Source organism: Streptomyces gilvus (assembly GCF_022513565.1).
In the GTDB taxonomy this organism is placed as follows: domain Bacteria; phylum Actinomycetota; class Actinomycetes; order Streptomycetales; family Streptomycetaceae; genus Streptomyces; species Streptomyces gilvus.
In genome coordinates this window covers 1-49685 of record NZ_JAKWBE010000045.1, presented here as the reverse complement: position 1 = coordinate 49685, position 49685 = coordinate 1, and the positions used below count along the sequence as shown (strand labels likewise).

Genomic DNA, 49685 nt, shown 5'->3' with positions numbered 1-49685 from the left:
GACCTTGACGATCTTCTGCCCGTAGACCTCGCCCAGGGCGCCGCCGAAGACCGTGAAGTCCTGGGAGAACACGGCGACCGGGCGGCCGTCGACCGTGCCGTAACCGGTCACCACGCCGTCGCCGTAGGGCCGGTTGGCCTCCAGACCGAAGTTCGTGGAGCGGTGCCGGGCGAACTCGTCCAGCTCCACGAACGACCCCTCGTCGAGGAGGAGTTCGATCCGCTCACGGGCCGTCAGCTTGCCCTTGGCGTGCTGCTTCTCGACGGCGCGCGCGGAGCCGGCATGCGTCGCCTCGTCAATACGACGCTGGAGATCCGCGAGCTTGCCCGCGGTCGTGCGAATGTCGATCTCGGACGATTCTGTCGGCTTGGCGCTCATCGAACGTATTCCTTCTGGCGACTGCAGCCGAAGACTTGGTACGTGGGACGTTGTGGTCCTGCCAGGGGCTCCCGGGCGAACGAGTCGTCGTGCTCGGTGAGACCAGTGCCAGGAGGGACGGAGACGTCCTTGCGTCCGAGGATCCTGGGATGGGAGGCGTCAGGGGGCATCGGTGGCCGGCGCGGCAGGTCGTGGCAGCAGATCATGGAGTGCTCCAGAAGCGATGGGTGACGGCTCCCCAAGCGGGCCCGTCTGGGGGGTGGGTCAGAAAGTCTCGTGAGGGACGTACACACCCCAGACATCGCGCAGGGCATGGGAGACCTCGCCGACCGTGGCGTGCAGCCCCAGCGCCGCACGCATCGAGGGCAGGACGTTCTCCTCGCTCCGAGCGGCGGTACGCAGTTCGTCGAGCGCGCGCCCGACTGCGGCGTTGTCCCGTTCCCCGCGCAGCGCGGCCAGACGCTCGCACTGGTCGGCCTCGATCTGGGGGTCGACCCGCAGTGGCTCGTACGGTTCTTCCTCGTCGAGGACGTACTTGTTGACTCCGACCACGGTCCGTTCCTGCCGGTCGATCTCGAGGGCGATCCGGTACGCCGACTTCTCGATCTCGGATTTCTGGAAGCCCTGCTCGATTGCCTCGACCGCGCCGCCGCGCTCCTCGACGGCCTGAATCAACTCCAGTGCGGCAGTCTCAAGATCGTCGGTCATCGACTCCATGACGTACGACCCGGCGAACGGGTCCACCGTCCTGGTCACGTCGGTCTCGTAGGCGATGACCTGCTGGGTGCGCAGGGCGAGCCGGGCCGCCTTCTGGGTGGGCAGGGCGATGGCCTCGTCGAAGGAGTTCGTGTGCAGGGACTGCGTGCCGCCCAGGACCGCGCCCAGGCCCTGCAGGGCGACCCGGACGAGGTTGACCTCGGGCTGCTGGGCGGCCAGCTGCACGCCGGCGGTCTGGGTGTGGAAGCGCAGCATCTGGGACTTGGGGTTCTTCGCGCCGAACTCGTCGCGCATGATGCGGGCCCAGATGCGGCGGGCGGCGCGGAACTTGGCGATCTCCTCCAGCAGCGTGGTGCGTGCGACGAAGAAGAAGGACAGGCGTGGCGCGAAGTCGTCGACATCCAGCCCGGCGGCGATGGCGGCGCGTACGTATTCCTTCGCGTTGGCGAGGGTGAAGGCGATCTCCTGCGCGGGGTTCGCCCCGGCCTCGGCCATGTGATAGCCGGAGATGGAGATGGTGTTCCAGCGCGGCAGTTCCTTGTGGCAGTAGGCGAAGATGTCGCTGATCAACCGCAGGGACTGCTTCGGCGGGAAGATGTACGTGCCGCGGGCGATGTACTCCTTGAGCACGTCGTTCTGGATCGTGCCGGTCAGCTGGTGGCCCGCGACACCCTGTTCGGCCGCGACCAGCTGGTACAGCAGGAGAAGCGTCGAGGCGGGCGCGTTGATCGTCATGGAGGTCGACACCTTGTCCAGCGGAAGGCCCTGGAACAGGGTGCGCATGTCCTCGATCGAGTCGATGGCCACGCCGACCTTGCCGACCTCGCCCTGGGCGATGGCCTCGTCGGAGTCGTAGCCCATCTGCGTCGGCAGGTCGAACGCCACGCTCAGGCCACCGGTGCCGGCGCCCACCAGGTCGTGGTAGCGCTCGTTGGACTCCTTCGCCGTGCCGAACCCGGCGTACTGCCGCATCGTCCACGGCCGACCGGTGTACATCGACGGGTACACGCCCCGGGTGAACGGGAACTGCCCCGGCGCTCCCAGCTTGGCGGCCACGTCGAAATCCGTCAGCGACAAGCCGTCGTAGAGCGGCTGGATCGGCAGGCCGGATTCGCTCTGTCCAACGGAATCCACGCCGGAACCTCCTTTGGTACTCAATGTCAATGATACGGTACTGAGTTCCATCGAGCAGGGCAAGTGGCCTCCATCGGTCGAGACGGGGAAGGATGTGCGCTCATGAGCAAGCCACCTGCGCGGATGCGCCTTGCGGACGCCGCGTTCGCCCTCTTCGACGAGCGCGGATACGAGCAGACCACCGTCGACGACATCGCCGAGCGGGCCGGAGTCGGGCGTACGACGTTCTTCCGGCACTACGGGTCGAAGGAAGCCGTGATCTTCCCGGACCACGACCGGATGCTGGACCTGATCCGGGACCGCCTGGCGACCTCCAGTCACAGCACTGCTCTGGTCGCCGTGTCCGACGCGGTCCGCCTGGTGCTGCTGCACTACGTCGACGAGGGCGATCTGGCGAGACGGCGGTACGCCCTCACCAGCAAGGTGGCTGCCCTGCGGGACCGCGAGATCGCCAGTGTGGCCCGCTACCAGCGGCTGTTCCGTGAGTTCATTTCGGACTGGATGGGTGACCCCACCGAATCGGCCTCGCTCCGGGCGGAACTCATGGCCGCTGCGGTCGTCGCGGCGCACAACCACGTCCTGCGCCGATGGCTCCGGGGCGAGTCCGCCGACCCCGTCGCAGAGGTCGACGAGGCGATGCGCGAGGTGCTCGCCCTCTTCCCGCCACGTCAGTCCCAGCAGGTATCGGGCGAAGGCGGCACCACCGTCGTCGCCTTCCGGTCCGGTCAGGACCTCGATGCCTTGCTCCCCTCGCTGCGGCGTCTCATCGAGGGCGGCCCTGAGCAGTGAAGGCCCCGAGCCGGTGGAGCCAGGCCCCGATGTCAGCCGGGCCCGGCCGCGCGGCGCCCGCAACTGCTCTCATCGACGGGTGACACGCGTGGCAAGGGACGCTTGCGGGATCGCCCTCAGCGTTCCGTGTCGCAGGGAGGAGCGCACCGTGCGATGACGGTCACTGCGTGCTCGATCTGGGCGTCGGCCAGGTCGCCCCGGGCGGTGAGCCGCAGCCGGGAGAATCGGTCGGGCACGGACGGCGGCCTGAAACAGCCCACTGCCACGCCCGCCTCCCGGCACGCTCGCGCCCACGCCACGGCTGCCTCCGGTGAGGGGGCGCGGACGGAGACCACGGCCGCGTCCGGCACGCTCGCCCGAAGCCCCGCAGCGGTCAGACCCGCCGACAGCTTCCGGGCCACCTCGCGAGCCCGCGCGGCCCGTTCCGGTTCTTCGCGCAGCAGCCGCAGTGCGCCCAGTGCCGCTCCCACGCTCGCCGGGGCGAGGCCGGTGTCGAAGATGAAGGTGCGGGCCGTCTCCGTCAGATGCCGGATGACTCTGCGCGGGCCCAGTACGGCGCCGCCCTGTGATCCCAGGGATTTCGACAGGGTCACCGTCGCCACCACGTCAGGGGCGTGGGCCAGACCGGCGGCGGCCAGTGCGCCGGTGCCGCCGTCGCCGACCACGCCGAGGCCGTGGGCGTCGTCCACCAGCAGTGCGGCGCCGTGCGCGCGGCAGGCGGCGGTCAGCTCCGTCAGGGGTGCGGCGTCGCCGTCCACCGAGAAGACCGAGTCGGTCACCACCAGGGCCCGGCCCGCGCCGTGCTCGCCGAGCGCGGCGCGGACCGCTTCCGGTGCGCGGTGCGGCACGTGGGCGACCTTGGCGCGGGAGAGTCGGCAGCCGTCGAGAAGGGAGGCGTGGTTGCAGGCGTCGCAGACGATGAGTGTGCCCGGGCCGGTCAGCGCGGTGAGGGCGGCCAGGTTGGCCGCGTACCCGGAGGAGAAGACCAGCGCGGCCTCGGCACCGCAGAAGGCGGCGAGTTCCTCCTCGAGTGCGGTGTGCAGCTGGGTCGTGCCCGTGACCAGGCGGGAGCCGGTGGCGCCGGCGCCCCAGCGCTGCACCGCGTCGGTAGCGGCCCGCGTCACCCGGGGGTGGCGGACCAGGCCCAGGTAGTCGTTGCTGGCCAGGTCCAGCACCGGGTCGTCGGCCGGGCGCGACCGCAGCGGGCGGGCCAGCCCGGCGCGGGCGCGCAGTTCGGCGCGCCGCTCCAGCCAGTCGAAGACCGCCGCCGGGTCGGGGACTGCCTCCCGTGACCGGGCAGGACGGGGCTTGTTGGCTCGGTCCGCCGGTTGGTCCTGGTCCTTCGGCACGGTGGACGGCCGGGCGCGGGAGGATGGGGCGGGGACGGTCGGGACGGTGCGGTGGGCCATGACGGGCACTCTGGCACGCCCGCCACAAGTGATCCAGGGCGGCCGCCCGGATTCGGGCGAGTGATCGCGTGATGCCGCGCACACAACGGCGGGGCTGCGTGGGGTGCGTGTTAGCGTCCGGCCGTGACTTCCCCGGCTCTCGACGACACCGCGCCGAACACCGGAACAGCCGGGTGCGGCCCGGCGGCCGGCTCTCGATCGCCGGACATCCGTGATTCGCTCGGCACGCTCGACCTGTTCGGCGACGACTTCGTTCGTGACCCCTATCCCTGGCTGGACGCACTACGGTCCACCTCGCCCGTGCACCACGACCCTGCCACCGGGCTGTGGCTGGTCAGCCGCCACCAGGACATACGCCGGGTACTCCTCGACCCGGGCCTGTTCCACCCGGACAACGCCCAGCACGCCGTCACTCCGCTACCCGTTGCCGTGCTGCGGGTCCTCGCCCGGGCCGGCTTCACCCTCCCACCCGCGCTCGCCAACAACGGCACCCCCAGCCACCCGGGGCTGCGCCGGGTGGTCACCCGGTTCTTCAATGCCCAGCAGGTCATGGCCGCCGTACCCGTCATCGAGCGCATCGCCGGGGAGCTGCTCGCCGCGGTGCGGTCACAGATCGATACCACCGGCAGCAGCGAGTTGTTCACCTCCTTCGCCCAAGTCCTGCCCTGCAGGGTGCTGATGGAACTCCTCGGCATCCAGGGCATCGACCCGGCCACCCTGATTCGCTGGAGCGACGCCTCACTGGAACTTTTCTGGGGCAGGCCCGCACTCGAGCGGCAACTGGAACTCGCAGAGCACGTCGGCGCCTTTCACCAGTGGCTCACCGCCACCGTGCGCAGCGGCACGGCGGCTTCCGGGTCTTTCATCGGGGGACTGACCCGTCACCGCCTGCCGGGTGGCGAGCCGCTGGACGTGGCGACCGCGGTCGGCGCGTGCTTCTTCGTCTTCATCGCCGGGCAGTCCACCACCGGACAACTCATCGCCACCGTGCTGCGCCGGGCGCTGGCCGAGCCCGGTCTGCGGCCGAGGGCGGCCAGTGCGGAAGGTCTGGCCGAGGCCTTGGTGGAGGAGGTGTTGCGGCGCGAGCCGCCGGTGACCACGTGGCGCCGGGTCGCGGGTCGGCCGACCGAACTCGGCGGGGTGCGGCTGCCCCAAGGCGCACAGCTGCTGCTGATGCTGCTGGGCAGCGGTTCCGATCCCTCGGTCTTCCCCGACCCGGAACGGATGTGCCCGCACCGCACGAACACCCGGCACCACCTGGCCTTCGGCGTCGGGCGCCATCGCTGCCCTGGAGCGTCCCTGGCACGTACTGAGGCGGCGGTGGCCCTGCGGGCAGTGGCCCGCAACCTGCCGGACGTACGGCTCGCCGCAGAGAACGCGAACCCCCCGATGCTTGGCCTGCTGTCCTTCAGGGCACCCCTGCGAGTGACAGTGGAAGCCGTAAGCCGCCCAGCTGTGTCATAGAGGTCATGGACCGCGTGCGCGCATCAGCTCGAAGTGCCGCACGAGTACAAGATCCGGTATCTCAACTCGGCGGGCAGGCAGACGGAGCAGACCGGTTCGCGACGCAGGACCGGGTCATCGAGCGTTTGACGGTGATCCACAGCGGGACGCGGGCGGCGGCACGGTCGTTTTTGAACGCGGAGCGCATCCAGAATTATGGGGCGCTGCCGTTCGAGGAGTGGACGGCCGACCGACGGCACCTGGCCGTCCAGTCGGTACGACACCTCGACTCGCTCCTGGCCCACGACCTCACCGGGCGCTCGCCAGCCGGTGGATGAACTCCTTCTACCCCGATCGCAAGTGGCCGCGGTGCAGTCTCGAGGCCCGAGCCCGGGGAGGTGGAGCGCTTTCGACTCTGCAACGCCGGTGACAGCGCCGCAGTGGGTAGCGGCGCTGGTGACCGACAGGGCGCCGCTGTCGGGCGGTCCGATGCGATCTGACAAGCCCCTCAGGTAAATGGACCCTGAGGTTCGGTTATGATGAGCAGGAATCGGACCCTCGGGTCCACTTATGTGATCCCTTTCGGAGACGGAACCATGGCGGGTACGAACAACCGGAGAAGCGCGAGTACCGGGGGCAATCTGGCCATCCTGGGACTGGCTGCGCTCGCCTTCTCCTTGGCGCAGACCTCGGTGGCGCCGGCACTGGGGGACATGGCGTCCTCCCTGCACACCAACTCGCAGAATGTGACCTGGGCCCTCAGCGGCTACCTGGTCTCGGCGGCGGTGCTGACGCCGGTGTTCGGACGGTTGGGCGACATGTTCGGCAAGCGGCGGTTGCTGGTGATCTCACTGGTGCTGTTCGCTCTCGGCGGCGCCTGGGCGGCACTCGGCAACAGCCTCGCCGTGGTGGTGGCCGGACGAGTGGTGATGGGGGCGGGCGGCGGTATCTTCCCGCTGTGCTTCGGCATCATCCGTGATGAGTTCCCGGAGCAGCGGCGTACTGGCGCGGTGGGGCTGATCTCGGCCACCGCCGGTATCGGGGGCGGGCTGGGCCTGTTGATGGGCGGTCTGCTGGTGGACCATTCCTCCTACCGATGGATCTTCATCGCGGGCACGGTCATGGCGGTCCTCGCGGCCGTGGCCGCCCAGTTCCTGCTGCCGGAGTCGAAGGTGCGTACCCCGGGACGCATCGACCTGCTCGGCACGGTTCTGCTCGGTGCGGGTATCACGGCTCCGCTGGTCGCGATCAGCCAGGCCACGTCCTGGGGTTGGACCAGTGGCCGCACTCTCGGTCTGATCGCCGCCGGTCTCGCCGTGCTCGTGGTCTTCGTCCTCGTCGAGCGCCGCACCGCCGAGCCGCTGGTCGACATGACGGTACTGGCCCGTCGGCCGGTGCTGATGACCAACGTCGCCACGTTGCTCGTCGGCTTCGGGATGTTCGGTGTCTTCCTGCTGGTCCCCCAACTCGTGGAGACCCCCAAAGCCAGCGGGTACGGCTTCGGCGGCGACGCCACCCGCGCCGGTCTGCTGATGCTGCCCGGGTGCCTGATGATGCTGGTCGCAGGGCCGCTCTCCGGCGTGCTGACCGCGCGTTTCGGAGGCAAGGTCCCGCTCGCACTGGGCGGTGTGGTCACCGCCGCGGGCATGGGACTGCTCGCCGCCGAGCACGGCTCCCAGGGTGCCGTCCTCGGTGGCACCATGGTCGTCTTCGTCGGCATCGGACTGGCCTTCGCCGCCATGCCCAACCTGATCGTGGACGCCGTCGAAGCGGCCAAGACCGGTGAGGCCACCGGGGTCAACACGCTTGTGCGCTCAGTGGGTTCCTCACTCGGTAGCCAGGTGATCGCCAGCATCCTTGCCCACAGCATCACCGCGCCGAACCCCCTGCCGACCGAGCACGCCTACACCGTGTCCTTCGTCGTCGCCGGCGCCGGCGCGCTGGTGGCAGCCGTGGCCACCGCGTTCATCCCCCGGTCGCGCCGGCACGTACAGGTCCCGATTCTGGAAGAGGTAGGCGCCGCCGCACCGCTGCCCGAGCCGGCGCTGGCTGCCGACGATGAGGGCAGGCGGCACACTTGATCCCATGCATACGCACAGAGTCGCAGCTCCCGTGACGGCGGACGCGCAGGCGCCGGACTGGTCCGACCGCCGAGCTGACGCCCGCCGCAACCATGAGCGCATCGTCGCTGCGGCCCTCCAGGTCTTCGCGGAACGAGGCCTGGAGGCAACCGTCCCCGAGGTCGCCGCCCGTGCGGGCGTCGGCAAGGCAACGGTCTATCGCAGCTATCCCACCAAGGACGACCTGATCCAGGCGGCCATCCGGCACCGGTTCCGGCAGATCGAGGAACGCACTGCCGCCGCCCTGGCCGACCAGGACGCCGGCAGGGCCCTGTCCGCGCTCCTGCCGGACCTCTTCGAGGTGATGGCAGCGGACCGTCTGCTGGCACATGTCATGTACGAGTACCCGGCGCGTGGTGCACACGTCCTTGACCTGCTGGACGCGCTTGTCACCGCCGCTCGGGACCAGGGAGCGATCCGTCCCGACGCGACTGTGACCGATCTCAGAGTTCTGGCAGGCGGCACTGCCAAGCAACTGGCCCGTACCGGCGTCGAGGATCCAGCGGAATGGCGTCGTTACGGAGAACTCGTGTTGGCCGCCCTGCGTCCCGGATGACGTGCATCGACTCGGAGGCCTTTGCGTGCAGGGGGCGTTGGGCTGTCTGACGATCGTTCGGACCCGCCTCCACGCCGGTCTCTGTTCTGTTGCGAGGGTTGGCGGACGCACGAGTGGTGGTGCCGACGCCCTCCGCGAGTACGGAGTGATCCACGGTCGTGATCCGGGAGTGGGACCGTCGGGTGGCGGAGCGCAATGGATGGCCGGGGAAGGCGCGTTCAAGGACGCGCCGCTGACGTGGACGGCCTCCCTGATGGGGTGTCAGGATCACCTGGACGCCTCGTTCACCGTGCCACGTCCATGGGCTTGGCCGTGCGCCCGGTGGTCCTGGCGGGCGGGCGCTTCGGTCCCGGCGCGCGACGACGCTACGGCTGACTGAGTCTGCGGTAGGTGCTCTGGAAGAAGACGAGCGGAGACCGGCCCGACAGCACGTCGAGATCCTGGACGCGGCCCAGGACGACATAGTGGTCACCGGCTTCGGCCACGTCCTCGATCTCGCAGTCGATCCAGGCGACGACTCCGTCGATGATCGGGGACCCCGATCCCGCGGGCCGCCACGGCACCCCGTCGAACTTGTCCCCGCCGCTGACGGAGAACGCGCGGCTGAAGTCCTCCTGATCCGAGCCGAGTACATTGACGCAGAACGATCCGGACGACCTTATCCGGGGAAACGTGGTCGACGTCCTGGCCGGCAGGAAGGCCACCAACGGCGGGTCGAGCGACACGGACGTGAACGAGCCGACGGCCATTCCGGCGGGGTCCCCTGTGCCGTCGATCGCGGTGACCACCACGACGCCGGTGGGGAAGTGGCTCAGGACGTGACGGAACACGCCTCGGTCGAGTTCGGGGGCCGTTCCTGGCATGGAGTCGCCTCGCAATCTGGAGTTCATCCGCGGGTACGGGACTGAGGCAGACCGCTGCCCTGATCCCGGTGGTCGGCGCACGCACCGAGCCAGTCCCGGAACACGTCCGCCGTGTGTTCCCCGGGTTCGGGCGCGGTGGCCGGCCGGGTGTCGTCGTGAGCGGAGAAACGGGGAGCCCGCCCCGGCTGGAGCATGCCGTCCGCCACGACGACGCTGCCGCGCGCGGCGATCTGAGGGTCGGATACCGCCTCGAACAGGCTGCGCACCGGTGTGACACAGCTGTCCGTGCCGGCGAACACCTCGGTCCATTCGCTCTGTGTCCGCGAGCGGAACGCGGCGGCGATCCGCTCGCGCAGCGCCGGCCAGGTCGATCGGTCGTTCTGCCGGGCGGGGTCCGCCGGCACACCGAGGGCCGCCACGAACGCTCTGTAGAACTGCGGCTCGATCGCCCCCACCGCCATGTGCCGTCCGTCCGAGGTCTCGTACACCGAGTAGAAGGGGGCGCCACCGTCGAGCAGGTTGACACCGCGTTCGTCGGCCCACGTCCCCGATGCCACTCGCGCGTGTGTTCCGGCCAGCAGATGGCAGACCCCGTCGGTGATCGCCGCGTCGACCACCTGGCCGTGCCCGGTCCGAGCCGCCTCGCGGAGGGCGGCGAGGACGCCGATCACGAGGTACGTTCCGCCGCCTGCGAAGTCGCCGAGGAGGTTGAGCGGGATCTGGGGCGGTCCGCCCGCCGCCCCGATCGCGTGCAACGCTCCGGTGACGCCTATGTAGTTGAGGTCGTGCCCGGCCGTGGCGGCCAGCGGCCCGGTCTGGCCCCACCCCGTCATCCGCCCGTACACGAGCGCCGTGTTGAGCCCGAGGCATTCCGACGGCCCCAGCCCCAGCCGCTCGGCGACACCGGGGCGGAAGCCCTCCACGAGCACGTCGGCCCGTGCGACGAGCGCTCGCGCGGACGCCAGACCCTGCGGGGACTTCAGATCGATGTCGACGGACCGCTTGCCGCGGTGCAGCAGGTTCTGCCGCGGAGTGCCGGGGAAGATCGTGGGGCGATCGGCGCGATCCACACGGACCACGTCCGCGCCCAGGTCCGCAAGGAGCATCGCGGCGAAGGGCCCGGGACCGATCCCGCCCAGTTCCAGGACGCGCAGGCCCGACAGGGGGCCGGTCGCACCACCCGATGGAGCAGTTGAATCCATCTTCATCGTGGCCGTGTTCTCCCTTGCGTTTGGAGGTCGACACCCAGGTCGCGATGCGACGAGTCTAGCCAGAATGAATTCATCTCTGCGATGCTAGCGCAAGAAGCCGCGACTTGGAGGGCCGTGATGGGCGGTGTGGAAAGGGCCTTGTACGGGGTGCTCGTGCGGGACGAGGGCCCCGTGCGGGTGGTTGCCCTGGACCGGGACGAACGGCGCAACGCGATCGACCTGGAGATCCGTCCGGTGCTCGCCGGCGTGATCGAGGAGGCCGACCGGGACCCCGGCGTCCGCGCCCTGGTGCTCACCGGTAGGGGTGAGGCCTTCTGCGCCGGCGGAGACCTGCGGATCATGGAGCGGATGCCGGCCGAGGCCGCCGTTCCGCGACTGGAGGCGGCCCAGCGGATCGTGCGGGCCATCGCCGGCGGCCGCACGCCCGTGGTCGCCGCGGTGAACGGAATCGCGTTCGCCGCGGGCCTCGGGCTGGCGCTCGCCTGCGATCGGGTGGTGGCCGCCGACACGGCGAGGTTCACCGCGTCCTTCACACGCGTGGGGCTGGCCGCCGACCTCGGCGTGACATGGTCGCTGTCGCGTCGCGTCGGACCGGCCCGCGCCCAGCAGATGATGATGTTCGGCGATCTCCTCGACGCGGAACAGGCACTGCGCGCCGGCCTCGTCGACACGGTCGTCCCACGCAGCGACCTCCTCGCCGTCGCCCTCGCGGACGCGCGGCGGCTGGCCGAGGCGCCGCCACGGGCCATCGCCCTGCTGAAGCAGCACTTCCGCACACCACCCACGACGCTGGACGAGGCGCTCGGCCGTGAGGTCGAGATCCAGTCCGAGCTCATGGACACCGATGACTTCGCCGAGGGCATCGCCGCGATCGCCGAGCGTCGCCCGCCCACTTTCGTCGGACGCTGACGCGCCCGTCCGGGACACGTACACAACTGGAGGCAGGAACGTGCAAGTTGCCGGAACATCCACACTCGTCACGGGAGGCGGCTCCGGCCTGGGCAGGGCCACGGCGGCCGCGCTGGCGGCCCGCGGGGCCCTCGTCACGATCGTCGATCTGCCGTCCTCGCCCGGTGAGAAGGCCGCCGCCGAACTCGGCGCGCGGTTCGTCGCCGCGGATGTCACCGACGAGCGGCAGATGGCCGCCGCCCTGGACGCCGCAGAAGAGGCGGGCCCGCTGCGCGGAGTGGTCCACTGCGCCGGGCGGGGCGGCGACCGGGTGCGCATCCTCGACCGGAAGACCCGGCAACCGGGCACGCTCGAAGGCTTCGCCGAGGTGATCCGGGTCAACCTGGTCGGGACGTACAACGTGCTGCGGCTGGCGGCCCAGCGGATGGCGGGGAACGACGAACTGCTCGACGGGGACCGTGGAGCCATCGTCATGACGGCCTCGGTGGCCGCCTTCGACGGGCAGATCGGCCAGACCTCCTACACCGCCTCCAAGGCGGCGGTGCACGGCATCACCCTGGTCGCCGCGCGGGACCTGGCGAGCTGGGCGATCCGGGTCAACACCATCGCCCCGGGTACCTTCGAGACCCCGATGCTGGGCCGGCTCCGCGACGACATCCGGGAAGGCCTGGCAGCCACGGTCCCCCACCCGAAGCGACTCGGCCGGCCCGAGGAGTTCGGGCGGCTCGCGGTGGACCTGCTGGAGAACGCCTATCTGAACGGCCAGACAGTCAGGCTGGACGGCGCGATCCGGATGGCTCCGCGATGACCGGGACGACGTCGGACGTCCGGGTCGACACGGACGCGCGGGTCATGGTGATCAGCATCGACCGCCCGGCCCAGCGCAACGCCATGACGAAAGCCGCCGCCGAGCGCATCTCCGAGGCGCTCGTCGAACTGGACGAGCGCTCCGATCTGGCCGTGGGCATCCTGACCGGGACCGGGGGCTCCTTCTGCGCGGGAATGGACCTCAAGCGCTTCGCGGCCGGGGAGCTGGCGCGGGTGCCCGGACGAGGCTTCGGCGGGCTGACCCAGGCACCGCCGAAGAAGCCGCTCATCGCGGCGGTCGAGGGCTGGGCGCTCGGTGGCGGGTTCGAACTCGTCCTCGCCTGTGATCTCGTCGTCGCGGGCCACGGCGCCCGGTTCGGTCTGCCCGAGGCCAAACGGGGTCTGATCGCAGCCGGCGGCGGTGCCCTCCGCCTGCCGCGTCGCCTCCCGAGGGCGGTGGCGCTGCAGGCTCTGCTGACGGGAGAGCCGATCAGCGCGGCCACGGCCCACCACCACGGCCTGGTGAACCAGCTGGTCGAGGACGGACAGGCCCTCGACGCAGCCCGCGATCTGGCGCGGAAGATCGCCGGCAACGCGCCACTCGCGGTGGCGGCGGCCAAACGCATCGTGGTCGAGTCCGAGGACTGGCCGTCCGACGAACTGTTCAGACGGCAGGAGCCGATCACGGAACCGGTGCTCGCCTCGGCGGACGCCCGGGAGGGTGCCAAGGCTTTCGCCGAACGCAGAACCCCGCTGTGGACCGGCCGGTGAGGGCCTGCGCCGTCGACCGCGCCGGTCGACCACGACAAGAACCACGACCACGACAAGGGGAGCGGTCATGCGTGAGGCGGTAGTCGTCGCAGCGGTGCGCACGCCCATCGGCCGACGGAACGGCACGCTGGCCGGTGTGCATCCGGTCGACCTTTCCGCACTGGTGCTGAAGGAACTCGTACGCAGGACCGGGATCGACCCGCAGGACGTCGACGACGTCCAGTGGGGCTGCGTGACCCAGATGGGGGACCAGTCCAGCAACGTCGCACGCTTCGCGGTCCTCGCCGCGGGCTGGCCGGCGAGTGTTCCCGGCGTCACCGTGAACCGCGCCTGCGGTTCCAGCCAGCAGGCCCTCGACCACGCGGCCCACGCCGTGATGTCGGGACAGCAGGAACTCGTCGTGGCCGGCGGGGTGGAGTCGATGAGCCGTGTCCCGCTCGGCGCGGCCCGCGGTACCGGGCTGCCGTACGGGCCGGCCGCCCGGGCCCGCTACGACGGGTCCGACTTCAACCAGGGCACCGGCGCGGAGATGATCGCCGAGCGCTGGCGGCTGTCCCGGCAGGCACTCGACGAGTACGCCGCCGAGTCGCACGCGCGCACCGCGGCGGCCGCCGACAGCGGAGCCTTCGACGAGCAGATCGTCCCCGTCGTGACCCCCGAGGGCACACTGGCCGCGGACGAGGGGCTGCGCCGGGGCACCACGGCCGAGAAGCTGGCGGCTCTGAAGCCGTCCTTCCGCGAGGACGGGGTCATCCACGCGGGCAACGCGTCCCAGATCTCGGACGGCGCGGCGGCCCTCCTGGTCACGACCGTGGAGCGAGCCCGCGCACTCGGTCTCACCCCGCTCGTGCGCTACCACAGCGGTGCGGTCATCGGTGACGACCCGGTGATGGTCCTGACCGGTCCGATCCCGGCCACGGCGAAGGTGCTGCGACGCGCGGGCCTGTCCATCGACGACATCGGCGCCTTCGAGGTCAACGAGGCATTCGCGCCCGTCCCCCTGGCCTGGCTGGCGGAGACCGGGGCCGATCCGAAACGGCTCAACCCGGTCGGCGGGGCCATCGCGGTCGGACATCCGCTGGGTGCCTCGGGAGCCGTCCTGATGACCCGGCTGATCCACCACATGAAGGACCAGGGCATCCGCTACGGCCTGCAGACGATGTGCGAGGGCGGCGGCACCGCCAACGCGACGGTCGTCGAGCTGGTGCGGTAGGGGAGCGGTGGAGCGGGCAGCTGCTCGCGCACGGGGCGCCGCCCGGGGCGCCCGGCAGGATCGGACCGTTCGTGGAGGGGCCGGGTGCACGGCACTTGGCCCGAAAGGAGGTGCGACGTGGGATATCTCGAAGAGCTGGCAGGGCTGCGCGGAAGGCACGCCGTCGTGATCGGCGGTGCCGGCGGCCTGGGCGCGCTGAGTTCCCGCGCGCTCGTCCGGGCCGGGATGCGGGTGACCGTCCTCGACCGGGACGCGGCGGCGGCAGACGCGCTCCGCGAGGAACTGGGCGGCGCACTCGCGACCGTGGTCGGCGACGCCCGCGACGACGCTTGTCTCGACGAGGTCGCGGACGTCGCGGGGCCCCGCGTGGCGGTGCTGGTGAACGTCGTGGGAGGAACGTTCTGGTCGGAACTGGACAAGCTCAGCGACAACGCCATCGACAGCCTGGTCGGCCTGAACTTCCTGGCGCCGGTGCGGGCCGTGCGCCGTCTCCTTCCCGCGCTGCGCACCGCGGGCGCGGAAGGAGCCGGCGCCGCGATCGTGAACGTCACCTCCATCGAGGCGCACCGGGGCGCTCCGGCGATCTCCGTCTACGCCGCCATGAAGGCGGCCCTGACGAGTATGACCGCGTCGCTCGCCGTGGAACTCGCGCCCAGCGGCATCCGGGTGAACACCATCGCGCCGGACGTCGTCGAGACGCCCGCGCTCGACCGGATCCTGGGCCACGACACGGCCTCCGAGGAGACCAAGCGAGCCCGCTACTCGGCCACGATCCCGCTCGGCCGGCCCGGTTCCCCCGAGGACTGGGCGGGAGCTCTGCTGTTCCTCGCTTCCGGCCTGTCCCGCTACGTCACCGGTCAGAGCCTGCGCGTCGACGGGGGAAGCAGCGCGGCCCCCGGGTTCACCCACTGGACCGGTGACGGCTGGTTCCCCTTCCTGCCGCTCACCGCGGCGGAGAACATGTCGAAGTTCGACGAACTACGAGGGGCCGCAGACCGCTGAGCGGTCCGGCCGTCCCGCCGGCGTCCGCCGGCCCCGACGCGTGAGAGGTCAGCATGGAGAAACCGACGGTTCTGGTGACTGGTGCGAACAAAGGGCTCGGACGGGCGATCGTCGAGCGACTCGCGGCCGAGGGCGCCACGGTCTGGCTCGGGTCCCGCGACCGGGCACGCGGCAGGGCCGCCGTGGACGAACTGACCGCGGCGGGCAACGACGTGCGCCTGCTGGAACTGGACGTGGCCGACGACGCGGGCGTGGCGAGGGCCGCGACGGAACTGGCGGAGCAGACCGGCCGGCTCGACGCCCTCGTCAACAACGCCGGGCTGGCCTTCGACTGGTCCACGCCGCCGAGCCAGGAGCCACTGTCCCGGATCAAGGCCATCTACGAGGTCAACCTGTTCGGGGCGATCCGGGTGACGCAGGCGTTCCTGCCCCTTCTGCGCAAGGCCCCGTCCGCCAACGTCGTCATGGTCAGCAGCATGTCCGGGTCGCTGACCGCGGGCATCGACAGGTCGAGCGAGTTCTACCGGATCAACCAGCTCGGCTACAACTCGTCCAAGACCGCTCTCAACGCCGTGGTGGTCGCCTTCGCCAAGGAACTTCAGCCGCTCGGCATCCGGGTCAACGCGGTGGAGCCCGGCTGGGTGAGCACCGACATGAACGAGCACCGCGGGCCCGTCACGCCCGCACAGGCGGCGGTGCTGCCCGCGCGTCTGGCACTCCTGGACAAGGACGGGCCCACCGGATGCTTTCACGGGGGCGACGGTCTGCGCCCCTGGTAGACCAACGCGTGATGAATTCAAGACTGCTGGGACATTCCTCGGCGGCCGGTGCGCCCGTGACCCGGACCGGCCCAGATGTGCAGGCGCAAGGAGGCGCACACGGTGGATAGTTCGTTCCCGGAGTTGTTCCGGCGTCGAGCGCTGCGTGACCCCGAACGCCGGGCGCTGACCTTCGGCGGCCGGTCATGGACCTACGCGGAGCTACGGCGGTCCTTCGAAACGCTGGCGGGCCGACTGCACGAGCTCGGACTGCGCCGCGGGGACCGTCTGCTGTACGCCGGCCTGAACCACCCCTCGCTGGTGCACGCCATGTTCGCGGCCATGGACCTCGGCGCGGTCTTCGTCCCGGTGGATCCACGCCTCGCGTCGCCGGAGCGGGCGTGGGTCATGGAGGACATCCGACCGCAGGTCGTGGTCGTCGCCGACGAGTTCCGGGAGGCGTTCGCGGCGGCCGCGCCGGGGCAGACGACCGTCCTGTCGGCGGACGGCCCGGGCCAGGGCGGCATCGCGGGTCTCATCGAGTCCGGCGGCGCTCCGGCGCGTTCCCCGGTGGCACGCACCGACCTCGCGCTGATCCTCTACACCTCCGGTACGACGGGCCGGGCGAAGGGCGTGCTGCACACCCACGAGATGATCCTGGCCAACGGGCTCAACCTCGCGCGGCTGCTCGGCACCCGGCGCGACGACGTCGGGCTGGTCATGACCCCCATGTTCCACACGGCCGGGATCAACACCAGCCCGGTCAACCTGTGGGCGTACGGCGGCGAGGTCGTGCTGCTGCCCAGGATGGACGGTCCCGCGGCGCTCGACGCGATCGTCCGGCACCGGGTCACGCGCATCGACACGGTCACGGCCGCGCTCCATGTCCTCTTCCACACACCTGGCTTCGGCGACGCCGACCTGGCCGCCATCCGGTCGCTCAACGTCGGCGGTGCGGCGATCCCCGCCGAACAGGTCGCCTCGTTCCGCAAGCACGGCGCCGAGGTCTTCATGGCCGTCGGGATGACGGAGTGCTGCGTGGCGGCGGCGCTCGCGCCCGAGCGGATCGATGCCAAGCCGGCCTCGGTGGGCACACCGTTGTCCCTGGTGGACGCACGCCTCGTGGACATCGAGTCCGGCCGGGAGGTGACCGGGCCGGGAGTCCCGGGCGAACTGCGCCTGCGCGGCCCCTCGGTCAGCCAGGGTTACTGGAACAACCCGCAGGCCACGGCCGCGGCCTTCGACAGCGAGGGCTGGTACCGGACGGGGGACATCGCGCGCATGGACGAGGACGGGGACCTGTATCTCGTCGGGCGGGTCAAGGACGTCATCAAGACCGGCGGCGAGAGCGTGGCGGCGGCCGAGGTCGAACGGGTGATCGCAGAGCATCCGGCGGTGTCGGTGTGCGCCGTCGTCGGAGCGCCCGACGAGCGGTGGGGGGAGACCATCGTCGCGGTGGTCTCCGTCCGCGCGGGCCGCACCCTGGGGCTGGAGGAACTGCGCGCGTTCTGCGCGGACCGGCTGGCCCGTTTCAAGCTGCCGACCGGCCTCGTCGTCACCGACGACATTCCGATGACCGCCTCGGGAAAGATCGCGAAGGGCAGGATCCGGGAACGGATCGCCGCGTCCCCTCCGCCGGCCGGCTGAGGCGTCCGCGGGCTTACGGCAGGGGCGCGGGGCCACGGCGGCCGAAGGCGCTGGGCAGGACCGGGACAGGGTGCGAGACGGAGGAGTGGTTGTTGTGCGAGTGACGGTACTGGGGGCGGGAGGCTACCTCGGATCGGCGGTGACCCGGAGACTCGTCTCTGACGGACACCAGGTCACGGGGCTGGTCCGCAGCGAACGGGCGGCGGAGCGGGTACGGGAGGCCGGGGCGCGCTGTGTCCTCGGTGATCTGGAGGACACCGAACGGACCCGGGTGGCGGTGGCGGGCGCGCAGGCCGTCGTCTTCGCTCCCCAGATGACACTGGAGGCCGAGCACGAAGCGGTCTCGGGTGTGCTGCGCCAACTGCGCGGCACGGGCGCCGCGTTCCTGTTCACCTCCGGGACGGGCGTCCTGAGCCGGCGGACGGACGGCGACTGGAGCGAGGACACGTTCGCCGAGAACGACGAGTTCGAGCCCTCCAGGTACATCGGTGCCCGCGTGGAGACGGAACGGTCCGTCCTCGCCGCCGGGGACGGTGTGCGCGGGATGGTCGTCCGGCCGGGCATGATCTGGGGCCACGGCGGCTGCCCGATGATCAGGGAGTTCTACCGGTCGGCGGCCTCGACGGGGGAGGTCCGCTATCTGGGCAGGGGGCTGAACCTCTACTCGAACGTGCACGTGGACGACGTGGCGGCGCTGTACGCGCTCGCGCTGGAGTCCGGTACGGCGGGCGCGGTCTACCACGCGGTCTCCGGCGAGACCAACTACCGCACCCTCGCCCAGGCGGTGGCCCGCGACCTGGGCGTCACGTCGCGCAGCGTGGACTTCGCCGAGGCGGTCAAGACCTGGGGGAAGTTCCCGGCACTCGTGTACTTCGCGGTCTGCAGCCGGGCGCGCGCACCGCGCAGCCGGGGCGAACTCGGCTGGGAGCCGGGCGCCGACCGGCTGGACATCATGACGGACATCGGACACCCGGCCTACCGGGAGGCGGCCAGTGCGGTGCCGCCCGGGTAGTCCAGGCGGCCCGCCCGCCCGTCGCGTCCGGGTATGCGAACGCCGACCCGCCAAGTCGCTCTGATCCGGGAGGTGCTGGGCCTGGCAGTCGTCCCGTGGTGGGTCAGGACCGACACCGTGGCTCCCACGGCGATCCGGACGGCCGTGACGACCGACGACCTGGCGAGGCGCCCGGTTCCGGTCCCGGGCGGAGCAGCCGACGAACCCGAAGGCATCGCCCGCACGGTGGCTTCTCCGTTGTCCCCCGAGAGCCGCCATACCAAGCTGCGGGACATATCCCGGCCGATGGCGGCAGCCCGGCCGGACGCTGAGAGACGAGTCCGCTTCCGGGCTCTGTCGGGAGTGGAGGAGAGATGGTCCGGAGCGGACAGGAAACACCGTGGGCGGCCACGCTCGCGCGGACCGACGACAAGGGGCGGTGACCGATGCCGAGGCAGTCACCCGTACCGGAGACGGTCGATCGCGAGTTCTTCGCCGCCGCGAACCGTGGCCGGCTGGTGGTCCAGTACTGCGGCCGGTGCGACCGGTGGCAGTACCCGCCCACGACGCGGTGCCCGGTCTGCGACGGCGCGGAGTCGTTCCTCTGGCGAGAGGTGGAGGGCCGGGGCACCGTGTACTCGTTCGCGGTCGTCCACGACACGCAGATCGCCTCCCTCCGCGCGGACCTGCCGTACACCGTGGTGGTCGTGAGCCTCGACGAGTGCCCGGGAGTGCTGATGCTGTCGCACCTGCCGGGTGCGGCGGACGTGGCGATCGGGCAGGCGGTGCGGCCGCGGTTCGCGGTCACGGAGGCGACGGGCCAACGGGTCCCGGAGTGGGAGCCCCTGTCATGACGGCGCCACAGGTGCGCGAGTCCGCGGCCGGACTGTTCCGGGTCGACGACGGCCTGGGGGTGTGGCCCCACCGGGGACGGGTCGCCGCGGTGGGGATCGGCCATTCGCCGACGGCGCGCCGGTGGGACGGCGCCGCCGAGACGTCCATCGGGGCATGGACGATCCTGGCGGTCCGCCGGGCGGTCGCCGACGCCGGAGTGGATCCGGCGGCGGTCGACGTGCTCGTACTGGACCGGCACACGACCGGAGGCGGATCGCCGTGGCCGGAGGGAGCCGAGATCCCCCGGGAGGTCGCCGAACGGTTCCGGCCGACCGACGACCCGCTCGACGGCGTCGCACGGCTCAGCCCGCAGTGGCTGCTGGCCAACCTTCCCGAGCTGTCCGGAGTGAAACTCGTGGTGGTCACCACGATGTGCATGTCGATGGCGCTGACCGCCGCGATCGAGACTGTCGGGAGAGGTCACGGCACCACCGCGATCGCGGTGAAGGCCTGGCACAACTTCCCGGGACGGTACGGAGTGCGCGGCGCGAACGCCGACCCGACCGTGTCGGGGCCCGCCAAGCACGGAGTCAGGGGAGCGGGGATCGCCGGGGCGAACTCCTTCATGAACGCCATGGAGTTCCGTCGGTACCTGTTCAAGTACGGCAAGTCACGCGAGATGATGGCGCCCTTCGTGGTGAACTCGCGGGCGAACGGGCTGTTGATGCCCGAAGGCTACTGGGCCCAGCACGATCCGCGCCCCCTGACAGCCGCGGACTATCTGGGGTCCAGGATGATCGCCGACCCGTCGAGCCTGCTCGACAACGACCTGCCGGTCCACGCCGCCGCCGCGTACCTGGTCACCACCGCCGAGCGGGCGGTCGACCTGCGGCAGCCGCCGGCCTATGTGCTCGGGCACGCGGGCTCCGGCGTGGCGCGCGGCGACCGCTACGACGGTCTGCCCTACCGGTCGGTGGTGGAGACGCTGGAGGAGTCGGAGGCCTGGGCCGCGGCCACCGCCAGACGCGTGTACGAGTCGGCCGCCGTACGGGCGGACGATCTGGCGTTCGAGAACTGCTACGACGGATTCAGTTTCCTGCACCCGTTCTGGCTGGAGGCCTTCGGGTACGCCGGCGTCCGCCATGGCGAAGCCCTCGACTTCTACCAGGGGGACATCGGACTGAAAGGGCCGCACCCCGTGTCGCCGTCGGGCGGCAACATAGGCGGTGGCCGCACCCGTTTCTGGGGGCACACCGACTCGATCCAGCAGATCCAGCAGCGGGCCGGAGCACGGCAGATAGGCCGTCCGGCGACGATCGGGCTGTCCGGCGGGTTCATGCCTTACTGGAGCAACTTCGTGATCTGGAGCCGGGACCCCGACGGTCCTTGAGCACCGGGGAGAGCCGAGCGGAAGCCGGGCGGGAGAGGAGACACACCGATGGATCCGGAGCAGGACGGCGCGGCGGGGAAAGCGGGGGCCGGGGAGAGAGGGGGGCCGGCATGGGGCAGGTGGGGCGAGGACGACGAGCGCGGTGCGCTGAACCTGCTGACCCCGGAGCGGGTGGTGGCGGCGGCCGGACGCGTACGCACCGGCCGGGTCTACCCGCTCGGGCTGCCGATCCAGCGCGACGGCGTCCCGTGCTATCCGTGGCGGGGCGCGCCGTACCGGCTGACCATGTACAACGAACAGGACGCGACCGCGCGGGGCTCGGACGTGGGAGCGAACGCGGACATCCTGATGGCGGCGACCCACAACGGAACACACCTGGACGCGTTGTCGCACGTCTTCGCCGGCGGCTCGATGTACAACGGTCATCCCGCCGCGTCGTTCACGCCCGGGTCCGGGGCGGCCCGGTGCGGGATCGAGAAGGTGGGGGGTGTCGTCGCCCCGGCGGTGCTGCTCGACCTGGCCGCGGGACAGGGCGTTCCCTGGCTGGCACCGGGCACCGGGATCACCCGGCAGATGATCGTCGAGGCCGAGCGGCGGCAGGGCGTACGGATCGGGGCGGGCGACGTCGTGCTGCTGCACACCGGATGGATGCGCTGGTACCTGGAGGAGGCAGAGCGGGGCGGGGCCCCCTCCCTCGATGTCCAGCCCGGCCTCGGGCGCGACGGTGCCGGACTGCTCGCCGAACGGGACGTGTCACTCGTCGGCGCGGACAACCTGGCGGTGGAAGTGCTCTCCCCGAGCGCCCCGGTGATGGATCTGCACGTCGAGATGATCGTGCGACGGGGGATCACCTTCCTCGAGGGACTGGATCTGCGCGCGCCGGTGGACGCCTCGGTCGCTCAGGGCATGCTCGTGCTGGCGCCGCTCAGGATCACCGGAGGCAGCGGGAGTCCGGTCAACCCGCTTCTGGTGGTCTGAAAGCCCGTCCGTACCGGGCAAGGGCAGACGGCAGACCCTGGTCCAAGCCAGGCCAGGCCGGGCTACGCCCAGTCCACGATCTGGTCGCCGGCCTCGGCCGGCGCCGGATAGTGCCTCATGTGCCGGGCCATCAGCGTCTCGGCCTCCTCGGCGGCGCCCCGGATGATCGCCTCGCCGATCGGGACGTGCTCGGCCATCAGCGTGGTCCACTGACGGGTGGGTTCCGCGCGCATCGGGTCGATGATCAGCTGCAGGGACACGCTCAGCGGGCCGAGCACCGGATCGTGGCTGATCACGGCCACACTGTGGTGGAACCGCTGGCTCTCGGCGAGTGACCCCGGGATCTCCGCCGAGAGGTGCAGCATCTCGGCCAGTTGCTGCCGTTCGGTCTCGCTGGCGTTGAGCGCGGCCAGCCGCGCGAGGGTGGGTTCGATGGTCCGGCGCGCGGCGGCGACTTCCGTGTACGTCACGCGACGCGACGCGAAGTGCAGGGACAGCAACCGGGCCAGGTCGCGGGTGTCGCTGCGCCTCACGCGCGGCCCGCCGCTTCGACCGGTCTTGATCGTGATCAGCCCGTTCACCTCGAGGATGCGCAGGGCCTCGCGCAGCGTGGGCCGGCCCACCCGGTACGTGGCGAGCATGACGGGCTCCGGTGGAAGGGGCGCGCCCTCCCCGAGCCCCTGTCCGACGATGTCCCGGACGATCGCACGGGCGATCTGGCGCGCCGCCTTCTCCCCCGACTCGCGTTCCACGGCGAACGGAGCGTCGTAACCCTCCTCGGCAGCCTCATCCATGGTCCACTTCGTATCACACACCAGGCCGGGGCGGTGCCGTGGGCCGGGTGCTCCGGGCGCTCAAGGTGCCCCGGGAACCCGCAGGTCCTCGCCGGGTTCGAGCGCGGCGAGGACCTCGGTGGTGTGCCGGCCCAGCTCCGGCGCGGGTCCGACGCCCGGCAGCGGCGGCGTCGTACGCACCGGCAGAGCCGGTACTGAGGGCTCATCTCCTTCGCCGGGCAGCCAGCGTGTCCGGGCGCGGAACTGCGGATCGTCCAGCACCTCCCGTCCCGCGTTGACCGGAGTGCAGGGAATGTCGTGACGCAGGCACAGCTCCACCCAGTAGGCGCTGGTCTCGCGCGCGAACACCTCGGCGAGAGCGGCCCGGACGTCGTCGCGGCCGTACAGCCAGTCCGTGTCCTTGCCCGCCGGGAACTCGGCGGCGAGTTCCGGCCGACCCACGAGTGCGGCGAAGCGCTCGAAGAACTTGCGTTCCATGGCCTGGAAGAGCACGTGCCCGCCGTCGGCGGTGCGGTAGTACTGGACGAGCGCCGACCCGTGGAAGAGGTCCTTCGTCATCGGGTCCGCCGGCGCGTCGGTCCGCGGCGCCCGCCAACGGACGATGTCGAGGGACCGCGCGTGCACCGCGGCGTCGGCCTGCGCGACGTCCAGCCGGGTCGGGCGCCCGGTCGCGCGTGCGTGCAGGACCGCGGCCAGCGTCGCGGTCGCCGCGTACAGGGGCGCGGTGAGCACGCCGACGGGCAGGTGCCCCGGCCGCGGGATCCGCGGCCGCCCCCGCTCGTCCGTCACCGGGGGCGCGAGGCCGGCGTAGGCGTCGAAGGCCGGACCGTGGCTGGGCATGTCGCGGTACGGCCCGCTCTCGCCGAACCCCGACAGACACGTGAACACGAGGGACGGGTTGACCGCCAGGAGGTCCTCGTACCCGAGACCGCGTCGGTCCAGGTACCCGGGGCGGCGCCCCTCGATCACGACCTCCGCCCCGGCCGCCAGGCGCAGGAACGCCCGGCGGCCCGCCTCGGAGTCGAGATCGAGGGCGACGCTGCGCTTGCCCCGGTTCCACACCTGGTGCATGTCCGATCCCCGCTGGCCGGGACGGCGCCCGATGGAGCGGACGTAGTCCCCGGCACCGGGCTCGACCTTGATCACATCCGCGCCCAGTTCCGCCAGGTGGCCGCCGAGCGCGCTGGGCGCGAGCAGAGCCACCTCGATCACCCGGACGTCGGTGAGCAGGCCCTCCGGCCGCGTCGTCTCACCCGGCATGTGCGGCCGCTCCCGAACCCACGGCGCTGCCGAGGCCGGCCGGATGGCGGCGGTCGGGCGGCGCGGACAGCACGACCCCTGCCTTCTCCAGGCGGGCGATCTCGTCCCGGTCGTACCCGAGGAAGCGCAGCACCTCCTCGGTGTGCTCGCCCAGTTCGCACGGGAGTCCCGCCGCCGGTTCGCAGCCCGATACCCGTATCCGGGGCCTGAGCCGCCAGTAGGTGCCGAACGCCGGGTGCTCCATGCCTTCGACGAGCCCGGAGCGGACCAGGAACTCCTCGAGGGTGCCCTCGGCCGCGGAGACGAGGGGAACGCCGAGCCGCTGCGCGTCCGCCTCCCACTCGGCGGCGGTGCGCGTGACGAACACGTCTTCCAGCAGCCACTGCAGCAGCCGGTCGTGCCGCCGGCGGGCGTCCGCGTCGGCGAACCGGCGGTCGTGAGGCCATTCCGGCTTGCCGACCAGTTCGGTGAGCGCCAGCCACTCCCGGTCCTCGGCGGCGAGCATCACCCACCCCTGCGAGCACGGGTACAGGCGGTCCAGGGCGCTGAAACCGGTCTGCTCGGTGTTCAGTTGGGAAAGGGGCGGGCGGCCCGGGTAGGACTCCATCCGGGCCGACTGCACCCAGCCCGCGCTGACCAGCATGCTGGTCTCCAGGTACTGCCCGACGCCGTGCCGTTTTCGGGCGTACAGCCCGAGTGCCAGCGCGACCCCGGTGGCCAGGCCCGAACAGGGGTCCGCGTACGAGTCGTTGACCGGCGGGTTCTTCCTGCCCGCCTGAAGGATGCCGCTGCCGCACAACGCGTTGGGCGTCGAGTGGAACGCGGCCCGGCCCGACTCCGGGCCCTTGCTGCCGTAGGAGGCCCCGTAGAGGTAGACGATCTCCGGCTTGATCCGGCGTACCTCCTCGTAGCCGAAGCCGAGCCGCTCGGGCACGCCCGGGCGGAAGTTGTGGATCAGCGCGTCCGAACTTTCGATCAGCCGGTGCAGGATCTCGCGTCCCTCGGCGGACTTGAGGTCGAGCGCGATGCTCTCCTTCCCGTTGCCGATGTGGACGAACTCCAGCCCGCTGCTGCGGAAGGGGTCACCGCTGAGCGGTTCGACCTTGATGACCCGGGCGCCCAGCTCGGCCAGGAGGGTCGGGCCGAGCGGCGCGGCGAGGAACGAGGCGATCTCCAGGACGGTGTAGCCGCTCAGGGGCAGTGCGGCGGGCTCCCGCGGTCCGTCCGTGACAGGCGCCGCCGGCTCCTGCCAGCCCGGCCAGTCCCGCTCGGAGTCCAGGGCGGGTGCGGGCGTGGGCGGCCGCGCGGGCGTCTTCGTCGCCGAGACCAGGGCTCCCAGCTGCAGGACAGGTCCCAGCTCCGGGTCCTCGACGGTCACCAGCCGCTCGTTGGCGGTCAGCTGGGGATGGTGCAGGAACTCCTCCTCCGTCAGGAACGGGTCCGCGCCGATGTCCCGGGTGCGGAACAGCTCCATCCACTCGGCCTGGCTCCGCTCGCCCATCCGTTCCCGGACCCGCTGCTCCCACTCGTCGGCGTCCTCGTGGCTGCGCACGCCGAGCGGCAGCTCGCTCCAGCGTTCGGAGCGCATCTCGCCCCCGAGCCCGATGGCCTCCATCCAGTTGCGGTAGAGCCGCGGCTGGCGGCAGCACATCTGGATGAAACGGCCGTCGCTCGTGCGGACGGTGAGGAAGCACAGCCGGATGCCCCGCATCAGCAGGGTCACCGTGCCGTCGCCCCGGGCGCTCACCGGTACCACCGTGTCGCCACGCCGTTCGAACGCCAGCCGCATGGTCGCCGCCGAGATCCCGTCCAGCAGGCTCGTCGACACCGCGCGGCCCACTCCGGTGTCCTCCCGTTGCACCAGCGCGCCGACGATCCCCTGCAGGGCCAGCATCGCGGCGCCGTAGGTGCTCGCGGGGGTGGCGAGGTAGAGCGGGCGCTCGGTGTCCCCGTGCGCCCCGCTGAGCGCGTCGTTGCCCATCAGCCGGCCGGTCTTCGCGGTCACCAGTTGCTCGCGGTGTCCGAAGCGCTCCAGGTCCGTCGCCTCCCCGAAGCCGGTCAGCGAGCAGTGGACGAGCCGCGGGTTGCGGGCCCGGGTCGTGGCCGGGTCGAGTCCCAGGCGCGCCGCCTCGGCGCCGAGGGACTCGATGACGACGTCGGCGCGGTCCACGAGCTCACCCAGGCGGCGCCGGCCCTCGGCGGTGTGCGGATCCACCACCAGACTGCGCTTGCCCCGGTTCCAGAAGTGGAAGCCGGGCCGGCCCCGGCCGAACTCGCCGCCGGCCGGCTCGATCTTCACGACGTCCGCGCCGAAGTCCGCCAGGACCGTGCCGGCCATGGCCTGCATGCCCTCGGTGAGGTCGACGACCCGCAGGCCGGCGAAGAGAGCGGTCATTATCGTCTCCTTCGGGTTCCTCGGGCAGGTCCCGGCATCAGCCGACCTTGTAGAGAGCGGCCGCGTTGTCGTGCAGGATCATCCGGAGCTGGTCCTCCGGCAGCACGCCCATCACCTCGTCGATATAGGTGTCGGGCCGGACGGCCGGGGACGCCGGCCCCGGGGACATGCTCGTGGGGTGCGGGAAGTCGGTCTCGAACAGGATCCGGTCGGCGCCCAGTTGCTCGATGGAGGACTGGAGGGTGCCCCGCTCGAACCAGAACGTCGTGTAGAACTGCCGCTTGAAGTACTCGCTGGGCAGCATCCGGTCGGGCAGGCTCTCGTGCAGGCCGGTGGCCTGCCACTGCCAGTCCATCGCCTCCAGCTGGAAGGGCACCCATCCGACGCCGCTCTCGACGGAGACGAACTGCAGAGTGGGGAACCGGTCGCAGATCCCGGCGAAGATCGTGTCGACGATCGCGTTGGCGTTGCTCATGAACAGCAGCGCGGACGAGATCGCGTAGTTGACCGAGGCCCCGTTGCCCTCGTAGTTGACGCCGAAGTCACCGACCCCGCTGCCGCCGATGTGGAAGTTCACGGGCATCTCCAGCTCCGAGCACACCTCCCAGATCGGGTCCCAGTGGCGGTCGGCGATGTAGGGCTGGCCGTGCTTGTTGGGGTGCGAGGAGAACAGGATGCCGCGGTGGCCGAGCGCGTGGCAGCGGCGGATCTCCCTGACCGACTCGGGGACGTCCCAGAACGGGACCGAGCAGTTCAGGACGAACCGCTCGGGGGCGACGGCGGTGTACTCCGCCAGCCAGTCGTTGTAGGCGCGGGTCGCTTCCAGGCGCAGGTTGGGATCGGGCATCGTGGCGTAGAGGCCGCCGCCGAAGCCGGCGATGTTCGGGTACAGCACCTGGGCCCAGATGCCGTACTCGTCCATCCGCTTGAGCCGCGCGGTGACGTCGTACGTCGCCGGGTCGGCGTCGGTCAGACGCGGCGGACGGTTCGGCGGGTACTGGTGCCATCCGGCCATGGCGGCGCCCGCGGCGGCGGCCATCAGCGGACGGTCGGGCATGTACCAGACGTCCTGCTGCCTCTCCTCGTCCCATCGGACCTGCGGCACCTGACTGCGGTACTTCGGCGAGACGCGTGAGGTCCACAGGTCGTACGGCTCGACGATATGGGTGTCACAGTCAATGATCTTGATGTCGTTCCTGGTGCGGGCTGCCTGGGTTGTCATGGGATACCCCTCCTGACTCTCGACGTTAAAACCATGTACAGGGTTTTGGAGAGCTGTCAAGGCGCGTGACGGGACATGCCCTGGAAACAGCATTGAAATTTCTCTTGACTATGGACATGGTTCGCGGACTAATACTCCCAATGCCGTTGCAGAGCGGGCTCTTCCCGAGGTGAAGGGCATGCCTCGCCCGAGGGCGCACCGGCGCTCTCATCTCCCCCTCGCACCTCCATCGGCACTGAACCGAGAGGAAGCGGACCAATGACGAACACGATCACCGGCGACCCCGGCCCCGGTCTCTCCGAGGCCGCCTCCGTCGACGCACTCCGCCACGCCGACCTGCTGCTGCGATCGCAGAGTCAGGCGGACCGGCACATCGACATCGAGATCACGGGGGACGTCGACGCCATCCTGGGCACGCTGACCGCTCAGGGGCCGTACGCCTACACGGTCAACCCGACCGTGGAGAGCGGACGGCTGCGACAGCACCTCGTCCAGACCCGCACGGGGATCAGGCAGTGCTACGTCGACCTGCACACCGGGATGGGACTGCGGGACTGGCATTCGTTGAGCCGGGTTCTCGCTCCCTGGTACACCTTCCACGCCGGCTGGGCGACCGTCGAGTTCATGGCCGAGATCGCCGTCCGCGGGGCGACGGTGTCGCCGGGCGACCTGATGGACTTCGAGGCGCTCGTCCTCTTCCCCACGATGGGCGGCACCGGCATCACCGGCGAACTCTTCTGGGCCCGGGTCACGGAGGGAGCGAGCCCCCGGGACGGGCAGAGCCGGCACGACCTCCTGCGCGACCTGCTCGCCGATCACGACGCCTATCTCGACGCCCTCGGCAGCGCCGACATCGAGGGCGTGCTCGCTGCGCTGGCGCCCGACGGGCAGGTGGGCATCCGCGACTACACCAGTGACACACCCGGCATGACCGTGGAGCTGGACGGGCAGGAGCAACTCCGGGCACACCTGGCGGACTTCTACGGCCGGTACGTCCCGGAGCGCATCGACCTGCTCCAGCGGCACGTCGAGGACTGGTTCGTGTTCGCCGAGACCAGGTGGACGGTCGCCTCGGTGGCCGACGGCAGCCGCTTCACCTTCCTCGTCGCGGACTACGCCGAGATCGGTCCAGACCGCAAGGTCATCGCCCGCCTCGGGCACGGCACCGACCCGGTGCCGGTGTGACCCGACAGATCGGGACGGACAGGGTGCGGGTGACGGAACTCCGCTGCGACGTGGGCAGCGGCGGCTGGGTGGCGGGAACGGCCTTCCTGCCGCCCGACCCCGTCGCCGCGGCCGTCTGCCTTCCGGGCGGGGGCCTCGACCGGTCCTATTGGGACCTCCAGGTGACGGCGGCCCCCGCGAGCGCGTACAGCTTCGCACGCTACGCCGCGGCCCTCGGCCTGGGAGTGATCACCCTCGACCACCTGGGCACGGGCCGCAGCGCCCGCCCGGATCCGGAGCCCGCGCCCGACGCGGTCGCGGCCGCGAACGCCTCCGCCACCACGGCCTTCCTCGCGTCGACCGGGCTGGCGGACCTGCCGGTGGCCGGCGTCGGCCACTCGATGGGAGCGGCGCTGATGCTGCTGCAGCAGGCCCGCCACCGGTCGTTCGAGGGGCTGGCGGTGCTCGGCTACCCGTCCCGGGAGCTGACGATGTGGCGTCCGGACGGGCGCCGATGGCGGCTGACCCCCGAGACGGCGGCCGCGTCGAAGGCCGACGTGGGCTACACCAACGTCGGACCGGCCCTCGACGGTCCCCTGCTGGCGGCCGTTCGGACGGCCCGGACGCCGGTCCCCGCTCCGCTCGCCGCCTGGGTCTCGGGCCCGGGCGCGGTCGCCGGGCTGGCCGGGCGCGTCGACGTGCCCGTGTTCCTCGGCTTCGGCGAACGGGACGTGGTCGCGGATCCGGTGCGCGAGCCGGCAGCGTACGGCAACGCGCCGTCGGTGCGACTCGAGGTGGTCAGCGGGTCCTTCCACTGCCACAACCTCGCAGCGAACCGGCACCGGCTCTGGGCGGCACTCGTGGAGTGGGCCTCGCGGATCACGCCTGTCGCTTCTGCGCAGCCGGTGCAAAGACCCCGCGCCGGGTGAGCTCGGCGACGAGCAGCTCCCCTTCCTCCGCACAGCGACTCTCGGCCGCACGCCGGGCCCCCGCGCCGTCGTGCTTGACGAGGGCACGGCATTCCGCGCGGTAGTGCTGCAGAATCCTGGTCCGGGTACGCGGGCGCTCGACCAGGACGCCGTAGGCCGTCGGCATGAAGGTGCGGAAGGTGGACAGCATCGCCCGCATCCGCGGTCCACTGGCGGCGGTGTTGACCTTCCGGCGGAACTCCCAGGTCAGATCACGGAACGCCCCGTTGTCGGCCTCCCGCAGCTCGTCCACCAACTGCTGGAGCTCATAGGCGAGTTGAGAGGTCATGGCCTGGGCCGCCGTGGCTGCCGAATGCCCCGTGACCAGTCCGAACAGCTCGTATGTCTCGTGCACCACGTCGGGATCGAAGCGCTCCAGGTAGGCACCGCGGTGGTACTCACTGCGGACGATGCCGTCGCGTTCGAGCTGGACGATCATCTCCTGGACCGGGACCCGGCTGATACCGACGCCTTCGGCGATCTCGTTGCGGTCCAACCGGTCCCCGGAGCGGAGCCTGCCGTCGAACAGCCGCTCCATCACCCAGGCCGCGGCCACATCGCGGTCCTTCACTCCGTACCGCTTGGGCATGCGCGCACTCTCTCCTTTTCTCAGGTGAAGCATGATGCCGGTGCCGCGGCCACGGGGAGCACCGGCTCGCGACGCCGGCACGGCATCTCGGCGCGGTGACTCCCTCCGGCCACGGCATCAGTTCCCGATGCGATTTTCCTGCGCCGTGAGGAAACGCCGGTGTTCGGCCTCGGTCATGCTGTAGCGCTCCGCGACGAGCGCGTAGTTGCGGGTGGAGGCGAGGGCGAGTTCGAGGTTCTGGTTCAGCGCCCTCTTGGTGTCGCGGAGTGCCTGCGCCGGCAGGCCCGCCAGCCGCTCGGCCAGGGCCAGGGCCCGAGCGGTGAGCTCGGCCGCGGGGACCACGTGGTTGGCCATGCCCATGGACACGGCCCGTTGCGCGTCCACGCGGTCGCCGAGGAAGAGGAACTCCTTGGCGCGCAACATGCCGATGTGCGCCGGGAGAACGGCCGCTCCGCCGTCGCCGGGTACCAGGCCGACCAGGATGTGCGGATCGGCGAGGAAGGCGGTGTCCGCCATGAGGACCAGGTCGCTCATGAGAGCGAGGCTGCATCCGAGGCCCACCGCGGGCCCGTTGACCGCGGCGACGACCGGAAGCGGGAACTGGAGCATCTCGACGGCGATCCGCCGGGCCTCCTCGATGATGCGCCACCGTGCCGCGGGATCGCGGTGCTCGCGCATGAAGCCGAAGTCACCCCCCGCGCTGAACGCGCGGCCGGCGCCGGTCAGGACCACCGCCCGCGCCTCGGGGTCGTCCGCCAGTTCGGCCCAGACACGGGCCAGCCGGCGGTGCATCGCCGCGTCGGCCGCGTTGAGGTCGTCCGGGCGGTTGAGGGTGACGGTCCGCACCGGTCCGTCGGCGGTGACGACGACCGGCTCGTCGGACCCCGGGGCGATGGCCTCGGTGGCTGCCGATGTCATGGGTTCTCCGATCATGGGTGGTCGGCCGGCGCGAGGGGGTTCGCCGGGTCGGGGGAACGGGGCGTGAGGGGTGCGAAGTCGGGCGGACGCCTGTCCAGGAAGCTGCGGACCCCCTCCTCGAAGTCGACCCGGTGCCCGGGGGCGTGTCCCAGCTCCTTCGCGTGGTCCTCCGCGGCGGTCCGGTCGCGCAGCCAGTCGCCGGCGATCTGCGCCTTGGTGTCGGCGAGTGCCGTGGGAGACGCGGTCCGGGCCAGACGGCGGGCGTAGTCCAGGGTCTGGTCGAGGAGGTTCTCGTCGTCGCGGACACCGTTGACGAGGCCCACGCGTTCCGCCTCCGCCGCGTCCATCCGCCGGCCGGAGAAGAGCCATTCGGTGGCGCGGGTCTGCCCGATCATCCGGGGGAGCAGCCAACTCGTGCCGTACTCCGCGTTGAGCCCACGCTGGGCGAAGGCCGGCAGGAAGTAGGCGGAGGCGGCGGCGAAGCGGATGTCGCAGGCGAGGGCCTGGACCAGCCCGAAGCCGACACAGGCCCCGTTGACCGCGGCGATGAGGGGTTTGCGGAAGCTCTGGGCGTGTGTCATACGGCGCCCCGCGGCCGGGCGGGGGAGCCGGCCGCCGGCCGCCGCGCCGAGGACCTCCATGTCGATGCCCGCGCAGAAGCCGCGGCCGGCCCCGGTCAGGACGACGACCCGGATCCCGGGATCGTCGTCGGCCCGGTCCAGGACGTCGAAATACGCGTCGCCCATCTCCATCGTCCAGGCGTTCAGGCGCTCGGGCCGGTTGAGTGTCACGGTGAGGACACCGCCCGCCACCTCAGTCAGTATGTGTTCGGACACTCCTGCAGCCTAGCAGTTGAATTCAAATTTCGGTCACAGTTCGAGGCGCTCGCCGTGTGGGTATGTTTGAATTCAAAGTCGGTACCTGCGGCGCGACGAAGGAGTCCACGTGAGACAGACCGACCGAGCGGGGAGCACGCCGGACAGTCGGGCGACGGCCGGTGTCACAGCCGTGCGTGAGCACCGTCAGCGGCTGCGTGCCTGGATCGAGTCCCGCACGGACGAGCTGAAGGAGTTCCACGGCGCTGTGTACCGCACCGCCGAGGCCGCGCTGGGAGCGGGACGACTCCTCACCCGCCTGCTGTACGACCACGGGTGGGGCCGTACCGGCTGGCCGGTTCAGGCAGGGGGACTCGGGGGCCCGCCCGTCCTGCGGTCCGTTCTCTACGACGAACTCGAACGGGCCGGCTACCCGGCGCCCGTGCAGTACGAGATGCTCGAAACCCTCGCACCGGCGGTGATCCGGTTCGCGCCGGATCTGGCGGCCCGCCTGCTGCCGTCGGCGCTGACCGGTGAGGCGACCTGGGCGCAGGGCTTCTCCGAGCCCGAGGCGGGCAGCGATCTCGCCTCGCTGCGCTGCCGTGCCCGGCGGGAGGGCGACGAGTACGTGCTCAGCGGTCAGAAGATCTGGAGCAGCCAGGGCGTCGGCGCCACCCGCATGGGCACGCTGGTGCGCACCGGTACGACGGAGAGCAGGCACCGTGGCCTGTCCATGCTGATGGTCGACCTCTCCACCCCCGGTGTGGAAGTGCGCCCGATCCGCTACGCCAACGGCCACAACGAGCTGGCGGAGGTCTTCTTCGACGGCGCCCGCGTGCCGGCCGACCGTCTGGTCGGAGACGAGGGACAGGGCTGGGCGGTGGCGATGTACCTCCTCCAGTTCGAACGGGGGAACTACGCCTGGGTCCGGCAGGCCCACATCGGGCGGCTGGTCGCGGAACTCGCCGCGCACACCGCGCCGGACACCCCCGCCGCCGCCGAGGTGGGGGCGGCCTGGCTGGCGCAGCAGGCGCTGCGGCTGCGGTGCGGGCGCACCGTCCAGCGGCTCGGCGCCGGCGAGGTAGCGGGTGCGGAGACCTCGATCGACAAGGTGCTGCTGGGCACCGCCGAACAGCGGGTGTGCGACGCCGCCCTGAGCCTGCGCCGGCCCGAGTTCCTCTTCTCCGACCGGGACGCCGACGAGGCGTGGCGGTCGGACTGGTTCTACACCCGGGCGTCGACGCTCTACGGCGGCACGGCCGAGATCCAGCGGACGATCATCGCCGACCGAGTGCTCGGTCTGCCCAGGGAGGGATCGTGATGGACGCGGACGAGACACGCCTGCTGACAGAGAGCCTGCGGGCACTGTTCGCCGAGACCTCCGATCCGGAGGGCCTCCCGGTGGCCCTGGCCGAACTCGGCTGGGACGAGGTGACCGCGGAACACCCCGCCGCGGAGGCACTGCTCTTCGAGGAACAGGGGCGCGCCCGGGCGGTGTCGGGACTGCTCGACGGTGTGGTGCTCAGGGAGCTCGGCGCGCCCCCCACCGCGGCGGTGGCCTATCGGCTCGGTACGGGCGGCGACCTCTTCGAGCCCGCCGCCCCGGTGGTGGACGGTACGGTCCGCCTCGACGCCGTGCTCCGCGCGGTCGGACCCAGGGCGTCGATCGTCGTCCCCGTGGCCGCCCCGGAAGGCACGCGCGTCCTGCGCGTCCCGTCCGCCGACGTCGAGGTCAAGGAGGTCGCCGGGCTGGACCCCGACGGCGGCTGGTCGAGGGTCACCGCCGCACTGGACCCCGCGTCGGCTGAGCCCGCGCCCCTGTGGGGCCAGGCGGTGGCAGCCGGGCGCCGGGCGCTCGCGGCGGAGTTGGTGGGCCTTGCCCGGGCCGCTTTGGAACTCGCCGTCCGGCATGTGACGGACCGGCGGCAGTTCGGCCGTCCGGTCGGCGGTTTCCAGGCGGTCCGCTTCCGGCTCGCGGAGGTCGCGGTGGGGATCGAGGCGGCGGCCGAGGCGATCAGGGTGGCCTTCGCCGACGGCGGTCCGCTGGCCGCGGCGGTCGCCAAGGCACTCGCCGGCGCGGCCGTCGACCGGGCGGTGCGCCAGGCCGCGCAGGTGTGCGGTGCGATGGGACTGACGTGGGAATTCCCCCTGCACGAGGTGATGCGCAGGGCCTACGGTCTCGACATGCTGTTCGGGGACTGGGAGACGCTCACCGCGGACCTCGGCCGTCATGTGATGGCGGCCGGGACACTTCCCCAGCTCGACCCTTTCTCGGTGCCCGCGCTCTGAACGCCTTCTCGCACCGCGCAACGGCTTCGCCGCCGCACTCACGGGCGGCGAAGCCCCGCGGTACGCGGTGGTCACCGGATGCGGCTCACTCACGCCTCGCCGGATCGCCGGCCCTGTTCCTGGCGTGACGCGCCTGTCACCGCTACCGGCGAGGGCCCTGGCGCTGACCGGGGCGCGCCCTTGGACACAGCTTGCGGCCCATGGCCGTCGGCTCTCGGCCCTGGACTCCAGATCGCCGGCGCCAGGACCAGTCGACCATGTCGCGGTCCTGACGCCCGTTCTGCGCTCCCAGCTTCCCCGGCTGACCCAAGGAGCCGAGAACTACCGCCTCACCGGCCGTTTCCTCTGCTTACTTCCGTCCGTCGCGACACGTGTTCTTCGGTGCCACGCCGTCCGGCGGCCAGGCGGTCATGCCGTCGTCCAACGGCACCCGCAGGCTCCGGACCAGGACACTCACATGGTGCCAGGTGGCCAGGACGGCGATCAGTTCCAGTTGCTCGGACTCCGAGAAGTGCTGCCGCAGGGCACGCCACGACCGGTCGCCCACCTCGCCCCGCTCGACGACCTCGTCCGCGGCGGCGAGCGCCGCGCGGTCGGCCTCCGCGAACCGGTCGCTGCCCTGCCAGTCGCGGACCGCCAGCAGATCCGCGGGATCCACACCGGCCCGCGTGGCGACCTCCCAGTGCTGCGCCCACTCGAACTCCGCCGCCGTGGTCCACCCGATGCGCATGATGAGCAGTTCGCGCAGGCGGACCGGCAGTGTGGTGCGGAACAGCAGGTCGGTGAGCACGCCGTAGAGCGCCCTCGCGTACTTCGGCCGGGCCAGCAGCATTGTCCAGATCGGCTGGGTGAGATACGCGGGATCGATCCCCACCTCCTCGGCGGCGGCGCGCGCGGCGGCCGGGGACAGCAGCGGCAGCCGGGCACCGTCGGCGGGAGGCCGGACCCGGTCCTTCCCCTCGGTCATGGCACGACCACCGCGTGCAGGGGCGGGGCGTCGCCACCGGCCATGGTCGTCAGCAGCTCGGAGAGCGCCTCGGGGTCGAGACCGACCGTGCGGCGAGGCAGCGTGCGCAGGCGCTGGTCTGCGGCGAGCAGGTCGAGCGCCGCGGAGTACGCCGCTCCGTCCACACCGCGTGCGCCCAGCAGCCGCAGTTCCTTGAGCACGATCCGGTCCGGGTTGAACTCGCGCAGCGGATGGGCGCCCCGGGTACCGGCCACCACGACCGTGCCGCCCGGCCGCACCAGATCGAGGGCCTGGACGAACGCCGCGGGCGCCGCCGCCGTCACGTCGACCACGACGTCGGCGAGGCCGCCCACCCGCTCCTTGAGCAGTGCCCGCGGATCGGCCTGGGTGACGTCGACCGCCTCGGTCGCGCCGAGAAGGCGGCCGAGTTCCAGCCGGTCGGCGTCCCGCCCGCCCGCGCCGGTCAGCAGGATGAATCCGGCCTTCGCCGCCGACGCCGCGGCCACCGCGCCCAGCCCGCGCAGCCCTGGGCCGAGCACCGCGACGACGTCGCCCTCCCGGACTCCGGGCAGGGTGACACCCCAGCGGATACCCGCCCCGAGGGGATTGAACAGCGTGGCGTGTACGGGATCCAGCCCCGCAGGGACCCGGTGGACGACGGCGTCCGTGGTGAGGACGACGTGGGTGGCGTATCCGCCCCACAGCCCCGCGCCGGAGGAGAGCGGGCTGTTGCCGTAGGAGTCGCGCAGCCCGTGCCGCCGGCACAGCGGGTAGGCACCCGAGCGGCACGGACCGCAGTCACCGCAGCGTTGGAAGACCTCGAGCGCGACGCGATCGCCCTCGGCGAGGGATCTGACCGAGAGGAACTCGGGTGTCGCCGCTTCGATCGTGCCGATCACCTCGTGTCCCGGGACGAGCGGCAGGGCCGCCGGCATGGCGCCGGTGAACATCTCGTGGTCGGTTCCGCACAGCCCGCACGCCTCGACGCGCAGCAGAGCCTCCCCGGGAAGCGGCTCGGGCACCTCGATCTCGTGGGCCACCAGTCGCCCCGGGGCCTCCAGCACCAGGGCCGTAGCGGTACTCACCGGCCCTCCCGGCCGGTGCTCCCGGTGTCGCCGAACACGAACGTCGCCCATCCTCTGAGGTGGACTCCACCGGTCTGCCGGGTCACGGTGAACTCGGCGTCGACCTCGCGCCGTCCCTCGGCCGGCCCTTCCCGGACGTCGGTGACGACGCCCGCATAGGTGAGCACGTCGCCCGGCCAGGCCTGCTCGGCGAAGCGCACCCTGAACCGCCGGATCGCGTGGGGGCCGAGCCAGCGGGCCGCGAAACCGCCCAGTACCCCCGCGGCGAGCATGCCCACCGCGAAGGGCCTGTCGAAACCGGCCGCGACGGCCTTGTCGTGGTCGTGATGCAGCGGGTTGAAGTCCCCCGAGGCGCCCTGGTAGCGGACGAAGTCGGTGACGGTGAGGGGCTTGCCGACGTACGGCTCGGCCTCGGTTCCCTTGCGGATCTCGACGGACGCATCCGCGGGCATTGAATTCATGTCCGGGCCGCCTTGGAGGTCTCGACGGTCGTCGAACGGACCTCGGCGATCACCCGGTCCTGTTCGTCCCGGTACTCGGTGACCACTTCGGTGAAGGTCATCGTGCCTCCGCGTCTGCCGTGCTTCGTGTAGCGCCGGTCGATCCGGGACTGGCCGCGCAGGGTCGTTCCCGCCGCCGGGGGCGGACCTGTGAACACGAACTCCTGCTCGGCGTGGAGCGTGCGGGCGAGCGCGCGCGGGTGGTCGCCCCACGGCGAGTTGGCCCGGCTCTGCCACAGGTCGGCGGCCATCAGGAAGGTGGGGGGTGTGACCGAGCCGTCCGTGTACGCGACATCCCGGCTCGCCACGGCACGGGCGAACTCGCGGATCTTGCCGAGTTCCACGGGGAACTCGAAGGGCTCCCCCGTGCGGCCGACCAATTCGTCTGCCTCTTCCTGGGGCTGCGCCGCAGCCCTGCCCGGCGCGTTCACGGGGCGATCCGGTAGGTCATGACGCAGCTCGCGACGGGGCGGCCGGACTCGCTGACCGCCTCGACCGTGGCGAAGTTCAGTTCCCGGGCCCTGCGCACGCACCGCCCGGTGGCGACGACGGCCTCGTTCCGGGCCGCGCCGAGGTAGTTGACGGTCAGCGAGATCGTGGAGCCCCGGGTGCCCCGCTCGTAGTCGTGCCCGTTCCACACCGCGGCCGCGCCCGTGGTGTCCAGCAGGGTGGCGACCGCGCCGCCGTGTGGTGTGCCACCGCCGTTGTCCGCCATGTCCGCCCACGGCATGCGCACCACCACCACTCCCTCCTGTCCCTCCCACTCGACGAGTTCCAGCCCAAGTGCCCTGATGAACGGCACTTTGGAGAACATGAATTCAAGAGATTTCGCATGACGGCTTCGCACGTCGATCTGAGTCATGGCATGATGCTAGCAACTTTGAATTCATCTTGGGAGGTTCTGGAGTGGCCGACCATCACTACGTGCGGGCGCTGGAGGCGTTCGCCCGTCTCGATCCGGACCGCCCTCTGGTGGGAACCCCGGACGGGACGATCTCGGCAGGCCGGCTCCACAGGAACGCGTCGGCACTCGCCGGCCACCTGCACCGCACCGCACGGTTGGAGGGACGGCCGGTCACGACGATGCTGGTGAACCGTCCGGCGATCCTGGAGACGTTCTACGCGGCGCTGATGCTGGGCTCGCCACCGGCGAACGTGAATCCCCGTTACACCGCGCAGGAGATCGCCGAGATCGTGCGGGACTGCGACGCCGGCGCCCTGGTGTACGAACCCGCCGCCGCCGACGAGGTCGCTCGCGCCGTCAAGCTCCTGGACCGCCCCGTGGCACTTCTGGAGGCGACATCGCAGGAGTGGTACGAGGCCCTGGCCGGTGACCCCGCACCGCCACGGAGGCTCTCGCCGCACGACAGGCTGCTGTGGTATACGGGGGGCACCACGGGCCGCCCCCGGGGCGTCGTCTGGGAGGTGGACACCCACTACCGCATGTTGTGGGAGGTCATCCGCCCCGGCACCGAGCCGCCCGACCCCCGGACGGTGGCCGCCGGGGCCACCCGCCCCGCTCCGACCACGTTGCCGGCCTCTCCGCTGGCCCACGGCACGGCCATGGGCCTGGCACTGAACGCGCTGAACGGCGGCGGCGTCGTGGTCCTCCACGAGCAGGCGTCGTTCGACGCGCGCGCCACCCTCGAACTCGCCGAGCGCCATCGCGTCCGGGTGCTCGGCATCGTGGGCGACGCCTATGCCAGACCACTCCTGGCCGAACTGGAGACCGGCCGGTGGGCCGGCCGGCTCGACGCGCTCTCGGCGCTGTCGTCGTCGGGAGCCGTATGGAGCCCGGAGGTGCGGGAGAGCCTGTCGGCACACCTGCCGGGCATCCGACTGATCGACAACTTCGGTTCCACCGAGGCTCTCGTCAGCCGGGACGTGGACGGCAAGGGCTTCCAGCCCCGCGAGGGGCTCGTCGTCCTCGGGCCCGACAACCGGCCGGTGCTCCCGGGGTCCGGGCGGGTCGGACTCGTGGCGACCGCCGGACGCCTGCCCCTGGGATACCTGAACGACCCGGTCAAGACCGCGGAGTCGTTCCGGGAGGTGGACGGCGTGCGGTACCTGGTGATCGGCGACGAGGCGGTCGTCAACGAGGACGGCACCATCCGCATCCTGGGCCGGGGCAACGCCTGCATCAACACCGGTGGGGAGAAGGTCTGGCCCGAGGAGGTCGAGATCGTCGTACGCGACCACCCGGACGTCACCGACGCCGCGATCATCGGCCTGCCCGACGAGAAGTGGGGCGAGCGCGTCACCGGGGTCGTCGCCGTCCGCAACGGCGTCAGCGACGCCGAGCTCACCGCCCACTGCCGGAGCCGGCTGACCCCGTACAAGTGCCCCAAGACCTGGATCCGGGTGGACGAGGTGCCCCGCACCTACGTGGGCAAACCCGACTACGCCGCTGTCCGCGCCGCCGCCGGGATCCACACGAGGATCTCCTGACGACTTCCTGAGAGGACCCGCATGCGCCGTACCCTCTACACCCAGGAACACGAGGACCTCCGTCACCTCGTGCGCACCTTCCTCGCCAAGGAGGTCGCTCCGTACTTCGCGGAATGGGAGCGGGCGGGCGCCGTGCCCCGGTCCCTCTACCACCGCCTGGGCGAACTCGGGATCATGGGCCTGTCCGTGCCGCAGGAGTACGGGGGTGCGGGCAGCGACGACTACCGGTTCAACGCGGTGCTCCAGGAGGAGATCAACCGCGCCACGTTCACCCTGGGCACGCTCCGCACCCACCTGGACATCGTCCTGCCGTACTTCCTGCACCTCGCCGACGCCGAGCAGCGCGCGCGGTGGTTCCCCGGCATCGCCGCCGGCGACCTGTTCACCGCCATCGCCATGACCGAGCCGGGGACCGGATCGGACCTCGCGGGCGTCACCACCACCGCCACCCGCGACGGCGGCCACTACGTCCTGAACGGCGCCAAGACCTTCATCAGCGGTGGCCTGCACGCGGACCTCGTGATCGTGCTGGCCCGTACCTCCACCGACACGGGTGACCGCAGGGCGGGGCTGTCGCTGATCGTGGTGGAGCGGGGGATGCCCGGTTTCGAGGTCGGCAGGGTCCTGCCGAAGATCGGTATCAAAGTCCAGGACACGGTGGAGCTGTCCTTCACCGATGTGCGGGTGCCGGTGGCCAACCTCCTGGGCGAGGAGGGAGCCGGGTTCGGATATCTGGGGCACAACCTCCCGCAGGAGCGGCTGGCCATCGCCGTCGGCGCGGTCGCCGCGGCACGAGCCGCGCTCGACGTCACCGTCGAGTACGTCACGCAACGGCACGTCTTCGGCAGGCCGGTCGGCCACTTCCAGAACACCAAGTTCGAACTCGCCGCCATGGAGACGGAGCTGACGGCCGGACAGGTCCTGGTGGACCGCGCCGTGCAGGACCATGTCGCGGGCGAGCTGACCCCGGTGGACGCCGCCAAGGTCAAGCTGTTCTGCACCGAACTGCAGGGCCGGGTGGCCGACCGCTGCCTCCAGCTCTTCGGCGGCTACGGCTACATGCTGGAGTACCCCATCGCCCGGCTCTACGCCGACGCCCGCGTCACGCGCATCTACGGCGGCACGAGCGAGGTCATGAAGTCGATCATCAGCAAGTCGCTGGGTCTGTGACACCGGCCCGTCGACAGCCAGGCGTTCAACTATCCGGACAGAGGTGTTCGAGATGCTCTCAGTCGCCGGTGAGGACAGGAGCGGCAAGCCCGCAGAGGGGCTGCCGGAACTCGGCGCCTTCGTCCGGGGCTGCCGGGCGGGGGTGGGCCGGCTCGGTGAGGACGTGCGCCCGAGGCTTCCGGCGGACACCTGGAGCGCGGCCGCCGTACCCGCCGGGGTGGTGGTGGAACTCGTCTCCCACGCACAGGCCCTGGTGCTCGTCCTGGAGACCGCACCGCGGCATCCGCTCGCCGCACCCACCACAGGGGACCACGTCACCGTCTGGCAGGGCGAGCGGAAGGTGGGCCAGGTCGAGGTGCCCGCGGACGGCGGACCGGTCACGGTGCCGCTCAGGCCCGACGGAGCCGCCTACACCCTGCACCTGCCCGAGGCCCGGCTCGGGCGGATCGTCTCCCTGGAACCGGTCCGGGGCCGGGTGGAGCCGGTGGCGGACCGGCCGCGGTGGCTCGCCTACGGCGACTCCATCACCCAGGGCTGGTCGGTGTCCGACCCGGCGTGCGCCTACCCCGCGACGGTGGCTCGCCGGTACGGCTTCGAGGCATGGAACCTCGGGTTCGCGGGCGCTGCCAGGGGCGAGATCGCGGCCGCCCAGTACCTGGCGACCCTCGAGGCCGACGTGATCTCCCTCGCGTTCGGTACCAACAACTGGAGCGTGCTGCCCACCGGGCCGCAGCACATGGCCGGGCTCCTGCGCGACTTCGTCGCCGTCGTCCGGTCGGGACACCCCCGGACGCCGCTGGTGGTGATCAGCCCCCTCCTGCGGCCCGAAGCCGAGGACCGGCCGAACGCGGTCGGCGCGACGCTCGCGGACCTGCGCCACGCCGTCGAGGAGACGGTCGGTGAACTCGCGCGGGAGGACCGGGCGCTGAGGCTGCTCGCGGGCGGGGAGCTGGTCGGCGCCGGTGAACTCGTCGACGGGATCCACCCCGGTGACGCGGGGCACCGCAGGATCGCCGACGCCCTCGGCCCGGTCCTTGCGCAGATGGTCGAAGCGGGCCGAGCCGCGGCCCCGGACGATGGGACGACACGATGAACACAACAGGCAGGCCCGGGCTGACGCTCGGCCTCGAGGGACGCAGCGCCGTCGTCGTGGGCACCGGTCCCGCGATCGGCAGGGCGTGCGCGGTCGGTCTCGCGCGCGCCGGGGCCCGCATCGCCTGCTTCGACCGCGACGAGGCGGCCGCCAAGTCCTCCGCCGACGCCGCGCAGGCGGCGGGCGGCGAGAGCACGGCCCACGTCGTCGACGTCCTCGACCGCGGCGCGGTCCGCGCCGCCTTCGCCGAGGTCGCCCGGCTGCGCGGAGGGGTGGACGTCGTCGTCGACGTGGTGGGGGCGTCGCGTTGGTCACCGAGCGCCGACACCTCCGACGGCGACTGGGACGACGTGCTCGCGCTCAACCTGCGTCAGCAGTGGGTGGTGGCGCAGGAGGCACTCAGGCACATGATCCCCGCGGGTTCGGGTTCACTCGTGTGCATCGCGTCGGTGAGCGGGCTGGCGGCCTCGACCCTGCACGGCGCCTACGGCGCGGCGAAGGCCGGCCTGATGAGTCTCGTGCGGACCCTCGCCGTGGAGAACGGCGCCCACGGGATCCGGGTGAACGCCGTCGCGCCCGGCACCATCGACACCCCGGCGCGCGCCGGTGACACGGCCCTGGCGGCCAAGGTCCCGCTCCGCCGCCGGGGCCGCCCCGAGGACATCGGTGACGCGGCGGTCTTCCTGTCCTCCGCCGCGGCGTCGTACATCAGCGGCCACGTGCTCGTCGTCGACGGTGCCGCGTCGGTCGTCCACCCGCTCATCGCACTCGACTGACAACGCCGACACCAGAGGTGATGCTGACCATGATCCGCGGAACACTTGCCGGCGGCGGCGAAGAGCCCGTCATCGCCGTGATCGGCGCGGGGTTCGCCGGAATCGGCGCCGCCGTACGGCTGCGGCGCGCGGGATTCAGGCGGGTGACGCTGCTGGAACGGGCCGAGGGGCCCGGCGGCACCTGGTGGCACAACACGTACGAGGGCGCCGAGGTCGACACCCCCTCGATGCTCTACAGCTACTCGTGGATGCCGTGGAACTGGACCAGGACCCACGTCCGCCAGGCCGAACTGCGGGACTATCTCGCCGCCGTCCTCGACGCCTTCGACCTCCGCGACCGCTGCCGCTTCGGAGTGACGGTGGACCGCGTGGAATGGGACGCGGGGGCGCGGGAGTACTCGCTGAGGTCGGGCCGCGACGAGATCATGCGGGCCCGGTACGTCGTCAGCGCGGTCGGTCTGCTGAGCGACCCCAGGATGCCGGACCTGCCCGGCCTCAACACCTTCGAGGGGCCCGTCTTCCACTCCTCGCAGTGGAGGCACGACGTCGACCTGAGCGGCAAACGCGTCGCGGTCGTCGGATCCGGGTCCACCGCCACCCAACTCGTGCCGGCACTGCGCGACAAGGCCAAGCAGGTGACGATGTTCTCCCGCGAGCCGAACTGGATCGTGCCGAAGCGCGCGCGCCCGTACACGGACAAGGAGAGGCGCGCACTCGACTCCCGCGTGGCGCAGCGCATCGTGCGCGCCTCGACGATCTACCGGCGGGACAAGGCGCAGTTCGGCGGCGCCCTGTGGCGTTCCGGATCCCCGCAGAACACGGCGGCCGAGAACGCCGCCCGCGGCTACCTGGAAGCCTCGCTGGGGGAACGCCCGGACCTCCTCGAAGCGCTGACACCGCGCTACCCGTATGGCGGTAAACGCCCGGTGATCAGCGACGACTTCTACACCGCCGTACTGGCCGACAACGTCCAACTGGTCCCGCACGCGGTGCGCGAGGTCACCGAACACGGGCTGGTGGACGCCACCGGGGTCGAGCGCGAGTTCGACGTCCTGATCATGGCGACCGGCTTCAAGGCCGACTTCCTGTCCACGCTTCAGGTCACGGGCCGCGACGGCCAGGAGATCCATCGCCACTGGAACGGCGACGAACGAGCGTTCCTCGGCGTGATGGTCCCCGGATTCCCCAACTTCTTCATCATGTACGGGCCGAACACCAACGGCGGCACCATCGTCACCAACCTGGAACTGCAGGCCTCCTTCCTCACCGCCGCGGTCAAGCGTGCCGAACGGGGCGGCGCCGGGGAGGTCGAGGTCAGGGGGTGGGCGGCCGAGGCGTACGACCGGGCGGTCCAGCGGATGCTCCAGGGCACCGCCTTCCAGTACGGCAACAACTACTACCGCAGCGGATCGGGCCGGATCTCCACCCAGTGGCCCGACGGAGTGCTGCTGTACGCGCTGCTGACGAAGCTCCTGCGCGGCCCCTTCCTGCGGGTCACGCCGGGTACGCGCGGCCGGGCGGGCGCCGGGGGAGCCGAGGGCCGCGAACGCGCCGCATCGGAGGTCTCCTCATGAAGCGCACCCGCGCGAGGGCCGCACTGGGCGCGCTGGCCGTGCCGTTGCTCGCGGCCGTGGTCCCCGGCGCCGTGCTGAGGTGCCGGCGAACGGTGCAGGCCGTACGGATCCTGCGGGCCGTGGACACGGGCTCGGTGGTGAACGCCGGCCCGGCGCCCGCCCCGACGACGCCCGACGCCGGGACGCCCGACGCGGAGACGACCACGCGGGCTCGCTGAGCGGGACGGCCCCCTCGCGAGCCGCCCCCCGGAAACGACCGAACAACCCTTTCGAGGAGGACACCTCATGACAACCGAGGTCGTCGACACCACAGCGTCACAGGAAGCGGGAACCGGCCCGGTCACCGAGTCCTTCGTGGACCGGGCGAGGAGTCTCGCGCCGCTCATCGAGTCGGAGGCCGACGCCATCGAGGAGGGCGGAAGGCTCACCGCGTCCGTGGTCGAGGCCATCCGCGACAACAACCTCTTCTGGGTGGGCGTGCCCGAGACGGCCGGCGGCAGCGGCGGCGAGGTCTGCGACGCCATCGAGGTGATCGAGGAACTGGCGCGCGCGGACGCCTCGGTCGGCTGGATCGCCATGGTCAACATCAGCGCGGCCGCCATGATCGCCGGTTTCCTGCCCGAGGACGGCGTGCGGCGCCTGTACTCCGGCACCTCGCGCGCGCTCATGGCCGGGTACGCGGCTCCCGTCGGCAAGGGCCGCCGGGCCGACGGGGGATTCGAGGTCTCCGGGCACTGGACCTTCGCCAGCGGGTGCGACTGGGCCGACTGGTTCGGCGTCGGCTTCACGGTCGTCGACGAAAAGGGCAAACCCGCCCTCGACGAGAACGGGCAGCGGCAGGCCCTCTACGCCGTCATACCGCGCGATGCGGCCCGGATCGTCCGGAACTGGGATGTGACGGGTCTGCGGGGAACCGGCAGTCACGACCTGGAATCGGACGGGGTGTTCGTGCCGGACAGCATGGTCCTGGACGCGTACTCACTCACTCCCGTCCGCTCGGACGCCGTCTTCCACCTCGGCAAGGACGGGATCGCGGTCGCCGGCCACGCCGGCGTGGCGCTGGGCCTGATGAAGCGGGCCCTGGAAGAGGTCGCCGGGATCACGGACGGGAAGGCCCGGCGGGGCTACCCGGTGCCCGTGGCCGACCACCCCGTCTTCGGGTTCGAGTTCGCGAAGGCGGACGCGCAGTACCGAAGCGCCCGCGCCTACCTGATGGAGACCTTCCGGGCGGCGCAGGAGCAGGCCGTACGGGAGCAGCGGGTCGACCCGGAGCTGCGGGCACGGATGCGCCAGGCCGCGGTCTGGGCGCACCGCGTCGTCGACGACGTCGTCGGCTTCGCCCGGCTCTGGGGCGGCACCCAGGCGTTCCGCAACCCCAGCGTCCTGGGGCGGGTGGTCCGGGACGCCGCCGTGCTGACCCAGCATCTGCACGTCGACAACATCTGGCTCGTAGATGTGGCCCCCCAGCTGCTGCAGGGCGCGAAGAAGAACTGACCGCCGGCCGCGCGAGCGCGGATCACCGCGGCCGACCGACGTGGGAGAGGAAGACAAGCGTGTCAGGAACGGAAGACGGGCGGCCGGCGTCCGCGTTGGCCGATGTCCGGGTGCTCGACCTCAGCGTCGGCATCGCGGGCCAGGTGGCCGCGATGGTGCTGGGCGACTACGGCGCCGAAGTGATCAGGATCGAGACGGACCCGCCCGCCGACCGGGACCCCGGTGCGCCGATGTGGGACCGGAACAAGCGGGTCATGAGGACCGGATCCGCCGAGGAGGCGGTCGCCTCGCTGCTGGCGACGGCCGATGTCGTGGTCACCACACGGAGTGCGTCGGCGGCGACGGCGGACGGGGGGCGGACCGCCAACCCTCGGCTCGTGCACCTCTCGCTTCCCCGCTTCCGGGTCGACGAGCAGGTCCCGTCCCGGTCGGCCGACGGCCTGATGACCGCGGCGAGCGGCATCGCGCGACGGCAGTCTTCGTACGACGGGGGCCCGGTCGAACCCGTCTTCCCGTACGTCAGCTATCAGCAGGCCCTGTGGGGTGCGACCTGCGCCGTCGCGGCCCTGGTCGAGCGTGAGCGGACCGGCCTGGGACAGCGGGTCACGGTCGACGGTATGCACGGGGCGCTCATCACGGGTGCCGCGACCATGGTGGTCGACCCCGAGGTGCCGCCGCCGCCCACCGCGGTCGGACCGCACGGCCCGAACCCCGCCTACTCCACCTACCGCTGCGCGGACGGGAACTGGCTCCTGCTGGGCGCGCTCACGCCCAAGTTCCAGATCGCCGCGTTCGCTCTGCTCGGCACCTCCGACCTGTTGACGGACCCGCGTGTCGACGGCGACCACACCAGGCTGTATGCGGTGGACAACCGCGACTGGGTGCGTCGGCGCCTCGCGGCGGCCTTCGCCACCAGGCCCCGGGACGAGTGGCTGCGGCTGCTGGACGAGGTGGACTGCCCGGCCGGTGTCGTTGCCGAGGCCGGCGCGTATCTCGACCATCCACAGATGCTCGCCCTGGGCCAGCGCAAGACGGTCGAGGACCCCGAGGCGGGCCGGGTCGAGATGCCCTGGGCACCCGTGGAGTTCCAACTGACCCCGCCCGTCGAGCCGCGGCCGCGTGCCTACGTGAGCGACGCCGAGTGGCGGCCGCGCGACCGCGCGGAATCCCCCCGGGGCCCGGTCGGCCGGCTGTCCGCGACGGCGCCCGCGGCGGGACCGCTCGCCGGCCTGCGGGTACTGGACCTGGGCGCCGTGCTCGCGGGACCGTTCGCCGGGTCGCTCCTGGCCGAACTGGGCGCGGAGGTCGTCAAGGTGGAGCAGAGCGCGGGGGACGACTTCCGCCAGATCGGCTGGCACTACAACCGCGGGCAGCGCAGTCTGGCCGTGAACCTGCGCGATCCGGCCGGCCATGACGCCTTCCGCGCCGTGGTACGGGAGTCCGACGTCGTCCTCGACAACTTCCGGCCGGGCGTGCTGGAGCGCCTGCGCATCGACCACACAGCGCTCACCCGGGTACGGCCGGACATCGTGACCGGTTCGATCACGGGATTCGGCGACGTCGGACCCTTCGCGGGCAAGCCCGGGTTCGACCCGATCCTCCAGGCGGTGTCGGGGATGATGGCCGCCCAGGGCGGCGACGGGGACCCGGTGTTCTCCAGCATCGCGGTCAACGACGTCACCGCGGCGTGCGCCACCGCACTCGGCTCCTGCGTCGGGCTCTACCACCGGGCGCGTACCGGCGAGGGACAGCGGTTCGGCGTGTCGCTCACGGCCGTCGCCGCCTTCATGCAGTGCGGTGAACTCACCCGGTACCCCACCCGCCCGGCGGTCACCCGGGGCGGGGCCGACTATCAGGGGCCTTCCGCACTGGACCGGCTCTATCCCACGGCGGACGGATTCGTACGACTCCGGCTGCCGTCGGCCCGGGTGCTCGCGGACGCCGGGATCAGTACGACGCCGTCGCTCCCGCCGGACGAGGCGGCGTCCGAGCCGGTGCCCCGGCAGGCGACGGCCGCCGCGTCGCGACGCCCGGCACGCACGACGCTCCCCGACGGGCGGACGCCGTCTGCCGGGGCACTTGCCGCCGCTCTGCGTGAGATCGACACCGCGGACGTGGTCAAGCGCCTCACCGACGCCGGAGGAGCGGTCACCGCGGCGGTCACCTACCTCGACCTCACCACGGATCCCGACGTGCTCGCGGCGGAGTACCTCCTGCCCATCGACCGCGCAGACGGGACGACGCTGTTCGTCCCCGGGAGGTACGCCCGATTCGACCGGGGACGGCGCCCGGGAGTGCTGCGGGCCCCCGGGCTGGGCGAGCACTCGCGGGACGTGCTCCGCGCGGCCGGGCTGACCGACGAGGCCGTCGACCGGCTCGTCGCCTCCGGCGCCGTGACCGAGGGCGGACCGCTGACCCACTTCACCGTCGCGCTCTACCGCTGACGCGGCCGGGCCGCCCCCCGATACCGACCGAAGGAAGGCAAGGAAGGCACATGAAGGTCGACGCGAAGTTGAGCCGGACGGACAAGGACGGGGGAGCGCGCCCCGTCTCGGACATCGCGGAACAGGCGCGGGACGCCGAGAACGCGGGCTATCACGCGTTGTGGGGCGGCGAGTCGGCGTACGACCCCTTCCTCCCGCTGGTGCCGGCCGCCGGGGCCACCACACGGCTGGAGGTGGGTACCGCCGTGGCCGTCGCGTTCGCCCGCAGCCCGATGACCCTGGCGTACACCGCCCACGACCTGAACCTGCTCGCGGACGGCCGGCTTCTGCTGGGGCTCGGCAGTCAGGTCCGGCCGCACGTCGAACGCCGCTTCGGCATGCCCTGGAGCCGGCCGGCGAGCCGGATGCGGGAGTTCGTGGAGGCGATGCGGGCGATCTGGTCCGCGTGGAACGAGGGCACCAGGCTGGACTTCCGCGGCGACTTCTACCAGCACACGCTGATGACGCCGTTCTTCTCGCCCGCACCGAGTCCGAGCGGTCCGCCGAAGGTGTACCTGGCCGGGGTGGGCGACCGGATGACCGAGGTCGCCGGGGCCGTGTGCGACGGGTTCCTCCCGCACCCGTTCACCACCGAGAGGTACCTGAGGGAGCACACCCTGCCGATTCTGCGCGGCGCGCTTCAGAAGGCGGGCCGTGACCTCGGTGGCTTCTCCGTCAGCCTGTCCGGCATGGTGGTCACCGGGCGGTCGGAGGAGGAGTTCGAGGCGGCCGCCTCCGCGATGCGGCGGCAGATCGCCTTCTACGGCAGTACGCCCGCCTACCGCGGCGTCCTCGAACTGCACGGTTGGGGTGACCTCGGACAGGAACTGGCGAATCTGGCCCGGGGCGACTCCGAGGACCGGTGGCGCCGGATGGGTGACCTGGTCGACGACGAGGTTCTGCACGCCTTCGCCGTGGTCGCCGAACCGGACAGGCTGGCCCAGGCCGTCGCGGCGCGCTTCGGCGGCCTCGTGGACCGCTTCTCCTTCTACTCCCCCTACCAGCACGATCCGGGCATCTGGGCGCCCGCGGTGGCCGAGCTCTCGAAGCTCTGAGCTCCTTGGCCCGGACGTGTACATGGACGTCAACCGTGGCTGGAGACGCCGGATAGGGCCTTCAGCCGCTTGCACCGGATGGTTCACTTCACCTGGCCGCCCGGCGTTTCATGACGACTCGGCCGCTGACCGGCATTCGCGACCGCGATGCCCCGCGGCGCTTCTACGAACGCAAGCGCAGCGAGGGCAAGCGACACGTTCAAGCGATCCTCGCCCCGGCCCGGCGACGAGTGAACGGCTCAAAAGGGGGTTCGGCCCGCTCACACCGGGCGGCGCAGAACCGTCGCCTCGATCTCGTCCCCCACGCCTTGGCAGACCGTCTCCGCGGTCGATACACCGCTCGGCCGTTGTATCGACTGCTCGTCGGGGAGACTCGGCGGGGAGGCCGAAGGCGACGGCCGGATTGATCGCGGTGCCCTGCTCGGCAACGGCCTGGCCGAGGAGACCGGTCTGGCGCACGGAACGGGTGAAGCCGTCGAGCAGGAATCCGCCGGCGTGGGCTGGTCGAGTCGGCTCGTGATGAGGGTGGTGATGAGCCGTGAGGCACCAGATCCCCGGCCTCGGTACGCCGCTTGAGGGTCCGGCCGAGCTCGGTGCCGTCGCTGATCCGGGCGCGGAAGAGGTCTCCGCTGGAGATCACCGGCACCGAGATGCGCTCGGCCGGAACGCGGGCCGCGGTTCCTGATCAGCCCTGTGCCGGTGTTGT

The 49685-nt window shown here is 71.5% G+C and carries 45 protein-coding genes; 28 read left to right on the top strand and 17 right to left on the bottom strand.

The window, feature by feature from the left end:
* Nucleotides 1-378 (bottom strand): carboxyl transferase domain-containing protein (locus MKW14_RS38560; RefSeq protein WP_276623129.1); only part of this gene is annotated, 378 nt, incomplete at its 3' end.
* A gap of 264 nt (nt 379-642) precedes the next feature.
* Complete coding sequence (locus tag MKW14_RS38555) at nt 643-2229, bottom strand: acyl-CoA mutase large subunit family protein (RefSeq protein WP_240871123.1); 1587 nt, start codon at nt 2227-2229, stop codon at nt 643-645.
* 102 nt (nt 2230-2331) lie between these two features.
* On the opposite strand from MKW14_RS38555, the gene MKW14_RS38550 reads away from it, so the two are divergent.
* Nucleotides 2332-3018 carry a TetR/AcrR family transcriptional regulator gene (locus MKW14_RS38550; protein ID WP_240871122.1) on the top strand — a complete coding sequence of 229 codons (687 nt, stop codon included), beginning with the start codon at nt 2332-2334 and terminating at the stop codon, nt 3016-3018.
* Nucleotides 3019-3134: 116 nt separating this feature from the next.
* On the opposite strand, the gene MKW14_RS38545 is transcribed toward MKW14_RS38550, so the two are convergent.
* Entirely contained in the window at nt 3135-4427 is a 1293-nt protein-coding gene (locus tag MKW14_RS38545) for an 8-amino-7-oxononanoate synthase (protein WP_240871121.1), read from the bottom strand.
* 123 nt (nt 4428-4550) lie between these two features.
* Here MKW14_RS38545 and MKW14_RS38540 point away from each other — a divergent pair, with 123 nt between their 5' ends.
* The 3 genes from MKW14_RS38540 (at nt 4551) to MKW14_RS38530 (ending at nt 8546) form a co-directional block, all read left to right on the top strand.
* Nucleotides 4551-5891 carry a cytochrome P450 gene (locus MKW14_RS38540; protein WP_240871120.1) on the top strand — a complete coding sequence of 447 codons (1341 nt, stop codon included), beginning with the start codon at nt 4551-4553 and terminating at the stop codon, nt 5889-5891.
* 575 nt (nt 5892-6466) lie between these two features.
* The gene (locus MKW14_RS38535; RefSeq protein ID WP_240871118.1) at nt 6467-7951 is read left to right on the top strand and encodes an MFS transporter; all 1485 of its coding nucleotides are present in this window, start codon (nt 6467-6469) and stop codon (nt 7949-7951) included.
* Nucleotides 7952-7982: 31 nt separating this feature from the next.
* On the top strand, nt 7983-8546 hold the full coding sequence (locus tag MKW14_RS38530) for a TetR/AcrR family transcriptional regulator (RefSeq protein WP_240871116.1): 564 nt from the start codon (nt 7983-7985) through the stop codon (nt 8544-8546).
* A gap of 365 nt (nt 8547-8911) precedes the next feature.
* Here the strand turns inward: MKW14_RS38530 and MKW14_RS38525 are convergent, their stop codons facing one another.
* Together MKW14_RS38525 and MKW14_RS38520 are read right to left on the bottom strand one after the other, a co-directional pair.
* A complete protein-coding gene (locus MKW14_RS38525) occupies nt 8912-9409 on the bottom strand; it encodes a flavin reductase family protein (RefSeq protein WP_240871115.1) in 498 nt (165 codons plus the stop codon).
* 23 nt (nt 9410-9432) lie between these two features.
* Nucleotides 9433-10617 carry a CaiB/BaiF CoA transferase family protein gene (locus MKW14_RS38520; protein ID WP_240871114.1) on the bottom strand — a complete coding sequence of 395 codons (1185 nt, stop codon included), beginning with the start codon at nt 10615-10617 and terminating at the stop codon, nt 9433-9435.
* A gap of 120 nt (nt 10618-10737) precedes the next feature.
* Between MKW14_RS38520 and MKW14_RS38515 the strand changes: the two genes are divergently transcribed.
* The 11 genes from MKW14_RS38515 to MKW14_RS38465 all read left to right on the top strand — a co-directional run bounded on the left by MKW14_RS38515 (nt 10738) and on the right by MKW14_RS38465 (nt 21920).
* Nucleotides 10738-11529, top strand: coding sequence for an enoyl-CoA hydratase/isomerase family protein (locus MKW14_RS38515; protein WP_240871113.1), 792 nt, complete (start codon nt 10738-10740; stop codon nt 11527-11529).
* A gap of 40 nt (nt 11530-11569) precedes the next feature.
* Entirely contained in the window at nt 11570-12337 is a 768-nt protein-coding gene (locus MKW14_RS38510) for an SDR family NAD(P)-dependent oxidoreductase (protein ID WP_240871112.1), read from the top strand.
* Complete coding sequence (locus tag MKW14_RS38505) at nt 12334-13107, top strand: crotonase/enoyl-CoA hydratase family protein (protein WP_240871111.1); 774 nt, start codon at nt 12334-12336, stop codon at nt 13105-13107. Before MKW14_RS38510 ends, MKW14_RS38505 begins: the two co-directional genes overlap by 4 nt.
* A gap of 67 nt (nt 13108-13174) precedes the next feature.
* Complete coding sequence (locus MKW14_RS38500) at nt 13175-14320, top strand: thiolase family protein (protein WP_240871110.1); 1146 nt, start codon at nt 13175-13177, stop codon at nt 14318-14320.
* Between the two features lie 117 nt (nt 14321-14437).
* Nucleotides 14438-15322, top strand: a complete 885-nt coding sequence (locus MKW14_RS38495) for an SDR family NAD(P)-dependent oxidoreductase (protein WP_240871108.1) — start codon at nt 14438-14440, stop codon at nt 15320-15322.
* 53 nt (nt 15323-15375) lie between these two features.
* Nucleotides 15376-16101, top strand: coding sequence for an SDR family oxidoreductase (locus tag MKW14_RS38490; RefSeq protein WP_240871107.1), 726 nt, complete (start codon nt 15376-15378; stop codon nt 16099-16101).
* A 102-nt stretch (nt 16102-16203) separates the two neighbouring features.
* Nucleotides 16204-17727, top strand: a complete 1524-nt coding sequence (locus MKW14_RS38485) for a class I adenylate-forming enzyme family protein (RefSeq protein ID WP_240871106.1) — start codon at nt 16204-16206, stop codon at nt 17725-17727.
* Nucleotides 17728-17827: 100 nt separating this feature from the next.
* Nucleotides 17828-18739: an NAD-dependent epimerase/dehydratase family protein gene (locus MKW14_RS38480; RefSeq protein WP_240871105.1), complete on the top strand. Its 912-nt coding sequence runs from the start codon at nt 17828-17830 to the stop codon at nt 18737-18739.
* A 425-nt stretch (nt 18740-19164) separates the two neighbouring features.
* Nucleotides 19165-19572: a Zn-ribbon domain-containing OB-fold protein gene (locus tag MKW14_RS38475; protein ID WP_240871104.1), complete on the top strand. Its 408-nt coding sequence runs from the start codon at nt 19165-19167 to the stop codon at nt 19570-19572.
* The gene (locus MKW14_RS38470) at nt 19569-20942 is read left to right on the top strand and encodes a thiolase C-terminal domain-containing protein (RefSeq protein WP_240871103.1); all 1374 of its coding nucleotides are present in this window, start codon (nt 19569-19571) and stop codon (nt 20940-20942) included. The genes MKW14_RS38475 and MKW14_RS38470 overlap by 4 nt, the downstream gene beginning before the upstream one ends.
* Before the next feature lie 48 nt (nt 20943-20990).
* Complete coding sequence (locus tag MKW14_RS38465) at nt 20991-21920, top strand: cyclase family protein (protein ID WP_240871100.1); 930 nt, start codon at nt 20991-20993, stop codon at nt 21918-21920.
* 62 nt (nt 21921-21982) lie between these two features.
* On the opposite strand, the gene MKW14_RS38460 is transcribed toward MKW14_RS38465, so the two are convergent.
* Genes MKW14_RS38460 through MKW14_RS38445 form a run of 4 tightly spaced genes read right to left on the bottom strand, consistent with a single transcriptional unit; the run spans nt 21983 to nt 27591 of the window.
* Nucleotides 21983-22714, bottom strand: coding sequence for a FadR/GntR family transcriptional regulator (locus MKW14_RS38460; protein WP_240871098.1), 732 nt, complete (start codon nt 22712-22714; stop codon nt 21983-21985).
* A 60-nt stretch (nt 22715-22774) separates the two neighbouring features.
* On the bottom strand, nt 22775-23974 hold the full coding sequence (locus MKW14_RS38455) for a CaiB/BaiF CoA transferase family protein (protein ID WP_240871097.1): 1200 nt from the start codon (nt 23972-23974) through the stop codon (nt 22775-22777).
* On the bottom strand, nt 23964-26369 hold the full coding sequence (locus MKW14_RS38450) for a CaiB/BaiF CoA-transferase family protein (protein ID WP_240871095.1): 2406 nt from the start codon (nt 26367-26369) through the stop codon (nt 23964-23966). Before MKW14_RS38450 ends, MKW14_RS38455 begins: the two co-directional genes overlap by 11 nt.
* A 37-nt stretch (nt 26370-26406) precedes the next feature.
* A complete protein-coding gene (locus MKW14_RS38445) occupies nt 26407-27591 on the bottom strand; it encodes an amidohydrolase family protein (protein WP_240871094.1) in 1185 nt (394 codons plus the stop codon).
* Nucleotides 27592-27849: 258 nt separating this feature from the next.
* Between MKW14_RS38445 and MKW14_RS38440 the strand changes: the two genes are divergently transcribed.
* On the top strand, nt 27850-28776 hold the full coding sequence (locus tag MKW14_RS38440; RefSeq protein ID WP_240871093.1) for a nuclear transport factor 2 family protein: 927 nt from the start codon (nt 27850-27852) through the stop codon (nt 28774-28776).
* Nucleotides 28773-29684, top strand: a complete 912-nt coding sequence (locus MKW14_RS38435; protein ID WP_240871092.1) for an alpha/beta hydrolase — start codon at nt 28773-28775, stop codon at nt 29682-29684. The genes MKW14_RS38440 and MKW14_RS38435 overlap by 4 nt, the downstream gene beginning before the upstream one ends.
* On the opposite strand, the gene MKW14_RS38430 is transcribed toward MKW14_RS38435, so the two are convergent.
* From MKW14_RS38430 to MKW14_RS38420, 3 genes are all read right to left on the bottom strand, one after another.
* On the bottom strand, nt 29635-30312 hold the full coding sequence (locus tag MKW14_RS38430) for a GntR family transcriptional regulator (RefSeq protein WP_240871091.1): 678 nt from the start codon (nt 30310-30312) through the stop codon (nt 29635-29637). The two genes, MKW14_RS38435 and MKW14_RS38430, sit on opposite strands and share 50 nt — an antisense overlap.
* Nucleotides 30313-30429: 117 nt before the next feature.
* Complete coding sequence (locus MKW14_RS38425; RefSeq protein ID WP_240871089.1) at nt 30430-31230, bottom strand: enoyl-CoA hydratase/isomerase family protein; 801 nt, start codon at nt 31228-31230, stop codon at nt 30430-30432.
* Between the two features lie 11 nt (nt 31231-31241).
* Entirely contained in the window at nt 31242-32066 is an 825-nt protein-coding gene (locus tag MKW14_RS38420; RefSeq protein WP_240871086.1) for an enoyl-CoA hydratase-related protein, read from the bottom strand.
* 109 nt (nt 32067-32175) lie between these two features.
* Here MKW14_RS38420 and MKW14_RS38415 point away from each other — a divergent pair, with 109 nt between their 5' ends.
* Together MKW14_RS38415 and MKW14_RS38410 are read left to right on the top strand one after the other, a co-directional pair.
* Nucleotides 32176-33366 (top strand): acyl-CoA dehydrogenase family protein, encoded by a 1191-nt coding sequence (locus MKW14_RS38415; RefSeq protein ID WP_240871084.1) that lies wholly within the window; start codon nt 32176-32178, stop codon nt 33364-33366.
* The gene (locus MKW14_RS38410; RefSeq protein ID WP_240871083.1) at nt 33366-34334 is read left to right on the top strand and encodes an acyl-CoA dehydrogenase family protein; all 969 of its coding nucleotides are present in this window, start codon (nt 33366-33368) and stop codon (nt 34332-34334) included. The genes MKW14_RS38415 and MKW14_RS38410 overlap by 1 nt, the downstream gene beginning before the upstream one ends.
* Before the next feature lie 349 nt (nt 34335-34683).
* Here MKW14_RS38410 and MKW14_RS38405 read toward each other — a convergent pair whose 3' ends face one another.
* The 5 genes from MKW14_RS38405 to MKW14_RS38385 are packed head-to-tail and all read right to left on the bottom strand — an operon-like array spanning nt 34684 to nt 37700.
* Nucleotides 34684-35301: a carboxymuconolactone decarboxylase family protein gene (locus MKW14_RS38405; protein WP_240871082.1), complete on the bottom strand. Its 618-nt coding sequence runs from the start codon at nt 35299-35301 to the stop codon at nt 34684-34686.
* Nucleotides 35298-36386, bottom strand: a complete 1089-nt coding sequence (locus MKW14_RS38400; RefSeq protein ID WP_240871081.1) for a zinc-dependent alcohol dehydrogenase — start codon at nt 36384-36386, stop codon at nt 35298-35300. Before MKW14_RS38400 ends, MKW14_RS38405 begins: the two co-directional genes overlap by 4 nt.
* Nucleotides 36383-36847 carry a MaoC/PaaZ C-terminal domain-containing protein gene (locus MKW14_RS38395; RefSeq protein WP_240871080.1) on the bottom strand — a complete coding sequence of 155 codons (465 nt, stop codon included), beginning with the start codon at nt 36845-36847 and terminating at the stop codon, nt 36383-36385. The genes MKW14_RS38400 and MKW14_RS38395 overlap by 4 nt, the downstream gene beginning before the upstream one ends.
* Nucleotides 36844-37266 (bottom strand): FAS1-like dehydratase domain-containing protein, encoded by a 423-nt coding sequence (locus MKW14_RS38390; protein ID WP_240871078.1) that lies wholly within the window; start codon nt 37264-37266, stop codon nt 36844-36846. The genes MKW14_RS38395 and MKW14_RS38390 overlap by 4 nt, the downstream gene beginning before the upstream one ends.
* A gap of 47 nt (nt 37267-37313) precedes the next feature.
* A complete protein-coding gene (locus MKW14_RS38385) occupies nt 37314-37700 on the bottom strand; it encodes a PaaI family thioesterase (RefSeq protein ID WP_240871077.1) in 387 nt (128 codons plus the stop codon).
* A 92-nt stretch (nt 37701-37792) separates the two neighbouring features.
* Between MKW14_RS38385 and MKW14_RS38380 the strand changes: the two genes are divergently transcribed.
* The 9 genes from MKW14_RS38380 (at nt 37793) to MKW14_RS38340 (ending at nt 48979) form a co-directional block, all read left to right on the top strand.
* On the top strand, nt 37793-39334 hold the full coding sequence (locus MKW14_RS38380; RefSeq protein ID WP_240871076.1) for an AMP-binding protein: 1542 nt from the start codon (nt 37793-37795) through the stop codon (nt 39332-39334).
* Nucleotides 39335-39355: 21 nt separating this feature from the next.
* Nucleotides 39356-40504 (top strand): acyl-CoA dehydrogenase family protein, encoded by a 1149-nt coding sequence (locus tag MKW14_RS38375; protein ID WP_240871075.1) that lies wholly within the window; start codon nt 39356-39358, stop codon nt 40502-40504.
* Nucleotides 40505-40556: 52 nt separating this feature from the next.
* Nucleotides 40557-41597 carry an SGNH/GDSL hydrolase family protein gene (locus MKW14_RS38370; RefSeq protein WP_240871074.1) on the top strand — a complete coding sequence of 347 codons (1041 nt, stop codon included), beginning with the start codon at nt 40557-40559 and terminating at the stop codon, nt 41595-41597.
* Nucleotides 41594-42373, top strand: a complete 780-nt coding sequence (locus MKW14_RS38365; RefSeq protein WP_240871072.1) for an SDR family NAD(P)-dependent oxidoreductase — start codon at nt 41594-41596, stop codon at nt 42371-42373. The genes MKW14_RS38370 and MKW14_RS38365 overlap by 4 nt, the downstream gene beginning before the upstream one ends.
* A gap of 29 nt (nt 42374-42402) precedes the next feature.
* A complete protein-coding gene (locus MKW14_RS38360; protein ID WP_240871070.1) occupies nt 42403-43947 on the top strand; it encodes a flavin-containing monooxygenase in 1545 nt (514 codons plus the stop codon).
* Nucleotides 43944-44165, top strand: a complete 222-nt coding sequence (locus tag MKW14_RS38355; RefSeq protein ID WP_240871069.1) for a hypothetical protein — start codon at nt 43944-43946, stop codon at nt 44163-44165. Before MKW14_RS38360 ends, MKW14_RS38355 begins: the two co-directional genes overlap by 4 nt.
* A 67-nt stretch (nt 44166-44232) precedes the next feature.
* Nucleotides 44233-45441 carry an acyl-CoA dehydrogenase family protein gene (locus MKW14_RS38350; RefSeq protein WP_240871068.1) on the top strand — a complete coding sequence of 403 codons (1209 nt, stop codon included), beginning with the start codon at nt 44233-44235 and terminating at the stop codon, nt 45439-45441.
* 59 nt (nt 45442-45500) lie between these two features.
* The gene (locus MKW14_RS38345; protein ID WP_240871067.1) at nt 45501-47885 is read left to right on the top strand and encodes a CoA transferase; all 2385 of its coding nucleotides are present in this window, start codon (nt 45501-45503) and stop codon (nt 47883-47885) included.
* 50 nt (nt 47886-47935) lie between these two features.
* Nucleotides 47936-48979 carry a TIGR03617 family F420-dependent LLM class oxidoreductase gene (locus MKW14_RS38340; protein ID WP_240871066.1) on the top strand — a complete coding sequence of 348 codons (1044 nt, stop codon included), beginning with the start codon at nt 47936-47938 and terminating at the stop codon, nt 48977-48979.
* Nucleotides 48980-49685: the final 706 nt, after the last annotated feature.

Bases quoted from the DNA above. Each gene is read 5' to 3' on its own strand.
- MKW14_RS38550 (WP_240871122.1), top strand. From the start codon at position 2,332: ATGAGCAAGCCACCTGCGCGGATGCGCCTTGCGGACGCCGCGTTCGCC.
- MKW14_RS38545 (WP_240871121.1), bottom strand. From the start codon at position 4,427: ATGGCCCACCGCACCGTCCCGACCGTCCCCGCCCCATCCTCCCGCGCC.
- MKW14_RS38535 (WP_240871118.1), top strand. From the start codon at position 6,467: ATGGCGGGTACGAACAACCGGAGAAGCGCGAGTACCGGGGGCAATCTG.
- MKW14_RS38525 (WP_240871115.1), bottom strand. From the start codon at position 9,409: ATGCCAGGAACGGCCCCCGAACTCGACCGAGGCGTGTTCCGTCACGTC.
- MKW14_RS38520 (WP_240871114.1), bottom strand. From the start codon at position 10,617: ATGAAGATGGATTCAACTGCTCCATCGGGTGGTGCGACCGGCCCCCTG.
- MKW14_RS38515 (WP_240871113.1), top strand. From the start codon at position 10,738: ATGGGCGGTGTGGAAAGGGCCTTGTACGGGGTGCTCGTGCGGGACGAG.
- MKW14_RS38505 (WP_240871111.1), top strand. From the start codon at position 12,334: ATGACCGGGACGACGTCGGACGTCCGGGTCGACACGGACGCGCGGGTC.
- MKW14_RS38500 (WP_240871110.1), top strand. From the start codon at position 13,175: ATGCGTGAGGCGGTAGTCGTCGCAGCGGTGCGCACGCCCATCGGCCGA.
- MKW14_RS38490 (WP_240871107.1), top strand. From the start codon at position 15,376: ATGGAGAAACCGACGGTTCTGGTGACTGGTGCGAACAAAGGGCTCGGA.
- MKW14_RS38475 (WP_240871104.1), top strand. From the start codon at position 19,165: ATGCCGAGGCAGTCACCCGTACCGGAGACGGTCGATCGCGAGTTCTTC.
- MKW14_RS38470 (WP_240871103.1), top strand. From the start codon at position 19,569: ATGACGGCGCCACAGGTGCGCGAGTCCGCGGCCGGACTGTTCCGGGTC.
- MKW14_RS38465 (WP_240871100.1), top strand. From the start codon at position 20,991: ATGGATCCGGAGCAGGACGGCGCGGCGGGGAAAGCGGGGGCCGGGGAG.
- MKW14_RS38460 (WP_240871098.1), bottom strand. From the start codon at position 22,714: ATGGATGAGGCTGCCGAGGAGGGTTACGACGCTCCGTTCGCCGTGGAA.
- MKW14_RS38455 (WP_240871097.1), bottom strand. From the start codon at position 23,974: ATGCCGGGTGAGACGACGCGGCCGGAGGGCCTGCTCACCGACGTCCGG.
- MKW14_RS38450 (WP_240871095.1), bottom strand. From the start codon at position 26,369: ATGACCGCTCTCTTCGCCGGCCTGCGGGTCGTCGACCTCACCGAGGGC.
- MKW14_RS38445 (WP_240871094.1), bottom strand. From the start codon at position 27,591: ATGACAACCCAGGCAGCCCGCACCAGGAACGACATCAAGATCATTGAC.
- MKW14_RS38440 (WP_240871093.1), top strand. From the start codon at position 27,850: ATGACGAACACGATCACCGGCGACCCCGGCCCCGGTCTCTCCGAGGCC.
- MKW14_RS38430 (WP_240871091.1), bottom strand. From the start codon at position 30,312: ATGCCCAAGCGGTACGGAGTGAAGGACCGCGATGTGGCCGCGGCCTGG.
- MKW14_RS38425 (WP_240871089.1), bottom strand. From the start codon at position 31,230: ATGACATCGGCAGCCACCGAGGCCATCGCCCCGGGGTCCGACGAGCCG.
- MKW14_RS38410 (WP_240871083.1), top strand. From the start codon at position 33,366: ATGGACGCGGACGAGACACGCCTGCTGACAGAGAGCCTGCGGGCACTG.
- MKW14_RS38405 (WP_240871082.1), bottom strand. From the start codon at position 35,301: ATGACCGAGGGGAAGGACCGGGTCCGGCCTCCCGCCGACGGTGCCCGG.
- MKW14_RS38395 (WP_240871080.1), bottom strand. From the start codon at position 36,847: ATGAATTCAATGCCCGCGGATGCGTCCGTCGAGATCCGCAAGGGAACC.
- MKW14_RS38385 (WP_240871077.1), bottom strand. From the start codon at position 37,700: ATGTTCTCCAAAGTGCCGTTCATCAGGGCACTTGGGCTGGAACTCGTC.
- MKW14_RS38375 (WP_240871075.1), top strand. From the start codon at position 39,356: ATGCGCCGTACCCTCTACACCCAGGAACACGAGGACCTCCGTCACCTC.
- MKW14_RS38370 (WP_240871074.1), top strand. From the start codon at position 40,557: ATGCTCTCAGTCGCCGGTGAGGACAGGAGCGGCAAGCCCGCAGAGGGG.
- MKW14_RS38365 (WP_240871072.1), top strand. From the start codon at position 41,594: ATGAACACAACAGGCAGGCCCGGGCTGACGCTCGGCCTCGAGGGACGC.
- MKW14_RS38360 (WP_240871070.1), top strand. From the start codon at position 42,403: ATGATCCGCGGAACACTTGCCGGCGGCGGCGAAGAGCCCGTCATCGCC.
- MKW14_RS38355 (WP_240871069.1), top strand. From the start codon at position 43,944: ATGAAGCGCACCCGCGCGAGGGCCGCACTGGGCGCGCTGGCCGTGCCG.
- MKW14_RS38350 (WP_240871068.1), top strand. From the start codon at position 44,233: ATGACAACCGAGGTCGTCGACACCACAGCGTCACAGGAAGCGGGAACC.
- MKW14_RS38340 (WP_240871066.1), top strand. From the start codon at position 47,936: ATGAAGGTCGACGCGAAGTTGAGCCGGACGGACAAGGACGGGGGAGCG.